The organism is Streptomyces sp. NPDC051677 (genome assembly GCF_044453465.1).
Classification (GTDB): domain Bacteria; phylum Actinomycetota; class Actinomycetes; order Streptomycetales; family Streptomycetaceae; genus Streptomyces.
On sequence record NZ_JBITCT010000033.1, the window covers coordinates 56,219 to 113,889 of the forward strand.

A 57,671-nucleotide genomic window follows, 5' to 3' on the forward strand; every position below is an offset into this window, starting at 1 on the left:
CTCCTCGGCCGCACGGTAGCGCTCCAGCAGGCGCGGATCGTCGAACAGGTGCCAGGCGGCGACGCAGATGAACTCGCGGGTGGTGACCATGCCCGCCGCGGCGTAGGTCAGGCACTCGCCGAGGATCTCCGCGCCCGAGCACCCCTCGGCGAGCAGATGCGAGATCAGGTCGTCCCGCTCCCCCTCCCGGCCCCGGTGCGCGCGGATCGCCGGGCGGACGTCGGCGAGGTGGATGCGCAGCCAGTTGGCGTTCTGGCGCAGCAGCCAGCGGAGGCCGTGCAGGCTGGTCAGCCCGGGCCGGCCGAACTCCTCGGGGAAGAAGCGCTCCAGCCTGGACTTCAGGCCCGGCCGGCTGCGCGTGAGCCCGAGGATGTCGCTCACCACCTCGATCGCCATGGTGAAGCTCAGGTCGGACAACTGTGCCGTGCCGACGGCCCGCAGCACCGCCAGCTGCTCCTCGGCGACCCGGGTCATCAGCTCGCGGTAGTGCGCGTCCACGTGCCGCGGCGTGAAGAAACGGGCGGTCTGCCGCCGCTGTTCGCGGTGTCCGGGGCCGTCCTGGTAGAGCACCGGCCGCCGGATCCGGGACGGCATTTTCTCCACCGTCTCGATCCCGAGGCCGGCCTGCACCGTCTCCGTGGCGCGCAGAACCTCACGGGCGGCGGCGTATCCCCGGACCTCCCAGCTTCCGTCCGCGCCGCGACGCACCGGACAGCCCGGCCGGCCGCCCCCTCGGTCGACCTTTCGCACACTGTCCCGCGCGTCCCCCATCGGACCGCCCTCCCGGTACGCCGCCCCGAAGGCCAGTGTCACCGGGACGAGCGCCCCCGCGATGCCTCTTTACCGGCCACACCCCGGCATGGAGGCGGCCCGCTCAAGCGGGTCGAACGGCGCCGCGCAGCGCACCCTCTCCGAACGGGAGGATCGCCTCCTCGCGGATGTACGCACCCGGACCCGGGGCGTGGACCATCGTGGCGCCGTCCGTGCACAGGCCGACGTGGCTGAGGTCGTCGTGGAAGAACACCAGGTCGCCGGGGCGGAGCTCGTCGAGGCCGACCCGGGTGAAGGCCTTCGCCTGGTCGATGGCGGACCGCGGCAGGCTCACCCCGGCGGCCAGCCAGGCGGCCTGGGTGAGGCTGGAGCAGTCGTACGACTCCGGTCCGGTGGCGCCGGGGAGGCAGGGCCGCCCGATCTGCGCACGCGCGAAGGCGAGCGCCTTGTCCGCCTTGCCCAGATAGGCCGTGCCGGCCGTGCTGAAGGTGGTGCCGACGGGAGCCGCGGTGGGAGCGGGCATCGGGGCCGGGGCGGGTGCGGGAGCCACGAGGACCGGTCCCGCGGGGGCGCCCATCGCCGCCCCCATGACGTCCGTCACGGGGAGGGTCATGCTCGGCATCGGGGCGGCGACGCCGACTCCGGGAGCCGGGTAACCGGACACGGAGGCGGCGCCCACGAGCTCGGGTTCCCAGTAGCCCGCCGCAGCCGCGGTCAGGGCCGCCTCGGGCACGGGGATGCCGGCAGGCGGCGTCGCGAAGCCGACCTGGCTCATCGGGACGCTCGCCGGGGGTGCGGCGAAGAAGGCGTCCTGCGTGGGGAAGCCGAACGAGCCGGTTGCCGGTCCGGCCTGGGGCGTCGGGACGCCGGCGGTCGGCGTGATGGCGTCGGCCGCGGGATACGGGAAGCTGAACGGCGGCTGCGCCGCATCGAGTTCGGAGGCCGGGAAGCCGACTCCGGCCTGTGCGGCGGCGGCGGCCGGGATGCCGGTGGCCGGGGTGGTGGGGCCGGCGTCGGGCATCGGGAAGGCGAACGAGCCGGTTCCGGGTCCGGCTTGGGGCATCGCGTTGCCGGGCATGGGGAAGCCGGCCCCGGCCTGTGCGGCGGCGGCCGGGATGCCGGTGGCCGGGGTGGTGGGGCCGGCGTCGGGCATCGGGAAGGCGAACGAGCCGGTTCCGGGTCCGGCTTGGGGCATCGATTCGCCGGGCATGGGGAAGCTGAACGAGTCCGTCGCGGGGAGAGCTTGGGACATCGGAGCGCCGAAGTCCGGTGTGGCGGCGGCAGCTTCCGGCATGGGGAAGCTGAACCCGGCTGCCGGTCCGGCCTGGGGCATCGGGGTGCCGGCCGCAGGCGTGGTCGCGGCGGCGTCCGGCATGGGGAAGGCGAACGGGCCGGTGTCGGAGCCGTTCTGCGGGCTCGGGGCGCCCGACGCCCGGCCGGCGTCGACGGCGTCGAAGTCGGGAAGGATGAACGTGCCCGTCGTGGGATCGACTTCCGGCATCGGGAAGCTGAACGCGGGCTTCGCGACACCGAATTCGGACGTCGGGAAGGCGGTCGAGGGCTCGGCGCCGCCGAGTGCGGAGCCCGCCCCCGGCGTCATTATCTTGAACTCGGGCAGCTGATCGCCTCCGCCGCGCTCCGCGGTCGCGGCCTCCGTGCGGAACGCCTGCTGCTGCAGGGAGTCCCCCGGCTGAGGCGCCGGGGCGGCAGGCGATCTCATCGGCTGAGGCATCGGCTGTGTCAGCGACGGCGCGGGCGACGGCTGGGGCGCGGACGCCAGGGCCTTGGGCTCCGCCCGGCGCGGCTCGGGCGCCTGCTCGGCCGCCGGGGGCAGCGCGGCGACGGCTCGCGCGGTCAGCTCCGGTACCCGGCGCTCGGGCGCCTCCAGTTCGAGCCGCGCACGCGAGGCAGTGCTTTCGAAAGCCCTCTCCAGTTCCTTCGGCACCCGGGGAGCGGCCGAGGCGACGGGACGGGCCGGCATCCGGTCGGTGGGCAGGACTGCCGGCACCGTGGGGCCGATGCTGTTGCGCGCCCCGTCGAACCACTTGCGGGTCACCGCATCCAACGACGGGTCGGCCCCTCCGCGCCCCCGGGTCAGGGAGATGCCGGACCGGCGGCCGCCGCCCGACTGGGCACGTGTCACGTTGTGTTTCCCGGTGTCGTTCTCGGCCCGGTCGTACAACGCGTTGACCGCCTGCCGGATCTCCGCCCGGCTCGGCTCGTCGGCCTCCGTCGCCATGGAAGACGTACTCCTTCCGTGCTCCGCGGGCGGAACCGGCCCGCGGATCCGGGCGCTCCCCGAGTCGGGGGCGCCCCAAGCTTTGTGCCCTGTCGGGCTGTTGGGCCGCTGACCCGGCGGGTCGTGCCAGAGTCGTTCATGCGGTCTGGGCGTCAACTTAGCCAACTTGTGTGACTGGTGTGAAGATTGAAACGCTAAATGTCCGATACGTATTCGTGACCTTCGTCTCTCTCTGCCGACGGACCGCCGAAGGGCCGTGCGAGACGGTCAGGAACGGGGGTCGTGTGCCTCGGTCTCGGCGTGTCCGGCGCGCCCCGCCTCGTCCTGGATCAGCAGCGAGAGCAGGGCCGCCACGCTCAGACCCGCCTCGGCGGGATGGCGCAGTACCTTGCCGGGCTCGATCCGGTAGGCGTTGCCGCGCCCTTCCCTCGTATGGGACAGATAGCCGTCCTGCTCCAGGTCGGCGATGATCTTCTGCACGGCCCGCTCCGTCAGCCGGCAGTGCGCGGCGATGTCCCGGATGCGGGCGCTGTGGTTGTCCGCGATGACGGCCAGCACGCGGGCGTGGTTCGTCAGGAACGTCCATCCGTTGTGCGACTCGGGCACTCCCTCCATGGGCCAATCCTACGGCCGATCGTTCACGTATACAAAGGCCGGAACTTTATTTCATGTATCTGTTGACGTATGACGGGCAAGGGGGTGAGGCTTGACGTGACATGTGGAGTGACCGGGGGAGGCGGTCATGCAGGAATCTGCCGATGACGCGAACATCAGAGGCGGGGACGCCCGTATCGGGGCGAGGGCGAGGGCGAGCGGTACGGGACCCGCGCGGCCAGCTCCCGGGCCCGAGATCGGTGTCCGTCCCGACGGCGACCGTGTCGTCGTGGCGGTGCGAGGCGAACTCGACTTCGAGTCGGCCGAACAGCTGGAGCACGCCCTGCGCGCCGCTCTCGGCTCCACGGTCGGCGGTGTCGACCTGGAACTCGGCGGTGTCGCGTTCTGCGACTGCTCCGCCCTGAACGTCCTGCTCGGCCTGCGCGACCAGGGCCTGAAGCAGGGCAAGACGGTCGCCCTGCGCACGGTCGGCCCGGCGGTCGAACGGCTGCTGACCCTGACCGGCACCCGGACACTGTTCGACACCCCCTGCTCCGACGACGGCGACGGCTCCGCAACCGCCGCGGACGACAGCGCCCTGCAGGACCTGCGCATCGAGGTCGTGCAGCTGCGGCGCGCCATGCAGACCCGCCCGGTGATCGACCTGGCCCGCGGCATCCTCATGGCCTCCTTCGGCCTGAGCGTCGAGGAGGCCTGGCGGGTCCTGGTCCTGGCCTCCCAGAACACCAACACCAAGCTCCACCACCTCGCCCGCGACCTGGTCTCCGCCGTACGGGGAGACCCGCCGGCCGACGTCGTGCAGGAGCAGGTGGCCGCGGCGGTGGCCAAGGTCAGGTCGGAGGCCGCGCCCCTGCTGGGCGACGGAGGCGATCGCCTGGGCGACTGAATCCCCGCGGCGTCGTGCGGCGGATCAAGGGCGTGGACGGAGTCCCGGTTCCGTTTCCGGGGGCTCGGTCGGGTAGAACTGGCCGACATGCGCGTTGACTACGATCCCGGGGCCCTCGGCGCCGGAGCCTTCTACCGGCTGCTCACCGCCCTCGTCGTACCCCGGCCGATCGCCTGGGTGTCGACCCTGGCCGCGGACGGCACGACCGCCAACCTCGCCCCGCACTCCTTCTTCACCGTCGCCTGCACCGACCCGCCGATCGTCCAGTTCACCTCCGTCGGCCGCAAGGACTCGCTGCGCAATGTCGAGGCCACCGGAGAGTTCGTCGTCAACTTCGCGTCCGAGCCGCTCTTCGAGCAGATCAACGCGAGCGCCGTCGACTTCCCCGCGCACGAGGGCGAGTTCGACGCGGTGGGCATCGAGCGGGAACCCTCGCTGCGGGTGGCGCCGCCGCGCGTGGCCGCCTCGCCCGTGGCGCTCGAGTGCCGACTGCACTCGACCCTCGGCATCGGCAACTCCACCCTGGTCCTCGGCGAGGTCCTGCACGCCGCCGTACGGGAGGACGTCATCGTCGACGGCCGCCCCGACATCCGGCGTCTGCGCCCGCTGGCCCGCCTGGGCGGCGACGAGTGGGGCACGGTCGGCGAGATCCACGACCTGGCCCGCATCGCCTACCGCGACTGGCCGCCGTCCTGACCGCGTCGAACGTATCCTCGGCCCATGACGACTCGCCGCAGGACGGTTCGCCCCATGACGACGCGTGACGGCAGCGGCGCCTCCTGGCGTTCGCTGTGGTCGAAGAACTCGGCGCTGTCGATCGGCTCCGTCGACTCGTTCCTCTCCGTCGGATCCGTGGGCAGCTCCCTGTCCGTCGCCTCGGTCGGCAGCTTCCTGTCCGTGGGGTCCGTCGGCTCGGCCGCCTCCTTCGCCTCCGTGGGCTCCTGGCTCAGCGTCGGCTCGGCGCTGTCCGCACGGTCCACCGGCTCGGTCCTGGCCCGTGGCTCCCGGGGCGGGGCCGCCGCGGTGGCGACCGTCGCCGGGCTGGCGGTGCTGTACACCCTGACGTCCCGGGGGCGGGCTCCGGCGGGCCTGTCCCGTCGCCGGGGGGACCGCTGACCGTCGGCCCGCTCAGCCCGTCGGGAGCAGGTCGTTCGGTGTGCCGCGCCACTCGCGCGGGGAGAGCCCGTAGGCGGCGCGGAAGGCCCGGCTGAAGTGGGCGGGGCTGGCGAAGCCCCAGCGCTGGGCCACTGCCGAGACGGTGGGAGCCGAGGCGTCGGGTCGGGCCAGTTCCCGCGCGCACCGCTCCAGGCGACGCTGCTGGATGAGGCGGGCGACGGTGACGCCCTCGCCTTCGAAGAGCCGGTGCAGATAGCGCACGGAGATGTGGTGCGCTGCCGCGACGGACTGCGGGGAGAGGTCCGGGTCGCCGAGATGGCGGTCGATGTGGTCGCGGACGCGCAGCACCAGGTGTGCGGCGGAGTGCGCCTGGGGCGCCGTGACCCGCCGGGTCCGCGCCTCGACCAACGTGGCGAACAGGTCCACGAAACCCGTGGCCAGCCTGGCGGCGACGGCCGGCGCGTACGGCGGGAGCGACGCGGTGAGGGCGGTCACGAAGGTCACCAGCAGGGCTCCGACGCTGTCCGTCCCGGCGATCGCGGTCCCGGTCACCCGGCGCAACTCCTCCTCCGGCAGGCCCACCGCCCGGCGGGGCATGTGCACGACATGGGTGGAGAAACGGCGCGGATAGTCCAGGGAGTGCGGCCGTGCCGTGTCGTAGACGACGAGGTCGCCCTCGCCCACGAAGGCGCGGCGGCCGTCCTGGACCAGCGTCGTCGTGCCCGCCGTCTGGACGGCGACCGCCACCTCGTCCCCCGCAGGGGCCGCTGCCGCCCCGGCGAGGTGGGCGGGCGTGCGGCTCATGCGCTGTGCGTCGGCGTGGATCGTGGAGATGCGCAGGTGCCCCAGCCGCCCGGTGACGATCCGGCCCTCGAACGGGCCGTCGCCGTGCACCGTGACGGACATCGGCCGCAGCGCGTTGCCCAACGCGTCCTGCCAGAAGGCGCGTTGCTCCCCGTCGGGCGCCGAAGCAGTCGACAGCACCAGGGCCACCTGGTTCTCCTCTCCACCTGTGCGAAACCGGCGGAGAGGGATCGGACGGCGGCCCGTTCTCCCCGCCGCCATCAGCCAAGCAGCGGCCCACGGCGGGCTCCAGGCAGGAAGCAGGCAGAAACACGGACGGCGTCGGCGCGGCCGTCCGCTGTGCGCTGAGGGAACAGCGCGGTGCACTGTCGGACAAGACGCGGAAGAGCCCCCGCGACCAGAATGGGGGCGCGGCGAGGGACCTCGCCCGTCGGTGGCGCGAGCCCGCCCCCGTCCCCGTGGTGCGGCGACCCGGGAACGGGCGGGCGGGGTCAGGGCGTGTCGAGACGGGCGAGGAGGTCACGGGCCTGCGCGACCGGTCGCGGGTCGGCGTGGAGACCGAGGCCGACACAGCGCGCGAAGGCCGCGCGTGCCTGCGCCGGACGTCCGGCGGACAGCAACGCTTTTCCGAGGTGGACGAGCTGGCGGCTCTCCAGGGCGGTGTTGCCGCCGGCCCGGCAGATCGCGACGGCGGTGTCCAGGTGGTCCACCGCCTCCGCCCAGCGCTTCAGCGTGCCGAAGTTTCTGCCCAGGCCCGCGTGCAACCCGATCCGGGTGACGTCGGCGATGTGCGGTTCCAGCCGGTCGCTGACCTCTTCCAGGAAGGCGAGCGTCTCCCGGTAGAACGCGAGCGCCTCCTCGGGGCGGCCCAGTTCCTCCAGGACGCCGGCATGACCGGACCGGGCCTGGAGACCGCCGTGCAGGTCCCCGACGCTTTCGAACAGACGGGCGGCGTGGCGAAAGTGGTCGGCGGCGGGCCCGAGGTCGCCGAGTTGCTCCAGCGCCCAGCCTTGGTACACATGGGCCCAGGCCTGCTGACCGGCATCGTCGGCCCGTTCGGCGACGGCGAGGGCCTCGGCGGAGCGCAGCACGCTGTCCTGGCGGCGGCGTTCGCATACCAGGAGCGCCCAGGCGTGGTAGTTCAGCTGGGTCGCCTCCACGACCGGATCGCCCAGTGCCTGCGCGCAGCGGGCGGCCATGCCGAAGACCTCCGGCCAGTGCCCCCAGAAGATCCACTGGTCGGAGAACCAGTGCAGGGCCTCGGCGACCTCCACCACCGTGGCGTGCTCACCGGCGGCCTCGGCCGCGTGCAGAGCGGCCAGCCAGTTGGCGCCCTCCGCCTGCAGCCAGGCGCGGGCCCGGCCCGCGGTTGACAGGTCCACCGTTGCCTGCCAGGTGGGCGGTGGAGCCCCGTGGTCCGGCTCGAACCAACGGCCCGCGACGACCGCCGTCTCCAGTGCCCAGTGGAAGAACGCGGCACGGGCCCGGTCCACGTCCCGCGGGTCCTCCTCGGCCGCCAGCCGGGTACGGGCGTACAGCCGCAGCAGGTCGTGCAGCCGGTAGCGCTCCCCGTCCGTCCCCAGCAGCCCGGTCTCGACCAGCTCCTCCAGGGTGTCCTCGGCGTCGAACAGCGGCTGTCCGGTGAGCCGGGCGGCGCCGGGAGCCGCCGTGTCCAGGCCGGGGACCAGGGCGAGCCGCCGGAACAGGCGAGCCGCCGAGGGCGTCAGCTGACGGTAGGACAGGTCGAAGGCGGCGGCCACGCGTACGTCCCCGGCGGCCAGCGCCTCCAGGCGGCGTTCCTCGACGGCGAGGCGGTCCGCGAGCCGGCGCACGGTCCAACCGGTCCGGGTGGCAAGCCAGTTACCGGCCACCCGCAGGGCCAGCGGCAGATGACCGCAGCGCTCGGCGACATCGGCGAGGGCGCCCGGATCGGCGGCGGCACGCTCGGAGCCCACGAGAGAGGTCAGGAACTCGGCGGCCTCCGCGGGGCTCAGTTCCCCGAGCGCCATCCGGTGCACGTTGTCCAGCCCGCTCAGCGAGCGACGGCTCGTCACCACCACCATGCCCGCGCCCGCGGCCGGCAGCAGCGGGCGCACCTGGCCCTCGTCACTGGCGTTGTCGAGGACCAGCAGACTCCGTCGTTCCGCGAACAGCCGCCGGTACAGCGCGGGATGACCGCCCGGCCCGGCCTGGGCGAGATCCCGGTCGGACACCTGAAGGGCCTTCAGCACGCTGAGCACGAGTTCGGCCGGAGGGGGCGGATCATCCTCCGTGCCGCGCAGGTCCAGCACCAACTGCCCGTCGGGAAACCGGTCGGCGAGGCCGCGGGCCGCGTGCAACGCCAGCGTCGTCTTGCCCGTGCCGGGCGGCCCGGACACCGCCACCACCAGCGGCTGGACGGCGTCCTCCCGCTCGGCGAGCGCCGTCAACCGGGTCAACTCCTGTTCCCGGCCGACGAAGTCGTCGATCCCGCGCGGGAACGCTCGCACCCCCACCGGGCTGTAGCCCCCGGTGCGCCCCGTCCGCGCCGCTGTGAGCAGCCGCTCCCGCAGCGTCTCGGCCAGGCCCAGACCGTCCGCGAGCGCGGCGACCGTCCGCCGCTGCGGAGCCGCCCGCCGCCCCCGCTCCAGATCCCCGATGCCCCGCACACTCACGCCCGACACCTCGGCCAGACCCTCGATGGTCAGCGACGCGGACAACCGCAACTCCCGCAGCAGCGTCCCGAACGACGCCTGCTCCCCGCTCAATCCCGCCCCTTCACGTCGGCATGCTCCCGCTGTCGCCCCCGAGCATGATCATCGGAATTCTAGAAGAGCCGGACGCCGCGGGCCCGCGCCGACCGGGATGCGGACCGTGTCGTCGGCGCTCGCCCGGACGGCGACATGAAGGGCGTCGGACGGCGTTGTCAGTGGTCGCCGGTAAGTTCGTTGGTGTCGCGCCGATCGGGTGCGACAACCCCCCTGTGCTGCGTCGATTTCGGCGTGCGGAGCCTTGTGCTGCAAAGGAGACGGTGCGTTGTCGGACTGGGAGAACGCGAGTACGGCCCGGGTGGTGCCGCCCGCGCGACCGCGAAAGCTGTCCAAGGTCCCCTTCGTCGAACTGGCCGACGGACGCCTGCAGGGCGTGGTCTCCAGCGGCTCGGACATCGAGCGGGTGTACGTCTCGTCGGTCGCCGCCGGCACGTACGCCTTCGCCTGCAGCACCAACAACAACCGGCCCTGCGGCGGCGCGCGCGGTTCGTTCTGCAACCACATCCGCGCCCTGATCACCGAGGCCGTCCTGCAGTACGGCGCCGACCGCGTCGGCCGCTACCTGCGCGTCGAGCCCGCGGGCGCCGAGGCGGACGCCGCCGCCCTCACCGCCGCGATGACCGGCGCCCACCCGCCGCAGGCGGACGGCAAGGCGGCCGCCGCACCCGTCTTCAGTCGGTTCCTGCGCCACCTCGCCTACCTCGAACTGGCCCCGGTCACCGCCCCGTTGCCAGAGCTGCACTGGTTCCCGCCGACGCGGGCGGCGACCTCGTCGGGGGCGCCCCCGAGTGAGGCCGGTGCGAGCGCCCAGGAGCACGTCGGCCGGCTCACCGACCCCGTGGAGGGGCTGGACGAGACGCTGACGGCGGTCGACGCCTTCGACCGGACCCTCGTCGCCGGCCTGCTGCGCCTGCGGCCCGACCGGGTGGGCGACCTCACCGGACTCGCCCGCGCCGTCGCCGGCACCCCACTGGCCGCGCGAGTCGCCGAGGCCGCCGAGAAGGCCGCGGCCGGAGCCGCCGGCGAGGACGACTTCGTGGCGCTCGCCGCCGCCCGTACCGCCCTCTTCGGCGCCGTGCACGACGCGCTCACGGCAGGCGTCGACGAGGTGACGGGCCGCACGCGCACGGAGCGCGCACCGGCGGCCCCTGCCGAGCGCCCGACGGTGAACCTGCAGGCAGCCGCCCGCACCTGGCTGTCGGACCTCGCGCGCACCGGCTGGCAGGGCATCGACCACGACCTGGTCGGCGGAGCCGCGCCGATCGTCTCCGCGCTGCTGCCGCACCCCGAGCTGCGCCGCCTGGCCACCCTGCTCGACGGCTTCGCCGCCGAACTCGCCGCCTCCTGCCCCGGCGCCGTCCTGGAACGGATCCCGGCCCGCCGTTGGTGCGACCTGTGGGCCCGCGCCCTGCTGCTGACCCGGCCCGGCGCGGCCGAGCCGACCGGCGTCGGCACCGCCACCGGCCGTCTGCTGCCGCTCGGCGTCGACCTGCACGAACACGCCACCGCCGCGCAGGCCCAGGTCCACGCGGTGTTCGAACCCGCCGACGGCACCGCACCCCGCCTGGTCCGCGCCGGCGTCTCGGTGCCGAAACCGGACACGGTCGTCGAGGCCGGCGTCTGGCAGCTGCTGCGGCCCCATCTGTCACTGCTCGCGGCCGTCGGCGAAGGCCGGGCGATGGAGCTCGACGCCATGCCCCTCACCGACGAGGGCGACCTGATCTGGGACGACGCCCGAGCGCGCGGGGGAGACCCCGCCGACGCCCTGACCACCGCACGCGTCCTCCTGCCGACCGCCACCGCCCTGCCCACCGCGCCCCTGGACCGCCACCCCGTGCGCATCGCCGAGCCGGTGTTCCTGGAGGGCTACGCCAGCGAGCAGGAGGGCGACACCCTCACCTTCACCGTCGCCGGACACGCCCTCCCCGTCGACACCGACCGCATCCCGACCGCGAGCCCGCTCACCCCCGAGGCGGTCGCCGCCTCCGGCGCGTGCATCGGCCTGCTCCGCTGGGACGGCGGCGGGTTCCGCCTCCAGCCGCTCGCCGTCGAGACCACCGTGCGCAAGAAGGCCGTCGCCCTGCACGCGGGCGCGTGGGCCGGCGGCACCACCGACAAGGCCGGCGTCCGCGCCGAGAAGGCCGCCACGGACGCCGTCACCGTCCTGCGGGAGCGGGCGGGGAGGCTGCTGCGGAAATGAGCGACCACATGCGACAGACAGACCACTCCGGGCCGGTCCCCGACGACAACCGCCGACAGGTCCTCTACTGGCGGCTGCTGGCCCGCCTCTTCGACCCCGAGGAGCAGGCCGGCCTGGAATCGGCGAGTCTCGCCGTCGTCCAGGACATCGGCCTGCCGCCCGCACTGCTGGACCCGCAGACCTCCGTCGACTCCATCGTGCAGCGCCACCCCGAACTGGCGGCGGAGTTCGACCGGTTGATGGTTCCCGAGACCGAGACCGAGACCGAGACCGAGGTCGCGGCCGACGAGGACGCGCGTGATCGTGCGGCCGAGGTGCGGCGCGCCGCCCTCGTGTCCAAGGTGCTGCTGAACGTCTTCGCCACCGGCTCCGGTCCCGTCAGCGCCGGGCAGCTGTCCCGCTGGCAGAGCGACGCCGGCTGGCTGGAGCGCGCACTCGGCTGCCCGCCCGGCGGGCTGCGCGGCGGCCGAGGCGCCACGCCCGACGGCGGCGACCTCGTCCCCGGGATCGGTCCCGAACTCGGCGCCATCGAAGCGGACCTCGTCCAGCGTATGCACCTGCGCGAAGTGCTCGCCGACCCCGAGCTCGCCGCGCGGCTCACGCCGAGCATGTCGCTCATCGAGCAGCTGCTGCGCGACAAGGACAACCTCTCCGGCGTCGCCCTGGCCAACGCCAAGGCCCTGATCCGCCGGTTCGTCGACGAGGTCGCCGAAGTGCTGCGCACCCAGGTGGAGAAGTCCACGGTCGGCGCGGTCGACCGCTCGGTCCCGCCCAAGCGCGTGTTCCGCAACCTCGACCTCGACCGGACCATCTGGAAGAACCTCACCAACTACAGCCCCGAAGAGGAACGCCTCTACGTCGACCGCCTCTACTACCGCCACACCGCCCGCAAGACGACTCCGCAGCGGCTCATCGTGGTCGTGGACCAGTCGGGCTCGATGGTCGACTCCATGGTCAACTGCACCATCCTGGCGTCGATCTTCGCCGGACTGCCCAAGGTCGACGTGCACCTGATCGCATACGACACCCGGGCGCTCGACCTCACCCCCTGGGTGAACGAGCCGTTCGAGGTGCTGCTGCGCACCAAGCTGGGCGGCGGCAACGACGGTCCGGTCGCCATGGCCATGGCCCGGCCGAAGATCGCCGAGCCCAAGAACACGGTGATGGTGTGGATCTCGGACTTCTACGAGTTCAACCGCTCCCAGCCGTTGTTCGAAGGCATCGAGGAAGTCCACCGCTCCGGCGTGAAGTTCATCCCGGTCGGCTCGGTGACCAGCTCCGGCCGCCAGGAGGTCAACCCCTGGTTCCGGGAGCGGTTCAAGGCCCTCGGCACCCCGGTGATCTCCGGCCACATCAACAAGCTCGTCCACGAACTCAAGACGTTCCTCGCCTAGGACTTCCCCCCTTCTGCTTTCACGAGAAAGGCCCTGCCATGACCGACCTCCTGCGCGCCCCCGCCGAGCTCAAGTACGCCGAGGAACTCGACTGGCTGGAGTCGATCGACGACAACCCCAAGCCGTTCTCCTGGCGGCTGTCGCCGAAGATGGTCCGCCTGTTCATCCTCGGTTCCGAGCGCGCCGACGGCCTCGACCGGGAGATCGCCCAGAAGTGGTTCGGCGACCGCAGCTTCGTCGAGCGCTCCATCGTCACCCTCGCCTCCGACCGCGGGCTGCTGCTCATCGGCGACCCCGGCACCGGGAAGAGCTGGCTGGCCGAACTGCTGTCGGCCGCGATCTCCCGCAACTCCACCCTGGTCGTCCAGGGCACCGCGGGCACCACCGAGGACCACATCAAGTACTCGTGGAACGTCTCGATGGTCATCGCCAAGGGCCAGTCGCGTGAGTCGATGATCCCCTCGCCGATCATGACCGCGATGGAGACCGGGTCGATCGGCCGCTTCGAGGAGCTCACGCGCTCCACCAGCGACGTCCAGGACGCGCTGATCTCGATCCTGTCCGAGAAGTACATCTCGGTCCCGGAGCTGGGCAGTGACCAGGACAGCGACAACATCGTGTTCGCCAAGCCCGGCTTCTCGGTCATCGCCACCGCCAACAGCCGCGACCGGGGCGTCAACGACCTCTCCTCGGCGCTCAAGCGCCGCTTCAACTTCGTCCGCATCCCGGTGGTGACGAACAAGAAGAGCGAGGCGGAGATCGTCCGCTTCCGCACCGAGGAACTGCTGCGCCGCCACCAGATCGAACTCGACGTCCCGCCGACCCTGCTGGACGTGCTGCTGCAGAGCTTCGCCGACCTGCGGGCCTCCTCCGCAGCGGCCGGCAGCGACGACGAGAAACTGGAGTCCGCGCTGTCCACCGCCGAGCAGATCGGCGTCCTCGAGGACGCGATCCTGCACAGCAACTTCTTCGGCGAACGCGCCCTGACCGCCCACACCCTCGCCTCCTCCCTCGTCGGCTCCCTGGCCCGGCGCGCGCCCGAGGACCTCGCCATCCTCAACAAGTACCTGCACGGCGTCGTCGAACCGCGCAGCAAGGAACAGGGGGGCTCCTGGCCGGAGTTCCTCGAAGGCGGCCGCGACGCGATCGCGACCCTGTCATGAGCGGCGTCGTGAGCGGCGGCGCCTTCGAGGGGCTGCGCGGCCAACTGCACCAGGCGGCAACGGCGTTCGCCGACGGTCCCGGAGCCCTGGAGGGCATCCTGCGCGGCATCGTCGACGACGTCGAGCGCGCGGTGCGCGAGCCCCTGGAGATCTTCCCGGTCTGCCACCACTCACCGGCCTCGGCGATCGCCATGGCCCGCCGGCTGCGCGAGAAGCAGCCGAAGGCGGTCTACCTGGAGCTGTGCGAGGACATGGCGCCCCTCCTCACCGAGCTGCGCAACTGCCGCCTCCCGGTGGCGGTGCAGGCGTTCGCCAGCGAGGTCGAGGGCTTCCCCGCCGACTGGGCGCCGCTCTCGGTGGTCGCCCCGGTCACCGAGGCCTCCGCCGAGTACCAGGCCATCGCCTACGCGCTCGACACCCCGGGCGTCGAACTGGTCCTCGTCGACCGTTCCTCGGACCATGTCTTCCAGTGGGAGACCGGGCCGGACGCCGACCACACGGCGCAGGCCGACCCCGACGCGCCACAGGCCGAGGAGCAGACCGCGCTGCACGGCGACGCCGTCGGCGTGGAGATCGGCGACCTGCGCCCGCGCTTCGCCGAACTGGAGGAGCACCTCCTGCGCCACGGCCGGGTGCGGCACTGGTCGGAGTGGTGGCACCAGTACGTCGAACTGCCCCTCGGCGACAGCGACCACGACACCTACCGCCAGGTGATGCTGCTCATCGGCAGCCTCTTCCGCCGCCTCGCCCCCGGCGACCCCGCAAAGGTGAGGGTCGACGAGGACCGCGAGCGGTACATGTGGACGCGGATGCGCCAGCACCTGGCCGCCACCGGCGCCGACCCCGCGGACTGCATCTACGTCTGCGGCGCCTTCCACGCGGCCAGCCGGGTCGCGGAGTTCGGCGTGCACGGCAGCGACTCCTTCACCATCAGCCCGCCGAGCCCCACCAAGTGGCGGCACGGCCTCATCCCGTCCAGCCACGCGGCGATCGAGGCGCAGTTCGGCCTCGCCGCGGGCTCGGTGTCCATCGCGGCGACCGAGTGGGCGAAGAACGTCAAGCGCACCGGCGTCCGCCCGTACCGCCTGGAAGGCCAGGCGGGCACGAAGAAGAGCACGAAGCCGAAGAAGGCCCTTCCCGCGCTCACGGCTCCCACGGCCCCGCCCACCGACCGGCTCACGGGCTTCCTGCAGCGCCCGCCCGCCCTCGACGCCCTGGACGAGGCCGAACTGCTCGGCTGGTCGGTCGACATCGTGCGCGCCGCGCGCCGCAACGGATACCTCGCCTCCACCGCCGACGCCATCGCCGTCTTCGAGACGTCGATCCTGCTGGCCGCAATGCGCGATCGCGCCAAGCCGACGGCGTACGACTTCCAGGACGCGGCCGTCACCTGCATCGAGAAGGACGCCGTACCGGGCCGGCGGGACGTGGGCCGACTGGTCGAGATCATGATGGGCGGCGACCGCGTCGGCCAGGTCGGCTACGACGCGCTGCCGCCGCTGGCCCGTGACGTGCACGACCGGCTCGCCCCGCTGAACCTGCGGCTCCAGCAGCGCGGAGTGCAGCGCGCCCTGCTGGACATCGCCTCCCGGCCGGAGCTGGAGCCCTGCTCCGACCTGCTGTGGATGCTGCGCCGCCTGCTGCCCCACGGCGCCGCCCGCCCCATCATGGGCGAACGGCGACTCGGCGAGCGCCCCATCCAGGAGTCCTGGGACCTGGCCCTGGGCACCCACCAGCGGGCCCTCATCGAACTCGGCTACGAGGGCGTCAGCATCGAGCAGGTCCTCGAACAGCGGCTACGGCGGGCCGCGTATGCCCCGCAGGCCACGGCTGCCCAGGTCCTGGAGGCCGTCGAGGACGCCACGCTCCTCCTGCGCAGCCGCCGCCTCGCCGACGAACTCGGCACCCGGGCCCTGGAGGTCCTGGCGGGCGAACGCAGCGTCGACGGCGCGCCGGAGGTGCTGCGCCGCGTCCGCAGACTGCTGGCCCACTACCGCACCGCCGAACCGGTGCTGCCGCCCTGGATCGAGTCGTTCGTCAAGACCGGCTACGCGCACTACTGCACCCTGCTGCCGACGGCGTTCACCGACGAGGACGCGACGGTCCGTCAGGTCGCGGCGATGCTGGGCTTCCTGTTCGGCATGGAGAGCCTCGCCCTGTCCCTCGGCTGCGACCGCGCCCAGCTCGAACTCGCCCTGGCCCAGTCCCATCCGACCGAGCCCTCCCGCACCGCACTGCTGTGGGCGGCGCAGACCCACCTGGGCGCCCTGCCGAGGACGGCGCTGCGCGAGCGCTGCGCCGAACTCCTCGGCAACCCGCTGGTCGTCCCCGCCTACCCCCGCTACCTCAGCGGGTTCGTGCACGCCCTGGAACCGGTGCCGGGCCTGGCCGACTTCGTCGTCGAGGCCGTGTCCAACGCGTTCGCCCGGCTCCCGGACCCGGTCCTGCTGCCCTGGCTGCCCACGTTGATCAGCACCCTGCGCGCGAGCGGCACCGAGCTGGCGCCGCTGCTGATCCGCGAGGCCGGCCGCGTCTTCCCCGCCCGGCTCACGGAGCTCGACGCCTGGGTTCCGCCGTGGCGACTCCTGCAGGAACCGCCGCCCGCGCACCCGGAGTCGGCGGCGGGCGCCGCGGGCGGTCTGCCGCTGCTCGCCGCCCACCCCGCGACCTGCGACGCGCTGGCGGACCTGCTCGGCTACGACGGGACGTGGGAGACCGCCGACGCCCCGTCCGGCACGTCGCCCGCAGCAGCCCTCCTCGGCCGGTATCCACGGACCGCGCAGGCGCTGGCGGCGCTGTTGGCCGTCAGCTGACCGGCAGCGCCGCCGCCAGGGCGCGGAGCGCGCCCTCTTCCCACGCCGGGTTGGCGGCGGCGTGGTGGGCGAGCTCCTCGTCGTCGAGCAGCTCCGCCAGCCGGGCGGGCGGAAGGTTCGGGTGGCGCGCGAAGGCCGCCCGCACATCGGGCTCGGGGTCCCGGCTGAGCCGCTCCACGGTGGCCGGCGGGGTCCCGGGGTCGCGGGCGGCCAGGACCCGCACGGCGGGATCCTCGTCGTCGGCGTGGCCGGCCAGCCCGTCGGTCGGGAAGTGCGGCCGGGTGACGAGATGCGCGCGCTCGGGGCCGGTGTACTCCAGGAAGCTGCGCAGCAGGAGCGCCGCCGGGGCGTCCGGATGGTTCTGGGCCAGCAGGACACGGACGCCGAGGTCGTCGTCGCCGGCCAGCCGGGCCACGAGGTCCGGCGGCAGGGCGTGCTCCTTCGCCGCCTCCCGGCGCAGCATGGGGTGCCCGGAGAGCGCGTCCCGGCGGACGGCCTCGGGATCCCTGGTCACCAGACGCTCGGGGTAGAAGCAGAACGGCTTGTCCAGGGGGGCCTCGTACGCGATCGCGGCCCGTTCCACCTCGGTCCATCCGGGGTGGACCGACACGGACAAACGCACCTTCGGGTCCGGGTCCGCCGCGAGGACACGCCGGTCGTCCTGATCGAGGTCCGGGTGGCGGGCGATTGTCTGGCGTATGTCGGATTCGGGATCCGCGACCAGCGCGCGGCGCTCGGCGGCGCCGAGGTCCGCGCGGCGTGCGATCCCCCACCGGACCTCCGGATCCGGATCGGCGGCCAGGAGGGCCACGACGTCAGGAGGGAGACTGGGGTTGCCCGCGATCATCCGCCGGTCCGCGGGACCGGCCGGGGCGGTGAGGACGCCGTCCACGACGGCCCGGCTGAGAGCGTCGTGCAGCAGCATGCCGGTGCGGGCGTGACAGGACCGGTCGGGCAGCTCGCTCTCCACCCACGCGGGATCCTCGTGGCGCAGCCGGTCCTCGGCCCGCCCGCGGACCTCGTCGTCGGGGTCGGCGAGCAGCGCCGCCCGTGTCTGCGGGTCGTGCCACCCCCACATGCCGACGCCCCAGGCCCGGACCTTCGCGTCCGGATGCGTCGCCATGGAGCGGCGCAGTCCGAGGGAGAACTGCCGGTAGAAGCTCCCGCCCAGGTGCTCGGGGTCGTAGGCGTTCATCATGTGGACGACGGCGTCGTCCGGCAGCGGCCGGGGCTCGGCCGGGGGAGTCACCCGGGGCGCCTCGGCGAGGTGGGCGCGCACGAACCAGTGCGGATCGTCCAGCAGCCGCACCCGTTGCGCCGGGTCGACGTGGGGGTTACGGGCGAAGAAGCTACGGGTGCGGTGGTCGGGATGCTCGACGACGGCGTCGACGACCGCCTCGGGCAGGACCCGGTCCCGGCACAGCACCATCCGCACGGCGAGCGGCGCCTTCGCCAGCAGGTGCAGCAGGACGTCCTGCGGAGCGGATGGATTGAGCGCGACGCCGGCCAGGCGTCGGGCGGCGAGAGATGCGTCCTGCCAGATCTGCTCGGGTGTGGGCATGTGTCGTGTCCCCCCAGGAAACGATCGGGCCCCCTGCCTCGGGCAGGGGGCCCATGACCTTAACCGCCCGGCTCGATCAGGAGCCAGGCAGTTGAGCTACCGGCGCCGGAGGCCGACCGTGAGGACGCCGTTGACCTTCGCGGGGTAGCCGCTGTCGTAGACCGCCTTCCCGTCGGACTTCTTCCAGATCTTCATGAGGAAGAAGTCCGGGTTGTCGGTCGCGGTGACGCGGAAGGCGTAGCCGCTCTTGCCGTCGATCGTGCCCGAGCCCTGCAGGACGGCCTGGGAGCCGGAGACGACGAGCCAGTCGAAGCCGGTGGAGCGGAACTTCAGACGGGGCTGCTTGAGATCGAAGGCGACCTGCCCGACCGGGGCGGAGAAGCCCGGCATATAGCCGACGGAGAGGGAGAAGAACGCCTTGCCGGCGGTCCCCGCACCCACTGCCGGCCCGGCCGCCCGGTCGTACACGATCAGCTCGGGGAGCGTGCTGGCGACCGCGGCGCCGTCGTCGTCGGTGACGGTGATCACCGGACGTCGGATGCCCGCCGAGGCGTAGGTGTGCACCGCCCGGCAGCCGGACGAGGTGACCGTGCCGGCGGCCGGCTTGCTGCCGTCCTTCCAGTCGACCACGCACGTGTGGGCGTCACCGGCGCCCGGGTCGGCGAACCGGGCGGTGACGGCCGTGGACCGGCCGACCGAGACCGGGCCCGACGGGCCGGTGGCCGACGTGATCGACGGAGCCGCGTTCGTCACGGTGACGGTCGCGGTGTCGGTGCTGCGCCCGCCCGTCAGGGTGAGGGTGTAGGCGCCGTTGTCGGCGCAGGTGACCGTCGTCCGGGCGGCGGCCGGGTCCGCGACCGTGCACGGCGCGCCCGACTCGACCGTCCACCGTGCGCCGCCCGCCCCGGAGACCGTCCCGTTCAGGGCGATCGCGGAGCCCTCGACGCCCTTGGCGTCCGGACCGGCGTGGACGATGGTGACCGGATCGATGCTCGTGAGCGTGGGCACGACCTTCTTGATCAGGCCGTCGGCGTCGAACTCCAGCTTGTCGACCGTGGTTTCGCGGTGCGTGCCGTCACCGCCGGGGATCGCGAACCGGTGGTAGGCGATGTACCAGTCGTCGGTGCCCGGCACCTGCACGACCGAGTGGTGGCCGGTGCCCAGGATGCCCAGCGAGGTGTCCTTCTCCAGGATCACGCCCCGCTTGGTCCAGGGGCCGGTGGGGGAGGGACCGGTGGCGTAGGCGACGCGGTAGTTCTCGTCCCGGGTGTCGTTCTCCGACCACATGAAGTAGTAGGTGCCCTTGCGCTTCACCACGAACGTGCCCTCGTTGTAGCCGCTCGGGGTGATGTCGGTGATCTTCGAGGCGTCGAAGGAGACCATGTCGTCGTTCAGCGGCACGACATAGGCGTGGCCGTTGCCCCAGTACAGGTACGACCGGCCGTCGTCGTCGGTGAACACCGCCGGGTCGATCATCTGGCCGCTCAGCTGGCCGGCCTTGAGCAGGGGCTTTCCGAGAGCGTCCGTGAACGGACCGGTCGGCGAGTCGGAGACCGCGACCCCGATGTTCGCGTCGGCGCAGAAGTAGAAGTAGTACTTGCCGTCCTTCTCGGCGATCGTCGGCGCCCAGGCCCTGCTGTCCGCCCAGCTCACGTCGGGACCCAGGTCGAGGATGACGCCGTGGTCCGTCCAGTGCACCAGGTCGGTCGACGAGTACGCCTTGAACTGCGTGCCGCTCCAGCCCTCGAAGCCGTCGGTCGTCGGGTACATGTAGAAGGTGTCGCCGAAGCGGACGATGTTCGGGTCGGCGTTGAGACCCGGCAGGACGGGGCTCTTCATGATGAGCGCGGAGACCGTCCAGGTGCGCTTCTTGCCGTCGGAGCCGGTCACCTCGTACGTCACCGGCTTGCTGAAGTCCTGGACGCTGCCCGAGGCGGGGCTGATCGCCGCGCCGTGGGCCAGCGTGAACTCCGGTGCCAGCCTGGTCAGATCGGTGCCCTCCTTCGCGGGGAGCGTGATGCGGCTGCCGGCGTTGTCGATGAGCGCGTCGACCTTGAGTGCGGAGGCGGTCGCCAGGGCGACGCCCGCCGTGTTTCCGCTGAGCTCCATCACCTCGGCGGCCGTCAGGGCACGGCCGTAGATGCGGAAGTCGTCGACCTCGCCGCCGAAGTACGGGTCGCCCGAGTACAGGGAACGGCCGATGTACCCGCTGTAGTCCTTGTTCGCGTCGTAGAGCTCGGACGGCTTGATGGTGGTCGTCGTGCGGGCCGCCTCGACGCCGTCGACGTAGAGGATCATCGTGCCGGTGGCGCCGTCGAGGGTGACGGTGACGTGCCGCCACTCGCCGGGCGTGAGCTGCTTGGCCGTCAGTTTCGACTCCGCCGACCAACTGGCCTTCGTGATCGCCGAGTAGAGGCTTGAGCCGCCGTTGGAGGGGGTGGCGAAGAGGTACTTGTTGCTGTCGGGGCCGAGCCCGAACAGCCACTGGAAGTTGCCGCCGCCCTTCCACTTCGCGTACGTCGACACGGTGACGCTGTCGGCGTTCTTGAGCACTCCGTTCGGGATCTTCACGTAGGGGGACGTCGCGGAGTCGCCGGACATCTTGAACGAGCCGCCGTCCACGCCGGCGCCGAAGTCGGGGGTACGGACGTAGGTGCCGTGGTAGCCGTGGCCGCTGGAGTCGACCGCGATGTTGCCGGACGTCTCGTCGAAGCCGTAGTCCAGCAGCAGGTCCGCCGGGACGTCAGCGCCCTCCTCGGACACGGTGACCTCGGCCCGGACCGGTATCGCGGCGCCGTCGGGCAGGCTGCCGGTCACCGTGAAGACGCCGGCCTGCGCGTAGGCGGACGCAGGGACGTCGTCCCAGGCCACCGCCACCGGACGCTTGACGCCGTCGGCGTAGGTGGCGATCACGGTCGCGGGGAGTACCGGGGCCTCGCCGATCCGGGTCTTCACCGACACGCCCTCGACGCTCCCGACGAGCTGGTCGGGCTGGTAGGCGCGCAGCAGTCGGTCGTACTCGGCCTGCGTGACCGGCAGGACCGTGCCGTGGCGGGGCTTCGACGGCAGGTCGTAGCCGGCGGACGGAGTCCAGGCGCCGGAGGCGAGGTCCGTCGTCTCGAACGGGATGTATCCGCGACCGCCGAACTCGTCGAGGAACGCGTACCACTTCTCCTCGGTGTTGGACTTGAAGACCAGCGGGCCCTCGGCCGCGTTCATCGCACCCTTGCCGATGCCCTCGGCGACCGGGCTCCAGGAGAGGTTCAGCAGCGAGGCGCTCTTCTCCTCGAAGATGAACTTGCTGTTGGGCGTGGAGGAGGTGTTGTTGCGCTCGTCCTTCGACAGGCGGAAGTACGTGCCGTCGTGCTGGATGACGGTGGAGTCGATGACCGAGTAGCCGCGGTCGATCCAGACCTTGGGCTCGCTGAACGTGTAGAAGTCGCGGGTGGTGGCGTACATCATCCGGTTGTAGGTGTCGCCGGAGTGCGCCGCGTTGTCGTACAGCTTCGACGCCCAGAAGACGACGTACTCGCCGAGCCGGGTGTCGTAGTACGCCTCCGGCGCCCAGGTGTTGCCGGCGCTGTCGGGGGAGATCTTCACCAGGCGCTGGTTCGTCCAGTGGACGAGGTCGGTGGACTCCCAGATCATGATCGACTTGCTGCCGGTGCGCTGGGCCGCGTCCCAGTCGCCGTTGCCGTAGATCCTGAGGTCGGTGGCGATCTGGTAGAACTTGTCGCCCTCGGGGGAGCGGATGATGAACGGGTCGCGCAGGCCCTTCTCGCCGAGCGTGGAGGTCAGGACGGGCTTGCCGTCGTTCAACTCCCGCCACTTCAACGGGTCGTTGCCCTTGCTCAGCGCGGCGTAGAGCTGCTCGCCGTCCGCGGTGCCCTCACCGGTGAAGTAGCTGAACATGTAGCCCTTGAGGGCTTCCTTCGCGGGCAGTTCGGGGACCTTCGCGGTGAAGGTGCGGGTCGCCGTCGCCGTGCCCTTGGCGACGGTCGCCGTCAGGTCGACCGTGGTGGCGCCGGCGCCGTGTGCGGGGCGGTGGACCACACCGTCGGCGGAGATGACGTCCGGGGCTGCCGAGGACCACGTGACGGCGGTGCCGTAGGAACCTGTCGCCGGGAGCGCGAGGTTGCCGCGGACGTCGTCGAGGTTGTGGACGCTGAGGGCTTCGGCGGCCTGCTCGGCGGCGGCCTGGTCGTCGAAGGCGGGGAGGACCGTGACGTCGAACGACTTGGTGTCGGTGACCGTGCCCTTCTTCAGGGTCGCCCTGAGCGTGGCGTGGCCGTCCGGCAGGCCCGCGGCGGGACGGGTCACCTTGCCGGCGTCCGACACGACGTCGGGGTTGTCGCTGGCCCAGCTGATCGCGGAGCCGCCGGCCGTGCCGGTCTTCGGCAGGCTCAGATCGGCGGTGACGGCGTCGGTGTCGCCGAGGTCGAGCGCGGCCTTGTCGTCGGCGACGCCCTGTGTGGCCACGGGGAGGGCGAGCTGCTCCACGTCGGAGGCGGCCAGCGCGCGGTCGTACACACGGAAGTCGCGGATGTCGCCCTTGAAGAGCCTGTCGCCGGAGTAGACGGACTTGCCGATGTAGTTGGCGGTGGTGATCCCGGAGCCGATCGCGCCGGGGGTGATGGTGACCGAGGTGTTGCGGGCGACCTCGACGCCGTCCTCGTACAGCACGCCGGTGGTGCCGGACTGCGTGTAGGTGAGGTGCTTCCACACCGAGCGGCTCAGGTTGTGGGAGTCGGCCGGCTTGGTGGTCTGTTCCGTCGACCAGTTGCCGGTGGCGATCGAGGTGCGCAGGGAGTTGCCCGTGGTGAACAGGTAACCGTTGCCGTTGCTTCCGCTGGAGTTGCCGAAACCGTAGAGGAAATACGGAGTCGACTGGCCGGCGTCGATCCGCACGTCCATGGCGACGCTGATCGCGTTCATGCCCTTCATGACGTCGTTCGGCACCTTGATGTAGGTGTCGGAGCCGTTGAAGGAGAGGCCCTGGCCGGTGGACGACCACCCGGCGGCGCCGTTGACCGTGCCGTCGCGGCCGTGGCCGGAGGCGTCGGTCACGGTGGCGCCGGACGTGGCGTCGAGCTTGTACCAGAGCGCCAGGCCGTCGGAGACGTCGGCAACCTCCGCCGCCTGTACGGGAGTTGCCGCACCGGCGAGGCCCATGACCAGTGAGACGGCGGTCAGCGCGGCGAGTTGTCCCGCCCCGCGTCTCGCGCGTCCGCGGAGTCGTTCTCTGTGCGCCATGTGAGCCCGCCGTTTCAGCCGTGTGACGTGATGTTGCGAGAGTGTCAAACGGCGTACGGTGTGGCGTCAAGAGATCTCGAACGATGTCCGACAGGCCGAACGGGTTGGACGGGGCGTGGCTGCTGCTCCCTGGCAGGCGTCTTCCTCGCCCTGATCGGGCGTCGGAATTCACCCGGACACGGTCCGAACGAGCGAGACATGCGGTGAGTGGCCCGACTCACATGGCCAATACGGTCACTCACCGCCACGATGGGTCCCGTCACCGGCAGGCTGAAGGGGTCCCAGGATGTTCCGCAAGGTGCTGGTCGCCAACCGTGGTGAGATCGCGATCCGTGCGTTTCGCGCCGGCTATGAGCTGGGCGCGCGCACGGTCGCCGTCTTCCCGCACGAGGACCGCAACTCACTGCACCGGCTGAAAGCCGACGAGGCCTACGAGATCGGCGAGCCCGGACACCCCGTGCGCGCCTACCTCTCCGTCGAGGAGATCGTCGGCGCCGCCCGCCGGGCGGGCGCCGACGCCGTCTACCCCGGCTACGGCTTCCTCTCCGAGAACCCCGAACTGGCCCGCGCCTGCGAGGAAGCGGGCATCACGTTCGTCGGCCCCGACGCCCGGACCCTCGAACTGACCGGGAACAAGGCCCGGGCCGTCGCCGCGGCCCGCGAGGCCGGCGTGCCCGTGCTCGGCTCCTCGGCGCCGTCCAGCGACGTCGACGAACTGGTACGCGCCGCGGACGACATCGGCTTCCCCGTGTTCGTCAAGGCGGTCGCCGGCGGCGGCGGGCGCGGCATGCGGCGCGTAGAGCACCCCGCGCAGCTGCGCGAGTCCATCGAGGCGGCGGCCCGCGAGGCGGCGTCCGCGTTCGGCGACGCCACCGTCTTCCTGGAGAAGGCCGTCGTCGACCCCCGCCACATCGAGGTGCAGATCCTCGCCGACGGCGAGGGCAACGTCATCCACCTCTTCGAGCGTGACTGCTCGGTCCAGCGCCGCCACCAGAAGGTCATCGAGCTGGCCCCCGCGCCGAACCTGGACCCGGAACTGCGGGACCGCATCTGCGCCGACGCCGTGCGCTTCGCCCGCCAGATCGGCTACCGCAACGCGGGCACCGTCGAGTTCCTCCTCGACCCCGACGGCAACCACGTCTTCATCGAGATGAACCCGCGCATCCAGGTCGAGCACACGGTGACCGAGGAGGTCACCGACGTCGACCTCGTCCAGGCCCAGCTGCGCATCGCCTCCGGCGAGAGCCTCGCCGACCTCGGTCTGTCGCAGGAGACGGTCACCCTGCACGGCGCGGCCCTGCAGTGCCGTATCACCACCGAGGACCCCGCGAACGGCTTCCGACCCGACACCGGCCGCATCAGCGCCTACCGCTCCCCGGGCGGCTCCGGCATCCGCCTCGACGGCGGCACCACCCACGCGGGCACGGAGATCAGCGCCCACTTCGACTCCATGCTGGTCAAACTCACCTGCCGGGGCCGGGACTTCAAGACCGCGATCGGACGGGCCCGGCGTTCCGTGGCCGAGTTCCGCATCCGCGGCGTGGCCACCAACATCCCGTTCCTGCAGGCGGTCCTCGACGACGCCGATTTCCAGTCCGGACGCGTCACCACGTCGTTCATCGAACAGCGGCCCCACCTGCTCACCGCACGCTCCTCCGCCGACCGCGGCACGAAGCTGCTGACCTTCCTCGCCGACGTCACGGTGAACAAGCCGCACGGCGAACGCCCGGAACTGATCACCCCGGCCACCAAGCTCCCGCCGCTGCCCGACACCGAGCCGCCGGCGGGCTCCCGCCAGCGACTGGTCCACCTCGGCCCCGAGGGCTTCGCCCGCTGGCTGCGCGAGTCGCCCACCATCGGCGTCACCGACACCACCTTCCGCGACGCCCACCAGTCCCTGCTCGCCACCCGCGTGCGCACCAAGGACCTCCTCGCCTCGGCCCCGCTGGTCGCCCGCACGCTGCCCCAGCTGCTGTCCCTGGAGTGCTGGGGCGGCGCCACCTACGACGTCGCCCTGCGCTTCCTCGCCGAAGACCCCTGGGAGCGACTGGCGGCCCTGCGCGAGGCCGTCCCCAACATCTGCCTGCAGATGCTGCTGCGCGGCCGCAACACCGTCGGCTACACGCCGTACCCGACCGAGGTGACCGACGCCTTCGTGCAGGAGGCCGCCGCCACCGGCATCGACGTCTTCCGCATCTTCGACGCCCTCAACGACGTCGGCCAGATGCGGCCCGCCATCGACGCCGTACGCGAGACCGGCACGGCCGTCGCCGAGGTCGCCCTCTGCTACACCTCCGACCTGTCCGACCCGAGCGAGCGCCTCTACACCCTCGACTACTACCTGCGCCTCGCGGAGCAGATCGTCGAGGCCGGCGCCCACGTCCTGGCCGTCAAGGACATGGCGGGCCTGCTGCGCGCCCCGGCCGCCGCGAAGCTCGTGGCAGCCCTGCGCCGCGAGTTCGAGCTTCCGGTGCACCTGCACACCCACGACACCGCCGGCGGCCAGCTCGCCACCTACCTGGCCGCCATCCAGGCCGGCGCGGACGCCGTCGACGGCGCCGTCGCCTCCATGGCGGGCACCACCTCGCAGCCCTCGCTGTCGGCGCTCGTCGCCGCCACCGACCACTCCGAGCGGCCCACCGGCCTCGACCTGCAGGCCGTCGGCGACCTGGAGCCCTACTGGGAGAGCGTCCGCAGGATCTACGCCCCCTTCGAGGCCGGCCTCGCCTCCCCGACCGGGCGCGTCTACCACCACGAGATCCCCGGCGGACAGCTCTCCAACCTGCGCACCCAGGCCGTCGCGCTCGGCCTCGGCGACCGCTTCGAGGACATCGAGGCGATGTACGCCGCCGCCGACCGCATCCTCGGCCACCTGGTGAAGGTCACCCCCTCCTCCAAGGTGGTCGGCGACCTCGCCCTGCACCTGGTCGGCGCCGGAGTCTCCCCGCAGGACTTCGAGGCGACGCCCGACCGGTACGACATCCCCGACTCCGTCATCGGCTTCCTGCGCGGCGAGCTCGGCACCCCGCCCGGCGGCTGGCCCGAGCCGTTCCGCAGCAAGGCGCTGCAGGGCCGCGCCGACGCAAAGCCCGTGCAGGAGCTGACCGCCGAGGACCGCGAGGGACTGGAGAAGACCCCCCGCACCACCCTCAACCGGCTGCTCTTCCCCGGCCCGACGCGCGAGTTCGAGACCCACCGCCAGGCCTACGGCGACACCAGCGTCCTCGACAGCAAGGACTTCTTCTACGGCCTGCGCCCGGGCAAGGAGTACTCCGTCGACCTCGAACCGGGCGTCCGCCTCCTGATCGAGCTGCAGGCCGTCGGCGAGGCCGACGAGCGCGGCATGCGCACCGTCATGTCGTCCCTGAACGGCCAGCTGCGGCCCATCCAGGTCCGCGACCAGGCGGCGGCCTCCGACGTCCCGGTCACCGAGAAGGCCGACCGCACCAACCCCGGGCATGTCGCCGCGCCGTTCGCCGGCGTGGTCACGCTGGCCGTCGCGGAGGGCGACGAGGTGGAGGTCGGCGCGACGATCGCCACCATCGAGGCGATGAAGATGGAGGCCACGATCACCGCGCCGAAGGCCGGACGGGTGAGCAGGCTGGCCATCAACCGCATTCAGCAGGTGGAGGGCGGTGACCTGTTGGTGGTCGTGGGCTGAGCGCTCACTCGCCGGCGGACACGTACCGTCCGCCGTCCGCGTGCTCCCGCTCCTGCTCGGAGAGGTCGACCCGCACCCCGTGGGGCTCCAGGGCCTGCCGCACCCGTTCCATCATGGCGTCCGTCAGATAGTGGTGGTGCAGGTCCAGCTCCTGAAGGTGCAGCAGGGGCTGGCCGGACAGCAGGGCCTCGGCTCCCGCGTCGCCGAGCGTGCCGCGGCCCAGGTGCAGGGCCGTCAGGCGGGCGACGACGGGCGCGGAGGCCACCGCGGCGGCGATCTCGTCCTGGATGTCGGCGTTCTGCAGGCCCAGTCGGCGCAGCGCGGGCAGCCGGGAGCCGTCCAGGACCGGCGCGAGGTCGGCCACCGTGGTGCTGCGGCCGTACCACTCGTCGCCCAGCCACAGGTCCAGGTGTTCGAGGGCGGGCAGGTCGGAGGCGGCGAGGCCGTGCACCACCTGGGCGGGCAGCCCGCCGTTCTCGAAGCGGAGGACGCGCAGCGACTCGTGGCGCAACGGCGTGAACTCCAGCCCCGGCTCGCCGCTGAAGCCGCCGCCCGAACCCCGCACGGCGAGCTCCTCCAGCCTCGGGTACGCGGCGAGGAACGGGCTGACGTCGTCCTGGACGATCCACGAGAGCTCGGCCTCCTCGAATTCGAGGTCGGCGAGGTAGAGGGCCCGAAGACCCGTCAGCCGGTCCGCCGCCGCGGCGAGCCGTGCGGCGGTCTCGCCAGGGTCGGCGGCGTCGTGCTCGGTACCGTAGGCGCCCGCCCCGAGGACCAGCGCCCGCACACCGGCCGGGTCCACGGTGTCGAGGAAACGATCCCAGCATTCGGGGTAGTCCTCGTCGAAGACGCCTTCGCCGTTCCGGGAGAGCCGCCAGGCGACGGACCCCGGCTCCGGCAGGGTCGCGGGGCCCTCACCGGGCCTCGGGAACTCGTACACCGGCAGGCCGTGCAGTTCAGAGAGGTGGTCCAGGGCCATGGCAGGAGCCTTACGTGCGGGACGGCGGCCGGCGACAGGAAGTCCCGGCCCGTGCGCCGCCTGTTGTATCAAGGCCCCCTGACCGGATCAGCCCGCCGAAAGGCCGCCGACGGCCAGGTCTGCCCTCGCGGACAACAGGTCTGCCCCCGCGTCCGGTGACGTCCGCCGGACGACGGGCTAACCTCCGGCCGTGAACACCAGCACCTTCCCGGACCGGCTTGTGACGGACCGTCCGGAGCTCTCCGCGTGAGCGACGAGCACGCCCTCGAGACCCGCCCGGCCGACGAGCCGGCGACCCCGCCGCAGCCGCCCGCGCCACGGCCCCGCCGACGCGGTCCCGGCCCCTTCACCCTGCTGGTGCTGCCGGGCCTGTTCACCCTGTCGGCAGTGGCCGGGTTTCTCGTCCTGACCGGCGGGCTCCCCGCGGACTGGACGCCCGGCGACGGCTCGGAGCAGCCCGCCGCCGACGGCGTCGACGAGACGTACGGGCCCTGGCTGCGCAAGGCGGCCAAAGCCTGCACGGTCGTCACCCCCTCCCTCCTCGCCGCCCAGATCGACCAGCTGTCCGGCTGGAACAACGACAGCGCCACGACGGCCGACGAGCAGGGCATCGCCGCGTTCACGGCCGCGGGCTGGCGGACCTGGGGCAAGGACGACGACGGCAACGGCAGCTCCTCACCACGCGATCCGGCCGACGCCATCATGGCGCTCGGCCGGCAGGACTGCTCCCTCGCCGGGAAGATCACGGACCTCAGGACCGACGGGACCGTCTCCGGCGAGCTCGTGGACCTCACCCTCGCCGCCTACGCGGTCGGCACGGACGCGGTGGTCGCGGCCGGGCGGGTGCCCGCCGGGGCGCAGACCTACCTCACCGAGGTGAAGGCCCTGTTCACCCGGTACGAGGCGTTCGACCGGGAGGACTTCAGCGGCGGCGGGCAGGCGAACGCGATCCTGGCCGCACCCGTCACCACCCTCACCATCACCTCCCCGTACGGATCACGCCAGCACCCGCTCACCGGCGTCACCAAACTCCACACCGGCGTCGACTTCGGCGCCCCGCAGGGAGCCCAGGTCTCCGCGGCCCGCGACGGCCGGGTCGTGTTCGCGGCCATGACCAAGGCGTACGGCAACCGCGTCGTCGTCGACCACGGCGGCATCGACGGCAAACGCCTGGAGACGACGTACAGCCACCTGTCGGCCATCGAGGTCACCGCCGGACAGACCGTGCGGACCGGAACCCCGATCGGAAGGGTCGGCTCCACCGGCCTGTCCACCGGCCCCCACCTGCACTTCGAGGTCATCTACGACGGCTCCTACACCGACCCGCAGCCCTGGCTGGCGCTGAACGGCTGAACGGCTGAACGGCTGTACGGGTGTACGGGTGAACGGCTGTACGGATGAACGGCTGAACTGCTGAAGGGTTTCAGGGGCTCGACATGGTGCAGCCTTGAGCCCTGTATGCGCCCCCGCGCGCCTGGGCAGAATCCGTTCTGCCATTGATCATGCGGGGGAGCGGCACACCGTCCTCCCCACGAACCTCCAGGGAAGGCAGGTCGGTCGTCGTGCAGTTGCGTCTTCCCTCCTCCATATCCGAAGCACAGCGGTGTCTGGCCGAGGGAGCGGTACCGGTAGGCGGCGCCACGCTGGTGTGGGCCGGCTGGCAGCGCGACGGCTTCCCCGAGCAGGCCGTGTCGCTGCGCAATCTGCCGGAGGCCAACACGGTCGGCCCCGAGGAACTCGGCGGGGCCGTGCTGCTGCACCGGGTCGACGCGACCGTGCCCGAAGTACTGCACCGGGCGGCCTCCGGAGTGGGCACGGGCGCTGTGCGCCGGACGGCCACCGTCGGCGGCAACATCGTCGGCAGCACCCTGCGCTGTCTGCTCCCGGCCGCCCTCGTCCTCGACGCCAGTGCCGTCGTCCTGGAAACCGAGGGTGTGTACGAGACCGACCTGACCGAGCTGCTGGCGAAGCGTCATGTGCTGCTCGCCCTGCGCTGGCGCACCCCCCTGGCCAGCGGTTATCGCAAGCTGGAGGGTGAGGCGGGCGGCCCGCCGCCCCTCGTCGTCGCCGCCGCGGTGCACGCCGACGGCGACGCCCCCGGCCACCTGCGCGTGGCGGTGCGCGACGGCTACGAGGTGCTCAGCGAGAGCGTGCGGTACGACGCCGACGCCACCCAGGTCCTCGAGACCCTGGCGGGCACGGACCTGGGCGCTCTGCCCGCCACCGCCCGGGACGCCCTCCGAGACGAGGTCGCCGACGTGCTGGCCCGCGCCGCCGGCGCCTGAGGCCCGCCCACGGGACGCTTCCGGTCAGGTCTCCCGCACGGGCGCGTACACATCGGGGTGCAGCCCGAACGTCCAGGCGACGCCCGCCCGCGCCGTAAGCGTCGACGGCGGCACCCGCAACCAGTAGGTGCGCCGTGTCCCGTCCGGCTCCGGCGTGGAGTTGAGGACCTCCACCATGACGACGGGCTCGTCGTCGTCCAGATCGATGCGCCACAGGATGCCCGTCTCGTCACGGTGGACGGGACGGGCGCCGGAGTCCGCCAGATAGCGGTCATAGCCGTAGTACTCCAGCATGACCCGGCGCAGTTCCGCATTCTCCTCGGCGCGGATCCGCTCCGGGGTGAGAGTCGGCAGCTCCGCCAGGAAATCGGCCGGCACCGGCATGCCACGCCACGCGTACAGGGCGAAGCCGTCGGGGTAGGCCAGCGCCGGGCCGTCCCCGTGGTCGAGCCGGCCCGCCTCGTCGCGGTGCAGGGCGACGGGCCGCTCGCTCACCACGGCGACACGTGCGAACGGCCACCACCAGCCGGCGCTGCGGCTCACCGCGGCCAGCCCGTCGAGCGGTCTCTCGACCGGTCCGTCGTCGGTGGGAAACGCGGCGAGCCACGGCGCGTCGTGCTGTCCGAGCACGGCGTCCAGCAGGATCAGCCGGATCTCCGCGGCCGCCTTCCCCGTCTCCTGTCCGACCAGATCCGCCAGCACCCCGGTGCGGATCCGGTTCACCAGGGCCTGCGTCGAGTCCCACAGACGGCCGCCGGTCGCCGCCCAGTGCGCCGACCAGCCCGCCGCGCCCAACTCCGTGTGCAGCCGCTGCCGTTCGCCGGCCCAGGGGGCGCTGCGGACGGCTTCGCGCACACTGGGGCCCGGTTCCTCCAACGCCCGGATCAGTGTCACCGCCTCGCGCGGTGAACCGGCCCACACCACCTTCTCCGGTTCTCGAAGCCCCGCCTGCCGGTAGGCCCGTCGCACGCCGGCCTCGGCGGCGGCGCGGTCCGCCGGGGCGACCCTCGTAGCGCACGCGCGCCAGGCGTGGTAGCTCGCGTCGGAGGTGACCGCGGTCTCCTGCATGTCCATCGTCGTCATCCGTCCCTCCCGCACCTTCTGTTCAGTCCGCCACGATCCGCACGGACCCCGGCACGTACTCCCGCTGCCGGATCACCCGGTACCAGCCCTTCGGCAACGCGATCGCCGCGTGCTCCTCGTGGACCACCCGGCCGCCCTGCGGAACGTGCAGCAACAGCGGACCGAACGGCCCCGGCTCACGCAGCAGATCACCCGGTCCGACGACCGCGTGGGCGTGCCCGGTGACCTCGCCGAGCGCCAGCACCAGTCGCCCCCGCCCGTCCCGCGCCTCCCGCGGCGCCTGCGCCACGTGCGGCGGCACCGCCTCCTCCGCGACGGGCACGATCAGCACGTCTCCCTGCCGGTACATGGCTCTCCCCTCCCCGCCGGGTGCTTCGCGCACCGGCCTCATGACCACGACCGTACGGTCCACCACTGACAACGCCCGCGGACCGTCCGCGAACCGCCCCCGACCCGCTCCCGAGCCGCTCCGAACCGAGGCCCCGCCGAGGGGCGTTGTCAGTGCCTGTTGGTAGAACTGCGGACACATCACGGACCGCACACTTTTTCTCCTCAGGAGCAGCCGTATGACCATCGGTCACCACCTCGACGCGCTGTACGGCCTGCCCGCCTACACGTTCCCCGGCGTCAAGCACAAGCCCAGGCCGGTCGAACCGGACGCCGTCGCCTGGCGGATCAGCAGCGACGTCTACGACTCCGGCGAGAGCTGGACGGAGGCGTTCGGCCGGTTCTGCGCCGCCGTGGACACCACTCGAGTGAAGGCCCTGATCGTCGGCGCCTGGGAGGAGGCGTACGAGGAGGACCCCTCCGCCGTCATCGAGGCGCTGACGGCCGCGCGGGACCGCTTCCCCGCGCTGCGGGCCGTGTTCCTCGGCGACATGGTGGGGGAGGAGTGCGAGATCTCCTGGATCAACCAGACCGACGTCACTCCCCTCCTGGCCGCGTTCCCCGAACTCGAGGAGCTCGGCGTGCGCGGCGGATCCGGGCTGCGCTTCCCCGCCCTGGGCCACGGCGCGCTGCGCAGGCTCGTCATCGAGACGGGCGGGCTGCCCGTGGACGTAGTGCGCGGAGTCGGCGGCAGCGACCTGCCCGCGCTGGCCCACCTCGATCTGTGGCTCGGCACCCCCGAGTACGGCGGCGACAGCGAGGCCGCCGACCTGGAGCCCGTCCTCTCCGGCGCCCGTCTGCCGAGCCTGCGTCACCTGGCCCTGCGCAACAGCGAGATGCAGGACGCCGTGGCCGCCGCGGTCGCGTCCGCGCCGGTCGTGGCCCGCCTGGAGGTGCTGGACCTCTCCATGGGCGTTCTGACCGACGACGGCGCGACCGCCCTGCTCGGCGGGCAGCCGCTCACCCACCTCAAGCAGCTCGACCTCCACCACCACTATGTGACCGAGCCGCTCCTGGAGCGCCTCCGGCAGACCCTGGAGCCCGCCGGAGTCGAGGTGAACCTCGACCGCGACGACGCCGACGAGGACGCGGAGGACGACGGCACGGTGTGGCGCTACGTCGCCGTGGGGGAGTGAGTGCACCTCATGCCGCCGTCGACGCCTGACGCGGGGCCGCGCTTCGCGGTGGTCGGCAACCCCGAGAACCGTCGGGTCGCCCTCTTCGAGGACGCGGTGCGCGCGGCCGGTCTGCCCGCCCCGCGCATCGTCCCCTGGACGGACGTACTGCACGACCCGGGAGCCGACTTCGCCGACGACGAGCTCGTCCGGATCGACTCACCGGGCGAGAACACCGAGGTGGACCGTCTGTTGCGCGGCGCCCACGACCCCACCCGGGTCGAGGGCTCGGCCCGCTGGTACGCCGGCTTCGTCCGTGCGGTGCGCGGCCTGCGCGGCGGCGTCCGGCTCGACGACCCGGACGACCTCGCCGTGCTCTTCGACAAACGGCTCTGCCACGCCGTCCTCGACGCGGCGGGCGTCCCCGTGCCCGCCTCGCCCACCTCGGGCCCGCAGGGCACGGCGGTGCGCGGCTGGGACGACGTACGGGCACTGATGCGGGAGCACCGGATGCCGCGGCTCTTCGTGAAACCCGCGCACGGATCGTCCGCGTCGGGCGTCCTCGCCGTCGAGTCGGGCGGCGGCGGCCGCATCAGAGCCACCACCTCCGTCGAACTCACCGCCGACGGCCGCCTGTTCAACTCTCTCAAGGTGCGCCGCTACGAACGCGAGCAGGACATCGCGGCCGTCGTCGACGCGCTCGCCCCGGACGGACTGCACCTGGAGCGCTGGCTGCCGAAGGCCTCCCAGGACGGCCGGGCCGCCGACCTCAGGGTCGTCGTGGTGGCCGGCCGCGCCACCCACGCGGTGGTCCGCACCAGCCGCTCGCCCCTGACCAACCTCCACCTCGGCGGCCGACGCGGCGACCTGGCCACCGCCCGGGAGGCCGTCGAGGCGGCGGGCGCCCGCTGGGCCGACCTGCTGGGCGTGTGCGAGCAGGCCGCAGCCTGCTTTCCGCGCACCCTGTGCGTCGGCGTCGACCTGCTGCCGGCCGTCGGCTGGCGCAGAGCGGCGGTCGGCGAGGTCAACGCCTTCGGCGACCTGCTGCCCCGCCTCACCGGCCTGCCCGGCAGCGGCGCCGAGGGCCTCGACACCTACGCCGCCCAGGTCGCCGCGGTCCTGCGCGACCGCGCTCAGCACCGCAGCTCGACCCAGAACAGGAACACTCCATGCCTGAGCCGGACATGAACGAGATCGTGGGCAGCCACGACCTCCTCCTCGTCACGCTCGACACCCTGCGCCACGACGTGGCCGCCGAGCTGGCGGCGGCCGGCCGCATCCCGAACCTGGCCCGCCACCTCCCCGGCGGCCGATGGGAGAAGCGGCACGCCCCGGGCAGCTTCACCTACGCCTCCCACCACGCGATCTTCGCCGGCTTCCTGCCCACCCCGGCCGCTCCCGGACCGCATCCGCGGCTGTTCGCGGCGAGCTTCGCCGGCAGCGAGACCACCGCCGACGGCACCTACGTCTACGACACGCCCGACCTCGTCTCCGGCCTGGCCCAGGACGGCTACCACACCGTGTGCATCGGGGGAGTGGGCTTCTTCAACCAGCAGGGCCCGCTGGGCTCGGTGCTGCCCGGCCTCTTCCACGAGTCCCACTGGGCGACGGAGTTCGGCGTGACCTCGCCCCACTCCTTCGAGAACCAGATCGCCCGCGCCGAGCAGGTCGTGCGCCGACTCCCGGACGAACAGCGGCTGTTCCTCTTCGTCAACGTGTCCGCCCTGCACCAGCCGAACTGGTTCCATCTGCCCGGCGCGACCCGTGAGGCCGGCGACAGCCGCGAGACGCACGCCGCCGCGCTGGAGTACGTGGACCGGCACATCGGCCGGCTGTTCGCCGCCGCGAGCAGCCGCCGCCGCTGCTTCGCGATCGTCTGCTCCGACCACGGCACCGCCTACGGCGACGACGGCTACACCGGCCACCGCCTCGGCCACGAGTCCGTGTGGACCGTGCCGTACGCCCACTTCTTCCTGGACCACCCCGCCGAGGCCGCCCGATGACCACCGCCCAGCTGACCAGCCCCTATCAGCACTACGTCTACGCCTATCCCCACAAGACCGCCTACCGGAAGCTCAAGGACCGTCCGCTGCTGCGGGACCTCTGGGCGGCCGAGCCCAAGGACGCCCTCTCCCTGTACCTGCACATACCGTTCTGCGAGGTCCGCTGCGGCTTCTGCAATCTCTTCACCCGCATCGGCGCCCCCGACGGCCTGACCGGCGCCTATCTGGACGCCCTGGAACGGCAGGCGACCGCCGTGCGGGAAGGCCTGGGGGACACGGACGACGTCCGGTTCGCCACGGCGGCCTTCGGCGGCGGCACCCCCACCTTCCTCACCGCTGCCGAACTGGACCGCCTCTGCGACATCGCCGAGCACCGCATGGGCGCCGACCTCCGCGCGGTCCCCCTGTCGGTCGAGGCGTCGCCCGCGACGGCCACCGCCGACCGCCTCGCCGTCCTGGCCGACCGGGGCGCCACCCGGCTGAGCCTCGGCGTGCAGAGCTTCGTCGACTCCGAGGCCCGCGCCGCCGTACGCCCGCAGCGCCGCGCCGACGTCGAAGCGGCCCTCGCCCGCGTCCGCGACGCCCGCATCCCGGTCCTCAACATCGACCTGATCTACGGCATCGACGGCCAGACCGAGCAGACCTGGCTGCACTCCCTGGACACGGCCCTGGCCTGGCGGCCCGAGGAGCTCTACCTCTACCCGCTCTACGTGCGCCCCCTCACCGGCCTCGACAGACGCGGCACGGGCCCCGATCCGGCCTGGGACGAGCAGCGGCTGCGCCTGTACCGCGCGGGCCGCGACCACCTCCTCGCGCACGGCTACACCCAGCAGTCCATGCGCATGTTCCGCCGCACCGACGCCCCGCCCCAGGGCGCCGACGACTACGCCTGCCAGACCGACGGCATGATCGGCCTCGGCTGCGGCGCCCGCTCCTACACGGCCGCACTGCACTACTCCTTCGACTACGCCGTCGACATGCACCAGATCCGCGGCATCATCGACGACTACGTGGCCACGGCCGACTTCACCCGCGCCGAGGTCGGCCATCGCATGGACCGCCACGAGGCACGCCGCCGCCACCTCCTTCAGTCGCTCCTGCAGGCCGACGGCCTCACCGTCGAGGACTACCGCATCCGCTTCGGCAGCATCCCCGCCGACGACTTCGGCGCCGAACTCGCCGGCTTCGCCGACCGGGGCTGGCTGACCGACAGCGACCCCGCCACGCTGCGACTCACCCCCGAGGGCCTCGCCCACTCCGACGCCATCGGCCCCGAGCTGTTCTCCCCGGCCGTCCGCGCCGCCATGGCCGCCTACGAGCGGAAGTGAGGCGGCCGCCATGGACCTGACCCTCCTCTACCGCGGCCCGCTCGCCTCCTGCGACTACGACTGTCCCTACTGCCCGTTCGCCAAGCGACGCGACAGCACAGCGCAGCTGCGCGCCGACCGCGCGGCCCTGGAACGGTTCGCCGCATGGGCGGCCGCCCGGACCGACGACCGGCTGTCGCTCCTGTTCACCCCGTGGGGCGAGGGCCTGGTCCGCTCCTGGTACCGGCGCACCCTCGCCGAGCTCTCCCGCCTCCCGCACATCCGCCGGGTCGCCGTCCAGACCAACCTCAGCTGCCGCACCGACTGGCTCGCCGAGGCCGACCCCGACCCTGGCCCTGTGGTGCACCTACCACCCGGGCCAGACCCCCTACGACCGCTTCCTCGCCAAGTGCCGTGATCTGACCGACCGGGGCATCCGCTTCAGCGTCGGCGTCGTCGGCCTGCCCGAGCACCTCGAAGCGGCCCGCCGTCTGCGCGCGGCCCTGCCCGAGCACGTCTACCTGTGGATCAACGCCGCCGAGGGCCACACCTACGAGGACGCCGAGGCCGACGACTGGACGGCCCTCGACCCGCTCTTCCCGTACAGCCGTCACCCGCACCGCAGCGCCGGACTGCCCTGCCGCACCGGCGAGTCCGTGATCTCGGTCGACGGCGACGGCGCCGTCCGCCGCTGCCACTTCGTCCGCGCCGAACTCGGCAATCTCTACGACGGCTCGTACCGGGCCGCCCTGCGCCCGCGCCCCTGCCCGCTCGCCGTCTGCGACTGCCACATCGGCTACGTCCACCTCGAGACGCTCCCGCTGTACGACGTCTTCGCGGGCGGAGTCCTGGAACGCATTCCGGCAACGCCCCCTGCCTCCGTCCCCGTCCCTGTCTCCGCACAGCACTCCGCCCGCATCACGACGATCGCGATGCGGGCGGAGACAGCGGACTAGCGGGCGCTACGGCGTCACGTCCGTGACCCTCCAGCGCTGGTTGGAACCGGAGTTGGCCTGCCACGTGGTGACGGCGGCGCCCTCGTTGGTCGCCTGACCGCCGACTTCGAGGAGTCGCCCGGTGGCCACGTTGACCAGGGTCCAGGTGCTGTCACCGGTGGTCGACATGATCCACTCGGTGGCCGGGTCCCGCTCGCCGGTGTCCGGCTCCACCACCGGCACGTTGTCGCGGACGGCGAGCCGCTTGCCCTCGGCCGGGTTCGCGAAGACGTAGTGCTGGCGGGCGCCGGTCTTGCCGTAGCGGGCGTCCAGCTGCCACTGCTGCGCGGTGGTGCCGTTGGCCGAGCCGATGACCAGGTTCGTGCCGTTCGCGGCGACGGTCACCGCCTTCCCGCTCTGCACGCCGGTCAGCGTGTAGGAGTGGCCCTTGCTGAACAGGCCCGCGTTCTTCGCGACGCCCGAGACGCCCTTGACGGCGAAGGAGGTCACGGACTGGGCGGGAACGGTGTACGTCGCCTTGCCGTCGACGACCTTGACCGGGGCCTGCTGCTTGAGCTTGCCGTCGGCGCTGGTCACGGTCGGCGTCACGGTCGCGTTGCCCTTGATCGTGCGGAACTTGGACAGGTCGATGGTGACCGTGCGGGCCGCGGTGGTGGAGTTGACGTGGACGAGCGAGGCGCCCTTGCCGTCCTTGGTCACGGCGGCGGCGCTGGAGGCGTCGTCCACCTTGATCAGCTTGTCGCCGGGCTTGATGAAGTGCGTGAAGTTACGGGCCGTGTCGAACTTGGTGTTGGTGTAGATCGGGCACGACTGCAGGGTGTCCGTCTTGGTGCAGCTGAACGGCAGCTGAACCTCGCCCCAGTTGCCGCCCTTGGCGGACTCGCCGCCCGGCTTCATGTTGTCGTAGTCCTCGACCGGCTGCCAGAACACCCAGGCGGTGGGCTCCAGTTCACGCAGGTCGTTCACCATCTGCTGGGCGAGGCCGAGGCCCGGCCGCATGTCCGTGAAGCTCTGCCCGTCGCCCCAGTCGCCCTCGACCTCGCTCATCCACAGCGGTTTGTCGGCGGCCTTGGCGAGGTCGCGCACGGTGGTGCGCTGCCCGGTGCCGTAGGTGTGGACGTTCATCTGGCCGACGGCGTCCTTGGAGGCTTGCGAGTAGGAGTTCCAGTTCGTCGCGAAGATGGACGGGTTGGTCTCGTCCATCGCCGCGATCTCGGTCTTGACCTTGGCCTTCTTCAGCGCGGGCGGCAGCGCGGCGAGCACCTTCTGCTGGAGCTCGGGGCCGATGTGCGCGCCCTCCTGACGGCCGCCGACGGGCTGGCCGTTCGCGTCGAGCCGGGTGCCCCAGTAACCGGTGTTGGGCTCGTTGAACGGGTCGATCGTGTCGACCTTGATGCCCTCGGCCTTCTCCAGCCGCTTCGTCGCACCCGCCAGATAGGCGGCGAAGTCGTCGACCGAGTCGGTCTTCAACTGGTCGGTGTTGGCGTTGAACCCGCCGGAGACATAGCCGCTGTTGGTCATGAACCACGGCGGGGAGTTGCTGAACGTCTCCCAGTGGTCGATGTCGTTCTTGATGCGATCCACCCACCAGCGCTGGGTGGCGTCGGCGTTGTCGTTCCAGTCGGCCGGGTCGTCCGCGCTCCACCAGCCGGTGTCCTCACGGGTGGTGCCCGCGGGCGCCTTCCACCAGCCCTGGACCGCGCCGCCGGGCCGCAGGTAGTCCTTCACGTCCGGGGCGTTGCCGCCGCCGATGTTGTAGCGGGCGATGTTCAGCGCCAGGCCGTCGTCGCCGAAGAGCAGCCCCGCGAGCTTCTCGCGGATCGCCGGCGGGTAGTCGCCGGTGGCGTTGGCGAACCAGACCAGGCTGGTGCCCCAGCCCTCGAACTTCTGCTGGTGGTACGACGGGTCCGGCGTCACGGTGACGGCGGCCTCGGCGTGCGCCTGTACGGGGACGCTGAGCAGCGCGGCCCCGGTGGCCAGCGCGGTGAGTGCGGCGGCCCCGAGGGACCGTCTGCTGCGGGTACGGCGTGCCATCTGTGCTCCCAACTGCGGTGCGGTCGCTGTGGTGGGCCCCTCCTGCCCGTGCGGGCAGGAGGGGATGGCCCCCGGCACGGGTCAGGTCGTGCCGGGGAGTCGTGGGTTCTCTACAGGGCGGCCTGGCGCAGTACGGCGACCGCGCGGGGCCCGAGGACCAGGGCGCCGTCCGTGCGCTCGCCGACGAGGACCTCGCCCTCGACGCCGGTCACCGGGACCGTCTCGTCGGTGCGGTTGACCAGGAACAGGAACCGTTCCTCGGCCCCCCGGCGCACGGTCAGCTCGACCTGCCCCCGGAGGTGGGCGGGGAGTTCGCTGCTCACCCCGGCCGGCTCCAGCAGCCTGGGCAGCAGCGAGCGCAGCCCGTCGACGCCGAGGCGGGTGGACACGTACGACGCCGAACCCGCGCCTGTCGTGCGGCGGGTGATCGCCGCGCGCCCGGTGTGCACACCGGAGGCATAACGGGCCAGTACGGCGGTGTCCGGGTCGGCGACCGTGATCCGGTCGGTCCACAGGCTGCCCGAGGTGGCGTCGTCGAGCTCCACGCTCTCCCCGGCGAGCAGCGGACCGAACTCCTCGACGCGGATGCCGAGCAGGTCGCGCAGCGCGCCCGGGTAGCCGCCGAGCCAGATGTGGTCGTTCTCGTCGACGACCCCGGAGAAGTACGTGGTGACGAGGTGGCCGCCCTGCTCGGCGTAGCGCGTCAGCTCCTTGGCGAGCTCGGCGGGGACGACGTGCAGGACGGGTGCGATGAGCACCTGGTGGCGGGAGAGCTCGGAGCGGGTGGTGACGAGGTCGGCGCGCACGCCTAGGGCGAGCAGCGCCGAGTACCAGTCGAGCGCCTCCTGCCGGTAGTCCAGCAGGGCGGTGGGGTGCGAGTCCTGCTCGCTCGCCCACCACGACTCCCAGTCGTAGAGGATGCCGACGGCCGCCGCCTCGCGCTCCGAACCCGCCACCGGGGCAAGGGCCTTGAGCTGGGCGCCGAGGTCGGCCACGGCGCGGAACAGGTCGCTGTCCTCGCCGGCGTGCGGGACCATCGCCGAGTGGTACTTCTCGGCGCCGGCCGCCGACTGCCGCCACTGGAAGAAGCACACCGCGTCCGCGCCGTGCGCCACGTGCAGCAGTGAGTCACGGGCCAGGTCGCCGGGCCGCTTCGCCACGTTGACGGGCTGCCAGTTGACGGCACTGGTGGAGTGCTCCATCAGGAACCACGGCCGGCCGCTCGCGATGCCGCTGACCAGGTTCGCGGAGAAGGACAGCTCGTCGCGGTCCTGCGGGCCGGGGTGGACGTAGTGGTCGTTGGAGACGAAGTCGATCTCGCCCGCCCAGTCCGGGTAGTTCATGCCCTTGGTGCCGCCCATCACCATGAAGTTGGTGGTGACGGGGATCCCGGGCGTGATCTCCCGCAGGATCTCGCGCTCGGCGACCAGGTGGTCCTTCAGCACGTCCGAGGAGAACCGCTTGAAGTCCAGCTGCTGGGTGGGGTTCGGGTGCGCGGCGGCCTGCCGCGGCGGCAGGATCTGCTCCCAGTCGCTGTAGCGCTGCGACCAGAACGCCGTGCCCCAGGCGTGGTTGAGGGCGTCGAGCGCTCCGTAGCGGGCGCGCAGCCAGACGCGGAAGGCGCGGGCCGCGTCGTCCGAGTAGTCGTAGATGTTGTGGCAGCCCAGCTCGTTGGAGACATGCCAGGCGACCAGGGCCGGATGGTCCTTGTACCGGTCGGCGATCTTCCGCACCAGACGCAGGGCGTGCTCGCGGAAGACGGGAGACGTGGGCCGCCAGTGCTGGCGGGCGCCCGGCCAGAGCGTCTCGCCGTTCGCGGTGACCGGCAGGATCTCGGGGTGGGCGGTGGTGAGCCACGGCGGCGGGGAGGCCGTGGCGGTGGCCAGGTCCACGCCGATGCCGCCCGCGTGCAGCAGGTCCATGACCTCGTCGAGCCAGCCGAAGTCCCAGGTGTCCGGGCCCGGCTGGATACGGGCCCAGGAGAAGATCCCCACGGAGACGACGTTGACGCCGGCCTCCTGCATCAGCCGGATGTCCTCGTCCCACACGTCCCGGGGCCACTGCTCGGGGTTGTAGTCGGCGCCGTAGGCCAGACGCGGAGCGGGGTCACCGTCCGACCCGCGCAGCATGCGGGACTGGAGGGTGGAGATCATGGCGGTCCTTCCGAAGGTGGTGCACGGGGGCGGCGCGGCCCGGGTGCCGCGCCGCCCGGCGTTTTACTGCGTACCGACTTACTGCGTGCCGACGTACTGCGTGTCGACTGCTTCCCGACTACTTCTCGATCGTGAAGCCCTGCTCCTCGCCGTACTTGATCGAGGCGTCCTGCCAGGCCTTCAGACCGTCCGCCAGCTTGGTGCCGGAGACGTAGGCCTTGCCGACCGTGTCGTTGAAGATCGAGTTGGCGTACGGCTGGAACGGGAGGTACGACCAGTCGCTCGCCACGTTCGCGGCGGAATCGGCGAAGATCTTGTTGGCTTCCTGGCCGCCGAAGTAGTCGAACTTCTTGCTCTGGAACGACGGCGACTGCAGCTCCGCCTTGGTGGCGGGGAAGGCGCCCTCGCTGACCCGGGTGGCGACACCGGCGCCGGAGTTCGCGTACTCGGTGAAGGCGTAGGCGAGTTCCTTGTTCTTGCTCAGCGCCGGGACCGCCAGCGAGCTGCCGCCGTTCTCCGCGCTCGCCTTGTCGCCCTTGGTCCAGGCCGGCATGGGGGCCGCGCGCCAGTCACCCTTGGCGTCCGCCACGCCGGTCACGAAGTTGGCGGGCATCCAGGCGCCGGTGGTGAGGGTGGCGATGGTGCCGTCGCCGAGGCCCTTGTACCAGTCGTCGGTCCAGCCGTTGATGGGCGCGAGCAGCTTCTGGTCGATGAGCTTCTGCCAGGTGTCGGTGTACTTCTTGGCGCCCGCGTCCGTGAAGTCGATCTTCACCTTGGTGCCGTCGACCTTGTACGGACGGGAACCGGCCTGCCACAGCATGCTGGTGGTGAAGCCCGCGTCACCGGCGTCGTTGGCGATGTAGGCCTTCGGGTCGGCCTTGTGCAGCTTGCTGGCCGCGTCGACGTACTCGTCCCAGGTGGTCGGGACGGCGATCTTGTACTTGTCGAAGACCGTCTTGTTGTAGAACATCGCCATCGGGCCGGAGTCCATCGGCAGGCCGTAGACCTTGTCGCCGTCGCTCACGGCGTTCCACGGACCCGCGGTGTACTTGGACGCGAGCTTGTCCGCGCCGTACGGGGCCAGGTCCGCAAGGCCCTTGGTGAGGGCGTACTGGCCCAGGGCGAAGTACTCGACCTGCGCGACGTCGGGCACGCCCTTGCCGGCGGATATCGCGTTCGACAGCGCGGTGTAGTGCTTGTCGCCGGACCGCTCGCTGACCAGGTTGACCTTGACCTTGGGGTACTTCTTCTGGAAGTCGGCGGCCACGGTCTTCAGGGTGGGCTCCCAGGCCCAGACCGTGATGCTGCCGCCCTTGTCCAGGGCTGCCTGGATGTCGCCGGCCGAGACGGCCTTCGTGTCGGAGTCGTCGTCCGAGCTGCCGCAGGCGGTGACGCCCAGGGCGAGGGTGGAGACGAGGGCGATGCCGCGCAGGATGCGGCTCGTTGTTCTGCGCATGGGGCTTCCGCTTCTTGGTGGGTGGGACAGGTGAGGGTGGGGGTGGTGCCGGTGTTGCTCACATGTGGGGCTCGGGGCCGCCGTACGTCACTCCTTGACACTTCCGGCGGCGAGGCCGGACTGCCAGTACTTCTGGAGGAACAGGAAGGCGGCGATCAGCGGAAGAATCGTGAGCAGGGAGCCCGTGATCACCAGGTTGAAGATCACGTCACCGCCGATGGTCTGTGCCTGGGAGCTCCAGGCGCTCAGACCCAGCGTCAGCGGGTACCAGTCCGGGTCCTTCAGCATGATCAGCGGGAGGAAGTAGTTGTTCCAGGTGGCGACCGTGGTGAACAGCAGCACGGTCACGATGCCCGGGGCCAGCAGCGGCAGCGCGACCTGGAAGAAGGTCCGCACCTCGCTGGCGCCGTCCATCCGGGCCGCCTCCAGCAGCTCGGTCGGGATCGCTTCCGCGGCGAACACCCACATCAGATAGAGGCCGAACGGCGAGACCAGCGACGGGATGATCACCGCCCAGGGGGTGTCGGTCAGTCCCATCTTGCTGAACATCAGGAAGGTCGGGACCGCCAGCGCCGTACCCGGCACGGCCACCGCGCCGATCACCACGGCGAAGATCGCACGCTTGCCGGGGAACTGGAACTTCGCCAGCGCGTATCCGCCCAGCACCGCCAGCAGCGTCGCGCCGCCCGCACCGAGCACCACGTACAGCAGGGTGTTCAGCAGCCAGCGGCCGAAGATGCCGTCGTGGTAGGTGAAGGTGTCCCGGATGTTGTCCCACAGGGCGAAGTCGTGGGCGAACCACAGGCCGTTGGAGTCGCCAAGGCCCGCCTGGGTCTTCGTGGAGTTGATGACCAGCCAGATCAGCGGCACCACGGTGTAGAGGACCATCAGGGCCATCAGCGCCGTCAGCAGCCGACTGCGCTTCGGCTTGCTCGGGGTGTGCTTCTTACGGGGGGTCCGCAGCTTGGGCGCGGTGCTCTTCGCGGGGGAGGCGGTGACAGAGGTGCTCATCGGGTCACGCTCCCTTGCGCATGCCGCGCAGCTGGACGGCGTAGGCGACGATCATCGTGATGACGCCCATGATGATGGCGACCGTCGCGGAGTAGTTGTGCTGCTGGCCGTTGAAGGACAGCGAGTACGTGTAGAAGTTCGGCGTGTAGTCCGTGGTGATGGCGTTCAACGCCAGCGGACGCAGGATGCTCGGCTCGTTGAAGAGCTGGAAGCTGCCGATGATCGAGAAGATCGTCGCGATGACGATCGCGCCCCGGATCGCGGGCAGCTTGATCGAGCTGATGATCCGCCACTGACCGGCGCCGTCGATCTCCGCCGCCTCGTACAGCGAGGTCGGGATGACCCGCAGCGCCGAGTAGAAGATCAGCATGTTGTACCCGACGAACTCCCAGGTCACGATGTTGCCGATGGAGGCGAGCACCCAGTCGGGGGAGAGCAGGTTGGGCAGTGTCGTGCCGAACGCGGAGTTGATGTCGCCCACCAGGCCGTACTTCGTGCCGTACATGAAGCCCCACATCAGGGTGGCGACCACGGCGGGCACGGCGTACGGCAGGAAGATCGTGATGCGGAAGAAGCTCTTGCCGTAGAGCCGGCCGCTGTCCAGAGCCAGCGCCACCAGCAGGGCGATGCCCAGCATGATCGGCACCTGGACCGCCAGGAAGAGCGCCACCCGGCCCACGGCCGACCAGAACTGGCCGTCCTGCAGGGCCTGCGTGTAGTTGTCCAGGCCGACGAACTGATTGCCGCCGATCAGCTTGTTCCGGAAGAGGCTCAGGTAGATCGAGTATCCGATCGGCGCCAGGAAGACCAGCGCGAACACCGCCACGAAGGGGCCTATGAAACCCCACCCCGTCCAGGAGCGGCGGTCCCGTTTCGCCGGAGGAGGTGCCGGCCGCGGCTCGGCGGCCACCGGCGGTTGCAGCGTCGTCATGTCGTTCCTCGCTCGTCCAGTCCTGGAACCGGCGGTGTTGCGCGGAGATTTCCGAGCACCCCACCGCCATCATGATGTTTGCGTAAACATCGGCCACGCAAGAGGCTGGGCAAGCTGTTATGTTTACGTAAACATCTGATGGCGGCATGTCTACACTGCCCCGATAACGATGGTCAAGGGTCCTCTGAAGAGACCGTGGCACCTGCGCCGACAGAGAGGTGGGACACTGAGTGGACATGGCTGAAAGAACACCGGCGAGGGTGCCGAGACGCCCCCGGGCCACGGCCTCGATGGCGGACGTCGCACGGCTCGCGGGGGTGTCCTCGCAGACCGTCTCGCGGGTCTCCAACGGTTACGCGGGCGTGAACGAGGAGACCCGGCAGCAGGTGCTCGCGGCCATGAAGGAACTCGGCTACCGGCCCAACAGCGCCGCGCGCGCCCTCAAGCGCGGGGAGTTCCGCACCATCGGCGTCATCACGTTCACGCTGTCCACCACCGGCAACGTGCGCACCCTGGAGGCGATCGCCACCTCGGCGGCCGCCGAGGGGTACGCGGTGACGCTGCTGCCGGTGGCCGTGCCCACCAGCGACGAGGTGCGCGGCGCGTTCTCCCGGCTGGAGGAACTGGCCGTCGACGCGGTGATCGTCATCATGGAGGTGCACCTGCTGGACGCGGCGACCGTCAAACTGCCGCCGCACGTCCAGGTCGTGGTCGTGGACTCCGACGCCGGCGACCACTACACCGTCGTCGACACCGACCAGGCCGGCGGCACCCGCACCGCCGTCCAGCATCTCCTCGACCTCGGCCACCGGACCGTCTGGCACCTGGGCGGTCCCGAGGGCTCGTTCGCCGCGCAACGCCGCGCGGACGCCTGGCGGGCCGCCCTCACCGAGGCCGGCCGCACCGCACCGCCCCTCGTCCGCGGCGACTGGTCGGCCGAGTCCGGCTACCGGGCCGGCCTCGACCTCGCCGCCCGCGATGAGTGCACGGCCGTCTTCGCGGCCAACGACCAGATGGCCCTGGGCCTGCTGCGCGCCCTGCACGAACGAGGCCGCCGGGTGCCGGAGGACGTCAGCGTCATCGGCTTCGACGACATCCCCGAGGCGAGCTCCTTCCTCCCCCCGCTCACCACCCTGCACCAGGACTTCGCCGAGGTGGGCCGCCTCTGCGTCCAGGCCGTACTGCGCAAGATGCGCCCCGACGGCTCGGAACACGGAACGACGCTCGTGCCGACGCGCCTGGTGCTGCGGGACAGCACGGCGCCGCCGCCCGGGGCCCGTCAGAGCCTGTCCGGCGGATCATGACGCAGACGCGGGGGAATGCAGACCCTCCTCCGCCTCGCAGTCGGTCGCACCCTGCCCCGCTCACCGGCGCTGATCAGGCCGCTGCCTCTCTGCGACTTGATCCGCCGGTCTCCGTGCGCAGACGCGGTGACGCTCCGAGGCCGACGCGCTGATCCGCACGCCGGACCTGTGCCGTCAACGTGCCCGCCAGGTGCTCTGCGGTCGCCATACGGCGGTGCGCCGGTGCCCCGTGGTCCGGGCGGCGCCACCACCGCGCCGGTCCACCCCGCTGGACTGGCGAGCCCGGGACAGAGCGGCTCGGGCGGTATGGCGGCCGGCGCCCGAGCCGTGGCGGCGTCGGGAACCGCGACGCATGTGCCCTTGCCTCCTTCGGTGCTCTCATCGACAGCTGGACCGACGCCCCTCGGGTTCGACGGTCCCGAGACGGCTGCGATCAGCCACACTGAGGAGACTCTGCGGCAGAGAGGGCAGGCATGGCGGCTTTGACAGGCGTACACGGCATCGGTCTGCACCATCGTGGTCGGCATCAGCTCCTGAGCACCTGGGAGCCCGCACTGGCCGACGGTTTGGAGCGCGCCGTCGGGCGGCGCATGGAACGCCCGGAACTGGACCTTGCGTTCTACGGCGACCTCTACCTGCCCGATGGAGGCGACCGTCTCAAGTCCGGGCGGGGGCCTGTTCAGCCGGACCTCGACGACCTGGCCGAGGGAGAGCTCGACGAAGTGAGCGCCTGGTTGTCCGAGGCGACGGGTCCGCAGGACGGCCTGGCCGAGACCGCCGGCGGGGAGAAGGGCTACACGCGCGTTCCCCGCCCACTGCAACAGCTGCTCAGGGCCTTCGACCGGCGCTTCGGGGCGGCGGCCGCCGTGCTGTACATCGGGGTGCTGCGACAGGTACGCAGGTACCTCACCGATACGGAGCTGAAAGCGTCCGTCGACGCTCGTGTACGTGAGGCCGTGGCCGACGACTGCCGTGTACTGGTCGGGCACTCACTCGGCTCGGTCGTCGCCTACGAGTACCTCCGGCAGAACCCCGGGCACGGAATATCGACGTTGGTGACGGTGGGATCGCCGCTCGGCCTGCGCATGGTGCGGGACCGCATTGCTGTACATGCTCTCGACGTGCCGGTGTGGGCGGCAGTGCGCGACCTGCGCGATCCGGTGGCCTGCGCCGGACCGTTACGGGCGTGGTGGCCGCAGATCCGCAACGGTGACGAGCCGGAAGTGGACAACGGTGGTGATGCGCACGCGGCGGAGCGGTACCTCAGCCGTGGGGCGACGGGCGGCCTCTTGCTGCGCGGTCTGCCGGGTCTCGTGGGCGGCTGACGTGCCCCGTGTCAGGCGCCGCGGTACGCGTCCGCCGACCCGGCCGACGTGGGGTGCACGTTGAGTGCGCGGACAACGGCGGCGGGCGGCACCGTGTCGTTCGGTTCCTCGGGGGTGAGACGCAGCGATCGCGTCGTCCCTGGGGCCATGTGGAACCACGAGTCCTCGGCACGGTAGCCGGGCGCGGACACGACGACCCACTGGGCCAGTTCGTCGGCTGTGACAGCGATGTGCCAGCTGCCTGCGGCGTACCGCACCGTGCCACGCAGTCCGCCTCGGCGGGCAGGCAGCGCTCGGCTGTCCAGCAGGACCACTTGTTCGGTCACCGGGCTGCCGTCGGCGGCGGTGAAAGCCAGGTGCAGCACTTCACGGGTCCGGGGTCCGAACCGGTAGGCGTGGTTGACATCGGTGAAGACGCCCAGAAACCGGTCCAGGTCGACCTCCGTCGCACCGCGTGCGGCCACGGACAACGCGGCGTGACGGTCGTCCAGCAGCGTTCCCTGGGCGGTCCAGGCCCTGACCGTGAGGTTGCCGACCAACGGGGTGGCAGCATCGTTCACCACGGTCACGGTCGTTCCGTTCAGGCCCTCGTCGTGTACCAGGATCGCGGTGGGCGCCAGCACACGGCGCAAGGCGTACCACGGGGCCTTGGGGCGGCCATACGCGTCGACCAGCCCCCAGCCGGCCCCCGGGAGCAGATCGCGCAGCGCCAGCACGACGGCGCCGGAACAGGGGTCGGAGGGGCGCCGCCACTGGCTCAGGACCTCGGTCATGGCGGTGCACACAGCGGCCCGTCCCAGATCGAGATAGCGCTCGGGATCCGTGCGGCGTACCTGGGCGGGGTCGACGCCCAACAACGTTCTGACGTAGTGATCCCGGACGTCTTCGAAGTCCCATGAAGCCGTCCGGTCCCGGGGAACGGCGACCTTCCACTCGGGGTGATGGCCGGCGACGTACGCCCCGCCGAAAGCACGCAGAACGCTCTCCTCCTCGGGCGGGATGCTGAACGCGAGGCACTCGGCGGCGAAGCGGACACCCGCGACACGGAGGTCGGACAGCGGGCGCAGATACGCGCCGACGCCGAAGTAGTGGGCGATGCCTTCCCTGGGATGTGGGGGGAAACCTCCGCCCATGGGGGTCGAGGTGACGTACGGAACGTCCAACGGGCCGGCCCGGAGCACGTTCGGAATGATCTCGGTGACGGCGCGCACGTCCCAGCTGCCGCGCGGAAGCCCCAAAAGGATCGGCTGCTGCTCGGTCTCGTTCCCCCCGCTGACGACGGCGGTGCTGGGTCTGCCGCCCAGTCTTTCCGCGAGTTCCGACACCTCCGCCGCGAGTTCTTCCGCGAAGCCGTCGTCGTCCGGGGGGTCCAGGGTGGCCAGCATGCAGTCCTGCCAGACCAGCATGCCGAGTTCGTCGCAGGCGTCGTGGAAGGCGGCATCCTCGTAGAGCGTGCCGCCCACCAGCCGGATCAGATTGAATCCCGCTTCCCGGGCCTGGAGGACGCACTCGGCGGCCGCCTCGGGCGAGGCCTGCACCGACAAGGGATCCGGGGGCATCCAACACGTACCCGCGACGAAGACCGGCACGTCGTTCACCCGCAGTCCGAACGCACCGTCGCCCTGCCGCGCTTCAACGGTACGGAAGCCGACCCTGCCCAGGAGGATGCGCACACCGTCGGTCTCGACCTCGACCGGATAGAGGGGCTGATCACCGTGCGAATGCGGCCACCACCGCCGCACTTTGGGCAGGCTCACGCTCACCGTGTGGTGCGTGGGCGAGGCCGCTTCGCAGTCCACCACGACGTCCTCCACGTGCACACGGCTACGGGAGGCGGCCGTGGGGACGGCGAACCAGACGTCCGCATCCAGGATTCCGGTGCTCCCCTCCAGACGAGTCCTCAGTCTTCGTCTCACCACGACAGGCCGATCCAGAGGAGCCAGAGTCAGCGGCCGCCAGGGCCCCACCACCGCGACCCCGCCCGGCCATCCCGGAGCGCGGCCGAGCAACGAGGTACGCAGGTGCCGCCATGCCTGGTGGGTGACGAGTGGGGACTTCCACCGCGGTCGCGGATGGCGGCGGCCCGCCACCACGGGCGTGGTGGCGGCGCACCGGACGACGACCTCGGTGGGCCCGGCCAGGCCATCGAGGCGCACGCCCACGGATCGGAACATGTTCCGGCTGTGTGCGACATGCCGTCCCGCGACCCACACGTCGGCGATGGTCGCCAAGCCGTGCAGGGCGAGCCACCAACGCGCCGGCCGCGAGTCGAGATCGACGACGCACCGCCACCACCAGTCCTGGCCGTCGTAGTCCTCCGCCCTGGCTCTCTGTTCGCCGTAGGCGCGGCGGACGGCGTCCGCCGCGGTGCCCGGGACCCGAGCAGGGATCCACCCGGCCCCTCGGGGCAGTGAGTCCGGGCCCTCGACCGCGCCTGGTGCGGTGCCGAGCAGAGTCCATCGAGCAGGTGCGAGGAGGTCCGGGGCCGGGCCGAACCGGGCCGAGGGATCAGCCGGTGACATCGGCGCGCTCCTCGGCCGGATGCCGGGACCAGACAGCCATGTGCGCGGTTCCCTCCGCCCATGCTTCGGCGACCGCGTCCAGCACACCGTGGACGTCGCGTGTGCCGCGTCGCCCTGCACGCGCCAACTTGAACTGCGCGCTCTTGGCCGCGGCGGCTGCTGCGGCGAACGCCGCCGCTGCCGGGGACAGTCGGCCGGCCCCACGGTCGGCCAGCCAGGTGAGCGCCGAGGCGGCCAGCTCCGCAGTGGCGCCGCACTGCCGAAGACTGCCGAACGCGTACTGGTGGAAGGTGGCGATTCCCTGCCGGGCGAGCCACTGGGCATCGGCCTCTACGCGCCGGGCGAGCCGGACCACCGGGTTGTCGGCGGGCCGCCGGCCGATGTGCTCCCGTGCGAGATGCTGGGCGCACGTGGTCAGGTCGGCGTCACGGCGCACCAGACGATCCAACGTCACAACCTCGGCGTAGGGCGGCAGCATCCAGCGGGAGTCGACGGCGCCGCCCTGCAGAACGGCGTCGCAATCGGCGCCGGACAGCTCCCAGTAGCCCGTTCCGTGAAAGTACGCCAGCCGCCGTCCCGCAATGTCCACAGCGTTGGGAACGATCGTGGACTTCGTGTGCGTGCGTCGATAGGCGGTGCCCGCCGTGTCCGGGAGGAAGAACGCGTCGGCCTCCACGGCGACGAGCCGGCCCGCGGCGAGATGCTCCTCGACGTGTCTGCCCAGCGGGCGCCAGACGTTGAACTCCTCCACATGGAGGCCGTAGAGCCGCCTGAGGTCCTCGATCGGGAATTTCAGAAAACGCCATTGATCGCCGATGAAGTCCGCGGACAGGGCACAGACCGCCGCCGGAGTCGGGTCCAGCCCCAGCGAGTGGATGACCTCGATCCAGACGTCGAGACTGCAGTTGGTCTCCGTCCACACGCGGTCGGGACTGTGCAGGGAATGCCGGGCGTAGGTCTCAGTGCGCAGGGAGATCACCGGTTTCACAGAAACAGCGCCTTCCGCACGGATACGGGCCATCGCACGGGATCCATGCCGTGCGTGCCGAACAGGGCCAGTGTCAGCCGCTCCAGCCCGAAGCCCACGCACGCGGTGTGCGCGGGGGCGCCACCGCTGCTGATTCCGAAGGAGACCCCGAAGTGGTCGCCGTGGTGATTGCAGGAAGCCACCGCCCACGACGTCGGCTTTCCCTCGGTCCCGGTGGCGGGGACCGGTACGACCAGCTCTGTTTTGGCGCCCGCGTCTCGTTGGTTGGCCGCGAGCAGTCGTCCCGCGCGTCCGAAGAAGGGGTCGCTGGCAGCCGAGGGCGAGGCGGCCAGACCGATCTCCCGCAGCAGTTCCACACCGCGCGCCCGCCACGTGTCGAGATGGGTACGCGCCCCTGCGGCATCGCCCAGATACACGTACTCACGCTGGCGGAATGTCTGCATGCGGAAAGGATCGGAGGACGGTTCCCGCCGGAAACACTGTGCGAGCACGTCGAGGACCCGTCCTCCCGCGGGCAGGGCGCCTCGCTGCAGGGCGTACACCGGCTGGCAGGCGGCGGGTACGAGCACCAGGTCGGAGGGACCCAAGGACGCCGTCCACCCGTCCTGCTCGGCCTCGTCCGCGGCGTCAGCCGACGACGAGCGGCACCATTGCTCGCTCCCGCGGAACGTGAACACCGCGCCGCCGAGGTGGGGAAAGGAGACCGGATATCCCGTTCTCGCGAAGTCTGCAGCAGGGTAGACGGGTGGCAGGCGCACGCTGGTCGCCCGCTGATCGGCGCCCCGCTCGGTTATGGCCTGCTGGACGCCTTCCACGATCGCCTCGAAGGCGGAGCCGTGGCCGTACACCCCGTCGGCGCCCAACGGCAGCAGGTGCCCGCTGCTCACCAGGTCCGTGAGGAAGGCCGAAGACGACGTGTCGTCCGCCATCACGCCTCCCCGGCGGCCAGCATGAGCAGGGCGGTGTTGGCGGCTATGCGGTCGTTGTTCACCATCACCAGACCGCCGTACGCATCACGCAGCAGGCGTCCCATCGAATAGGGCCCGTCGTTCGCGTAGCCGGCCATACCGGTGACGACCAACGCGCCATGGACGACGTCCACCGCCAGCTCGGATGCCGAGATCTTCACTTGGTTCGAGGCCGCGACGGAACGAGGTTCCGCCAGTTCCTCCGCCAGAGTCTCGTCGACACGGTGTGCCTCGGAACGGACCAGAACGGCCAGGCGCTGGTGTTGTCGCGCTACCTCGACCAGACGGTACCCACCCGGCGGAAGGGCGCCGGACGAGCGTCGCGCGCTCTCCCGGACGAAACGTCTGGCCTTGTCGAGGGCCTGTGTGGCGAGGCCCAACCACACGCAGGCCCACAGCACATGGGATAGCGGCAACATGGTCCGCGCCAGGATGTCCCCGAACCTGTCCTCCAGGACGTGGTCGAAGGGGCCATGACCGCGCAACCTGTACGGCGGTCCGCACGTACCTCGGAAGCCGAGAGTGTCCCAGACACCGGTCTGCCGCAGTTCGGGCCGTCGGCACAGAACGAGGACCTGGTCCGTGGGCGAGTCCGACGATCGGGCCGCCGTGACGAGGACGGCATCGGCGTCGGCGCCGTACGAGATCACCGGGACGCCCTTGTCCAACCGGAAGCCCTCGGCTCGGCGTTCCAGCACGCATCTGCTGGACGAGGCGTCTCCGCCCGTTCCCGTCTCCGACGTCGCGGACGCGATCAGGAGCTGCCGCTCCGCCGTCTCCTGGAGGAAGCGGCGCAGGGCTGCGCTGCGTGCGTGCCGAACGAGGCAAGCGACCTGGATCTGATGCATGGCGTAGATCAGCGCGGTGGAGGCGCACTGCTGCGCCAGCGCCTCGACAGCTCCGCCGATCTGCGCCACTCCGGCGCCCTCACCGCCCAGGTCCACCGGCACCATGGCGGACAGCAGGCGCGCCTCGCGCAGGCCTGCCAGGGCCTCGGAGGGCAGACGTGCGTGACGGTCGACGTCGGCGGCGGCCGGTCCCGCCCATGTCCGCGCCACGAACGCCGCCCGCTCGACGACGTCGGGTCGGGAGGGCGCCGTCACAGAACGCCTGCCGAGCGCATCTCGTTCACAGCGGCACGCATGGCCCGGACACTGGCGAACGTGCTCTTGCGCAGCAGATGGTCGGCGAACTCGATGTCGAAGGCGTTCTCCAGCGCCAGCATCACGGTGACGCTGGCAAGCGACGTCATCCCCCGCTCGTACAGGTCGTCGGAGTCGGCGAGTGCGTCCACCGGCACTGCGAGACGCGCGTGTTCCTGGAGTACATGCCGGATGACCGCGTCGTCGTCCGGCGCGGCTGCGCTCTGCGTCACGACGTGCTCTCCCCTCTCGGATCGAGGTGTGTCTGCGGCCGCAGAACGTCGTTCCACGGGGTGAAGGAGAGCGCACGTTGCCGCCGCTGTCGGGTTCGGACCGGTACCGCTCTGTCGGGTTTACGGATCAGCAGGTCGTCCATGACGAGGACGTCCAGTTCGCTGCGGCCAAACGTCTCGAGGGCGTCGCCGCGAGACAGGACCATGGGGCGACCCGCGACATTGAAGGAGGTGTTCACCAGGCACGGCACCCCGGTCAGGTCATGGAAGGCCCGCAGGATCGCGTGGAACAGTTCCTGCTGCGCGTGGACCACCTGTGGCCGCGTCGTTCCGTCGACGTGAACACCGGCCGGCACACCGACCCGCATGGATTCGCGCACGGGTACCGCGACCAGCATGAAGGCGGAGGGCGCGGGAGCCTGCCCCTCGAAGTACTGTCCCCAGTGCTCCGCGGGGACCGCGAGCGCCAAGGGGCGCCAGCTCTCCCGCCCCTTGAGTTCGTTCACCCGTGTCAGGGCGTCTCTGCGGCGCGGATCGCACAGGATGCTGCGTGCTCCCAGGGCCCGTTGTCCGATTTCCGCACGGCCCTGCCACAAGGCGACCACCAGCCCGTCGGCGAGGTGCTGCGCCGTCTGCTGCGCCAGGCGTTCTGGCGCGCACTGCTCCACCTTCCACTTCGACAGTCCGGTCCGCTCCTCGGGGCGGAGGGCGTCGGACCGCGGCGCCCAGAAGGCGTGGCGCATCCTTTCGGGCGGCCGCCACCGAGGACCCCGCAGTTCCCGGTCCGCGAGGAGGGCGGCGCCCAGGCTGACACCGGCGTCGTGGGGCACCGGGGGTATCCACAGGTCGCCGAACAGCCCGGACCTGCTCAGCCGGCCATTCGCGGCGCAGTTCAACGCGACTCCACCGGCCAGCGCCAGCGTGTCCGCCCCGGTGGTGCGTCGTGCCGCGCGAGCCAGGGCGATGAGGGCCTCCTCCAGTGCGTCCTGGACGGATGCCGCGAAGTCGGAGTACGCCATGACGTCGGCGACCTGGGCTTCACGGAAGGGGAAGTTGGCCGTCCGGAAATGCGCCCGCAGGCGGCTCCTGCTCAGCGCGTAGTGCATCCGTACCGGTGCTTCGGCGGGCGGTGCGGCGCTGATGGCGTAGTCGTCGGCCCCGACGACCAGGGGTACGGACTGCCGGGGGCGTCCGTAGGCGGCCAGTCCCATCAGCTTGCCCGCCCCCCAGACCGTGAGACCGGCCCACTCCGCTGCCCAGCCGTAGAAATGGCCGAGTGAGTCCCGGGTACCCCAGGACTTGACCACTTCGATGCCGTCAGGAGTGCCCACCGCCAGCGTCGTTGCTGCCGACTCCCCGCGGCCGTCCGCCACGATGATGGCGGCCGACGGCACGCCACTGGTGTAAAAGGCGCTGGCCGCGTGGGCGAGATGGTGGTCGAAGCAGCGGACGGGCACGGACCGGGCCCGGTCGGCGCTCGCCGGGCCCAACAGCCAGGACCTGAAGCGGTCTTCGTCGAAATCTGCCCCCTCCGTCGCGGACAGCCTCGGCACGTCCCACCCCACGGCGATCATGTCGAGCGAGTCCGGGTGGAGGCCCGCGTCCGCCAGACAGGAGTGGACGGCCTCGCTGGGGGACTCACCAGGCGCGTAGCGGTTCCGACTCAGCCTCTCCTGCTCGACCATCGAGACGAGGGTCCCGTCGCGAAGCAGTGCTGCCGACCCGTCGTGGGGCCCGGAGTTCACACCGAGGACATGGACGGGGCGCTGCGTGAGGCCCGCGAGATCGGCCGACGCGGCCTCTGGCCCAGGGCAGCCCTCGCTCATCCGAGGACCGTCCTCGCAGCGGACGACTCCTTCTCGGCGAGATGCTGCAGCATCCCGATCAGCCGCCCGCGGTGACTGGACCGCGCTGAGCCTTCGTGCTCGGCGAGCATGTGCAGCCAGTACCAGGCGTCGGTCAGCTCCGTGAGGCACTCAGCCATCGAGCCGGCCGCCCGGACGCCATGAGCATGCAGGTACTCGAAGAACCGACTCGCCTGGTAACGCTCCCCGGCCACCCGACACACATCGATACGGCCGTCGGTCTCCCGCGCCCATGCCGTATACGCCCTCAGCGCCTCTTGCGAACGTTCGTGGGTGCTCCGTAGGTGAGCACGGACCAGAGTCAGCAACTGGGCGGGCGACCCCCCTCGATCGGGGCCGCGCATGAGGGCGTAGAGCTTGTACGGTTCGGCCCGCCCTTCACACGGGGCTGCTCGCATCCGTTCGTAGCTCGGTGCGGGTAGGGCGATCACGTGCCTGCCCAGGTTCACGTCGACGACGCGGACCCACTCGGGCCCCCGTTCGACCACCAGAACGGCGTGGACGACATGCTTCGAGCCGGTCTCGCCACCGGGTGCAGGAGAAGGCAGGTGAAACGCGTCGACCTCCGTGAGGAACGGCACGCCCCTTGCCGCCAGGCCGAGCTCTCTTGACCTGGCGGCCGCCGCGTCGGCGAACGTCTCGATGGCCACGACGATGCCGGTAGCCTCGGCCAGGAGGTCGTTCCACGTCATGGAGCCGAAGAGCACCGCCCCTCCGCGCCACCGCACTCCCCAGGCGAGACCGAGCCTCTCCCAGTACCCCGGGTGCCCCCGCAAGGCAAGCACGTTGGCGATCAGCTGCCAGTGGCAGGTGGCGATCGGCGTGGTCTCGGTGTACGGCAGGTCGAGCACGCCTTCGGCCTCAACCGTTCCGCCGAGCCGGAGTTCTTCGCGACCGCTCACGACTCACCACGCTCGAGGAGATCCCAGACCTCTTCACGCAGTCGTGTGACGGACAAGGAACGAGTGGCATTCGCCATCGTCTCCGCCGGCCACAGAAAGTCGAATTCCTCCTCCAGGTCCATCATCAGTGCCAGTGTTCGAAACGAGTCCAACCCCGCGTCGGCGAGGGTCGTTCCGTCGTCGGGAACATCCTGTCTGGCCAAAGCCGCCGTCAGCAGACGATGGAAAACGCGCTCGAACTGCGCCCGGGACAGTGATCCACCTTTTCTCATCTGCGGCTCAATTGGTCATCTCGTCGAACAATTGGTCCTGCAGGCTCACGGCCAGCACATGGCGACCGGTACCGATGGCCATCTGTCCCTCCTTCAAGTCCACTGAATAGCCCGGAGAGGTTTGGGGAATCGCAAGCGACCGCTGGGTGGCGACATCCCACAGCCGCACGGAGAGATCGTCACTTGCCGACGCGATGATCAGACGGTCCTGGAAGGTGTCCGCCGTAATGCCCCAGACGCCGTCGCTGTGTCGACTCAGCGTCGCCAACTGGCTGCCGGTGGTGTAGTTCCACACCCGGACCTCGCCGCTGGCGCTCGAGGCAGCCAGGACAGGCTGTCCGCGCAGTTCGCCGAACGCCACGTACCGCACGCCGCGCGCGTGGCCGTAGAGGCGCCGCAGATGCTGGCCGGTGCGCGCGTCCCAGATCCAGACGCTTCGGTCGGTGCTTGCGGCGGCGATGACGGTCCGGTCTGCGCGGGTGTCGCAGGCGACCCCCCAGATCCGCTCTTTGGACCCCTCCAGCACCAGCAGCGTCTCGCCGGTCGCCACGTCGTACACCCGGACGGTTCGATCACGGCTGCCGGAGAACGCGATGAGCCGGCCGTCGACGACTCCTGCGGCCACGCCCCAGACGCTTCGCGTATGCCCGTGCAGGGACCGGAAAGGCGCTCCGTCGCGCGCGTCCCACAGCCGGACCAGGCCGTCGTGGCCTCCGGAGGCCACGAGCGGACGGTCGCCGAACGAGAGGGCGGCCAGGGACAGTACGCCCCCTTCGTGCCCGGGCCATCGCATGAGCAGCTCTCCCGTGCCGGCGTCCCGCACGTGGATGGAACCGTCGAGCGACCCGGAGATCAGCGTGCGGCGTCCGTCCACGTCCGCGAAGGCGACACCGCGTACCGGGCCGGCGTGGGTGTCCTTCGCCAGGACCGTCGACTCGCTGTTGCCCCACAACCAGACGCTGCTGACCGCGTCGTCCGTGGGGGATTCGGGCGCGAGGCTCTCCCGGGTCGCCGGGTCCCAGACGCGGATGGAGCGATCAGCGCTCGCGGACACCAGGACGCTGCGGTCGTTGAGATCGGCGAAGGTGAGGGCGCGGATTCCGCCGAGGTGTCCGGCGAGGACGGCCAGCCGCTCGCCCGTGCGGCAGCTCCACAGTCGAATCGTCATGTCAGCACTGCCCGACGCGAAGACGGGTTCCCCGTCGACCGTGCCGAACGCCACGC

The 57,671-nt window shown here is 71.5% G+C and carries 40 protein-coding genes and 2 pseudogenes (2 of these 42 running past the window's edge); 18 read left to right on the plus strand and 24 right to left on the minus strand.

All coding sequences use genetic code 11. The features are described 5' to 3' along the window. The 3 genes from ACIBAF_RS32145 to ACIBAF_RS32155 all read right to left on the minus strand — a co-directional run. Window positions 1–771: the 5' portion of a cytochrome P450 gene (locus ACIBAF_RS32145; protein WP_399467694.1), read on the minus strand. 423 nt of this gene lie to the left of the window's left edge; the window shows 771 of its 1,194 coding nt (coding positions 1–771); the start codon lies at window positions 769–771; its stop codon lies beyond the left edge, outside the window. A gap of 103 nt (window positions 772–874) precedes the next feature. Then, the gene (locus tag ACIBAF_RS32150) at window positions 875–3,010 is read right to left on the minus strand and encodes an NlpC/P60 family protein (RefSeq protein WP_399467695.1); all 2,136 of its coding nucleotides are present in this window, start codon (window positions 3,008–3,010) and stop codon (window positions 875–877) included. A 267-nt stretch (window positions 3,011–3,277) separates the two neighbouring features. Further along, entirely contained in the window at window positions 3,278–3,625 is a 348-nt protein-coding gene (locus tag ACIBAF_RS32155; RefSeq protein ID WP_399467696.1) for a helix-turn-helix transcriptional regulator, read from the minus strand. Window positions 3,626–3,752: 127 nt separating this feature from the next. Here ACIBAF_RS32155 and ACIBAF_RS32160 point away from each other — a divergent pair, with 127 nt between their 5' ends. The 3 genes from ACIBAF_RS32160 to ACIBAF_RS32170 all read left to right on the plus strand — a co-directional run bounded on the left by ACIBAF_RS32160 (window position 3,753) and on the right by ACIBAF_RS32170 (window position 5,627). After that, on the plus strand, window positions 3,753–4,511 hold the full coding sequence (locus ACIBAF_RS32160) for an anti-sigma factor antagonist (RefSeq protein WP_399467697.1): 759 nt from the start codon (window positions 3,753–3,755) through the stop codon (window positions 4,509–4,511). 87 nt (window positions 4,512–4,598) lie between these two features. After that, complete coding sequence (locus ACIBAF_RS32165; RefSeq protein ID WP_399467698.1) at window positions 4,599–5,207, plus strand: flavin reductase family protein; 609 nt, start codon at window positions 4,599–4,601, stop codon at window positions 5,205–5,207. A gap of 54 nt (window positions 5,208–5,261) precedes the next feature. Further along, on the plus strand, window positions 5,262–5,627 hold the full coding sequence (locus ACIBAF_RS32170; protein WP_399467699.1) for a hypothetical protein: 366 nt from the start codon (window positions 5,262–5,264) through the stop codon (window positions 5,625–5,627). Between the two features lie 12 nt (window positions 5,628–5,639). Here the strand turns inward: ACIBAF_RS32170 and ACIBAF_RS32175 are convergent, their stop codons facing one another. Both ACIBAF_RS32175 and ACIBAF_RS32180 read right to left on the minus strand, forming a co-directional pair. Beyond that, window positions 5,640–6,620 (minus strand): helix-turn-helix domain-containing protein, encoded by a 981-nt coding sequence (locus ACIBAF_RS32175; RefSeq protein ID WP_399467700.1) that lies wholly within the window; start codon window positions 6,618–6,620, stop codon window positions 5,640–5,642. A gap of 302 nt (window positions 6,621–6,922) precedes the next feature. Further along, window positions 6,923–9,178 (minus strand): ATP-binding protein, encoded by a 2,256-nt coding sequence (locus ACIBAF_RS32180; RefSeq protein WP_399467701.1) that lies wholly within the window; start codon window positions 9,176–9,178, stop codon window positions 6,923–6,925. A gap of 268 nt (window positions 9,179–9,446) precedes the next feature. Here ACIBAF_RS32180 and ACIBAF_RS32185 point away from each other — a divergent pair. The 5 genes and pseudogenes from ACIBAF_RS32185 to ACIBAF_RS32205 all read left to right on the plus strand — a co-directional run. Next, window positions 9,447–9,944: pseudogene (locus ACIBAF_RS32185) on the plus strand (hypothetical protein); the annotation flags it as partial. A 75-nt stretch (window positions 9,945–10,019) separates the two neighbouring features. Then, window positions 10,020–11,381, plus strand: coding sequence for a hypothetical protein (locus tag ACIBAF_RS32190; RefSeq protein WP_399467753.1), 1,362 nt, complete (start codon window positions 10,020–10,022; stop codon window positions 11,379–11,381). A gap of 8 nt (window positions 11,382–11,389) precedes the next feature. Continuing rightward, entirely contained in the window at window positions 11,390–12,775 is a 1,386-nt protein-coding gene (locus ACIBAF_RS32195) for a VWA domain-containing protein (protein WP_399467702.1), read from the plus strand. Between the two features lie 38 nt (window positions 12,776–12,813). Next, on the plus strand, window positions 12,814–13,938 hold the full coding sequence (locus ACIBAF_RS32200) for an AAA family ATPase (RefSeq protein WP_399467703.1): 1,125 nt from the start codon (window positions 12,814–12,816) through the stop codon (window positions 13,936–13,938). Next, on the plus strand, window positions 13,935–16,751 hold the full coding sequence (locus ACIBAF_RS32205; protein ID WP_399467704.1) for a hypothetical protein: 2,817 nt from the start codon (window positions 13,935–13,937) through the stop codon (window positions 16,749–16,751). Before ACIBAF_RS32200 ends, ACIBAF_RS32205 begins: the two co-directional genes overlap by 4 nt. On the opposite strand, the gene ACIBAF_RS32210 is transcribed toward ACIBAF_RS32205, so the two are convergent. Beyond that, window positions 16,744–18,312 (minus strand): hypothetical protein, encoded by a 1,569-nt coding sequence (locus ACIBAF_RS32210; RefSeq protein WP_399467705.1) that lies wholly within the window; start codon window positions 18,310–18,312, stop codon window positions 16,744–16,746. The genes ACIBAF_RS32205 and ACIBAF_RS32210 overlap by 8 nt on opposite strands. 96 nt (window positions 18,313–18,408) lie before the next feature. Continuing rightward, complete coding sequence (locus ACIBAF_RS32215; RefSeq protein WP_399467706.1) at window positions 18,409–23,565, minus strand: family 43 glycosylhydrolase; 5,157 nt, start codon at window positions 23,563–23,565, stop codon at window positions 18,409–18,411. A gap of 286 nt (window positions 23,566–23,851) precedes the next feature. On the opposite strand from ACIBAF_RS32215, the gene ACIBAF_RS32220 reads away from it, so the two are divergent. After that, entirely contained in the window at window positions 23,852–27,226 is a 3,375-nt protein-coding gene (locus tag ACIBAF_RS32220; RefSeq protein ID WP_399467707.1) for a pyruvate carboxylase, read from the plus strand. Between the two features lie 4 nt (window positions 27,227–27,230). On the opposite strand, the gene ACIBAF_RS32225 is transcribed toward ACIBAF_RS32220, so the two are convergent. Further along, window positions 27,231–28,205: an STM4015 family protein gene (locus ACIBAF_RS32225; protein ID WP_399467708.1), complete on the minus strand. Its 975-nt coding sequence runs from the start codon at window positions 28,203–28,205 to the stop codon at window positions 27,231–27,233. 246 nt (window positions 28,206–28,451) lie between these two features. Between ACIBAF_RS32225 and ACIBAF_RS32230 the strand changes: the two genes are divergently transcribed. Next, window positions 28,452–29,558 carry a M23 family metallopeptidase gene (locus tag ACIBAF_RS32230; protein WP_399467709.1) on the plus strand — a complete coding sequence of 369 codons (1,107 nt, stop codon included), beginning with the start codon at window positions 28,452–28,454 and terminating at the stop codon, window positions 29,556–29,558. Between the two features lie 209 nt (window positions 29,559–29,767). Continuing rightward, window positions 29,768–30,490, plus strand: coding sequence for an FAD binding domain-containing protein (locus ACIBAF_RS32235; RefSeq protein WP_399467710.1), 723 nt, complete (start codon window positions 29,768–29,770; stop codon window positions 30,488–30,490). Window positions 30,491–30,514: 24 nt separating this feature from the next. Here ACIBAF_RS32235 and ACIBAF_RS32240 read toward each other — a convergent pair whose 3' ends face one another. Beyond that, on the minus strand, window positions 30,515–31,573 hold the full coding sequence (locus ACIBAF_RS32240; RefSeq protein WP_399467711.1) for a DUF6745 domain-containing protein: 1,059 nt from the start codon (window positions 31,571–31,573) through the stop codon (window positions 30,515–30,517). 22 nt (window positions 31,574–31,595) lie between these two features. Further along, window positions 31,596–31,922 (minus strand): hypothetical protein, encoded by a 327-nt coding sequence (locus tag ACIBAF_RS32245; protein WP_399467712.1) that lies wholly within the window; start codon window positions 31,920–31,922, stop codon window positions 31,596–31,598. A gap of 217 nt (window positions 31,923–32,139) precedes the next feature. On the opposite strand from ACIBAF_RS32245, the gene ACIBAF_RS32250 reads away from it, so the two are divergent. From ACIBAF_RS32250 to ACIBAF_RS32270, 5 genes and pseudogenes are all read left to right on the plus strand, one after another. After that, window positions 32,140–33,096: an STM4015 family protein gene (locus ACIBAF_RS32250; RefSeq protein WP_399467713.1), complete on the plus strand. Its 957-nt coding sequence runs from the start codon at window positions 32,140–32,142 to the stop codon at window positions 33,094–33,096. A gap of 9 nt (window positions 33,097–33,105) precedes the next feature. Further along, window positions 33,106–34,263, plus strand: coding sequence for an STM4014 family protein (locus ACIBAF_RS32255; RefSeq protein WP_399467714.1), 1,158 nt, complete (start codon window positions 33,106–33,108; stop codon window positions 34,261–34,263). Beyond that, the gene (locus tag ACIBAF_RS32260) at window positions 34,260–35,078 is read left to right on the plus strand and encodes an STM4013/SEN3800 family hydrolase (RefSeq protein WP_399467755.1); all 819 of its coding nucleotides are present in this window, start codon (window positions 34,260–34,262) and stop codon (window positions 35,076–35,078) included. The genes ACIBAF_RS32255 and ACIBAF_RS32260 overlap by 4 nt, the downstream gene beginning before the upstream one ends. Continuing rightward, window positions 35,075–36,406, plus strand: coding sequence for an STM4012 family radical SAM protein (locus ACIBAF_RS32265; protein WP_399467715.1), 1,332 nt, complete (start codon window positions 35,075–35,077; stop codon window positions 36,404–36,406). The genes ACIBAF_RS32260 and ACIBAF_RS32265 overlap by 4 nt, the downstream gene beginning before the upstream one ends. A 10-nt stretch (window positions 36,407–36,416) precedes the next feature. Next, a pseudogene (locus ACIBAF_RS32270) lies at window positions 36,417–37,341 on the plus strand (STM4011 family radical SAM protein). Between the two features lie 6 nt (window positions 37,342–37,347). Here the strand turns inward: ACIBAF_RS32270 and ACIBAF_RS32275 are convergent. From ACIBAF_RS32275 to ACIBAF_RS32295, 5 genes are all read right to left on the minus strand, one after another. Then, window positions 37,348–39,375 (minus strand): RICIN domain-containing protein, encoded by a 2,028-nt coding sequence (locus tag ACIBAF_RS32275; protein ID WP_399467717.1) that lies wholly within the window; start codon window positions 39,373–39,375, stop codon window positions 37,348–37,350. A 110-nt stretch (window positions 39,376–39,485) separates the two neighbouring features. Continuing rightward, window positions 39,486–41,528, minus strand: coding sequence for a beta-galactosidase (locus tag ACIBAF_RS32280; RefSeq protein ID WP_399467718.1), 2,043 nt, complete (start codon window positions 41,526–41,528; stop codon window positions 39,486–39,488). A 118-nt stretch (window positions 41,529–41,646) separates the two neighbouring features. Beyond that, window positions 41,647–42,984, minus strand: coding sequence for an ABC transporter substrate-binding protein (locus tag ACIBAF_RS32285; RefSeq protein ID WP_399467719.1), 1,338 nt, complete (start codon window positions 42,982–42,984; stop codon window positions 41,647–41,649). Window positions 42,985–43,071: 87 nt separating this feature from the next. Then, window positions 43,072–43,995: a carbohydrate ABC transporter permease gene (locus tag ACIBAF_RS32290; RefSeq protein WP_334574413.1), complete on the minus strand. Its 924-nt coding sequence runs from the start codon at window positions 43,993–43,995 to the stop codon at window positions 43,072–43,074. 4 nt (window positions 43,996–43,999) lie between these two features. Beyond that, on the minus strand, window positions 44,000–44,926 hold the full coding sequence (locus tag ACIBAF_RS32295; RefSeq protein ID WP_399467720.1) for a carbohydrate ABC transporter permease: 927 nt from the start codon (window positions 44,924–44,926) through the stop codon (window positions 44,000–44,002). Between the two features lie 290 nt (window positions 44,927–45,216). Between ACIBAF_RS32295 and ACIBAF_RS32300 the strand changes: the two genes are divergently transcribed. Both ACIBAF_RS32300 and ACIBAF_RS32305 read left to right on the plus strand, forming a co-directional pair. Beyond that, window positions 45,217–46,230: a LacI family DNA-binding transcriptional regulator gene (locus ACIBAF_RS32300; protein ID WP_399467756.1), complete on the plus strand. Its 1,014-nt coding sequence runs from the start codon at window positions 45,217–45,219 to the stop codon at window positions 46,228–46,230. Window positions 46,231–46,703: 473 nt separating this feature from the next. Beyond that, on the plus strand, window positions 46,704–47,555 hold the full coding sequence (locus ACIBAF_RS32305; protein WP_399467721.1) for a hypothetical protein: 852 nt from the start codon (window positions 46,704–46,706) through the stop codon (window positions 47,553–47,555). A gap of 11 nt (window positions 47,556–47,566) precedes the next feature. Here the strand turns inward: ACIBAF_RS32305 and ACIBAF_RS32310 are convergent, their stop codons facing one another. The 9 genes in view from ACIBAF_RS32310 to ACIBAF_RS32350 are tightly spaced (at most 7 nt apart) and all read right to left on the minus strand, a layout consistent with a single transcriptional unit that may run on beyond the window. Next, window positions 47,567–50,077 (minus strand): glycosyl hydrolase 2 galactose-binding domain-containing protein, encoded by a 2,511-nt coding sequence (locus tag ACIBAF_RS32310; RefSeq protein ID WP_399467722.1) that lies wholly within the window; start codon window positions 50,075–50,077, stop codon window positions 47,567–47,569. Then, window positions 50,064–51,098, minus strand: a complete 1,035-nt coding sequence (locus tag ACIBAF_RS32315) for a DUF1839 family protein (protein ID WP_399467723.1) — start codon at window positions 51,096–51,098, stop codon at window positions 50,064–50,066. The genes ACIBAF_RS32310 and ACIBAF_RS32315 overlap by 14 nt, the downstream gene beginning before the upstream one ends. Beyond that, complete coding sequence (locus tag ACIBAF_RS32320; RefSeq protein ID WP_399467724.1) at window positions 51,062–51,994, minus strand: hypothetical protein; 933 nt, start codon at window positions 51,992–51,994, stop codon at window positions 51,062–51,064. Before ACIBAF_RS32320 ends, ACIBAF_RS32315 begins: the two co-directional genes overlap by 37 nt. Then, window positions 51,994–53,136: an acyl-CoA dehydrogenase family protein gene (locus tag ACIBAF_RS32325; protein ID WP_399467725.1), complete on the minus strand. Its 1,143-nt coding sequence runs from the start codon at window positions 53,134–53,136 to the stop codon at window positions 51,994–51,996. Before ACIBAF_RS32325 ends, ACIBAF_RS32320 begins: the two co-directional genes overlap by 1 nt. Next, the gene (locus ACIBAF_RS32330) at window positions 53,133–53,408 is read right to left on the minus strand and encodes an acyl carrier protein (RefSeq protein WP_399467726.1); all 276 of its coding nucleotides are present in this window, start codon (window positions 53,406–53,408) and stop codon (window positions 53,133–53,135) included. Before ACIBAF_RS32330 ends, ACIBAF_RS32325 begins: the two co-directional genes overlap by 4 nt. Further along, a complete protein-coding gene (locus ACIBAF_RS32335; protein ID WP_399467727.1) occupies window positions 53,405–55,234 on the minus strand; it encodes a carbamoyltransferase in 1,830 nt (609 codons plus the stop codon). The genes ACIBAF_RS32330 and ACIBAF_RS32335 overlap by 4 nt, the downstream gene beginning before the upstream one ends. Next, the gene (locus tag ACIBAF_RS32340) at window positions 55,231–56,175 is read right to left on the minus strand and encodes a hypothetical protein (protein WP_399467728.1); all 945 of its coding nucleotides are present in this window, start codon (window positions 56,173–56,175) and stop codon (window positions 55,231–55,233) included. The genes ACIBAF_RS32335 and ACIBAF_RS32340 overlap by 4 nt, the downstream gene beginning before the upstream one ends. Next, window positions 56,172–56,447 (minus strand): phosphopantetheine-binding protein, encoded by a 276-nt coding sequence (locus ACIBAF_RS32345; protein WP_399467729.1) that lies wholly within the window; start codon window positions 56,445–56,447, stop codon window positions 56,172–56,174. The genes ACIBAF_RS32340 and ACIBAF_RS32345 overlap by 4 nt, the downstream gene beginning before the upstream one ends. 7 nt (window positions 56,448–56,454) lie before the next feature. After that, on the minus strand, window positions 56,455–57,671 hold the 3' portion of the coding sequence (locus tag ACIBAF_RS32350) for a WD40 repeat domain-containing protein (RefSeq protein ID WP_399467730.1). The gene runs 1,126 nt beyond the window's last position; only the last 1,217 of its 2,343 coding nucleotides appear in the window; the start codon falls outside the window, past its right edge; it ends in the stop codon at window positions 56,455–56,457.

Coding starts and splice junctions, on each gene's coding strand:
- ACIBAF_RS32215 (WP_399467706.1), bottom strand. CDS start 23,565: ATGGCGCACAGAGAACGACTCCGCGGACGCGCGAGACGCGGGGCGGGA.
- ACIBAF_RS32300 (WP_399467756.1), top strand. CDS start 45,217: ATGGCGGACGTCGCACGGCTCGCGGGGGTGTCCTCGCAGACCGTCTCG.
- ACIBAF_RS32255 (WP_399467714.1), top strand. CDS start 33,106: ATGCCGCCGTCGACGCCTGACGCGGGGCCGCGCTTCGCGGTGGTCGGC.
- ACIBAF_RS32320 (WP_399467724.1), bottom strand. CDS start 51,994: ATGGCGGACGACACGTCGTCTTCGGCCTTCCTCACGGACCTGGTGAGC.
- ACIBAF_RS32305 (WP_399467721.1), top strand. CDS start 46,704: ATGGCGGCTTTGACAGGCGTACACGGCATCGGTCTGCACCATCGTGGT.
- ACIBAF_RS32160 (WP_399467697.1), top strand. CDS start 3,753: ATGCAGGAATCTGCCGATGACGCGAACATCAGAGGCGGGGACGCCCGT.
- ACIBAF_RS32155 (WP_399467696.1), bottom strand. CDS start 3,625: ATGGAGGGAGTGCCCGAGTCGCACAACGGATGGACGTTCCTGACGAAC.
- ACIBAF_RS32240 (WP_399467711.1), bottom strand. CDS start 31,573: ATGACGACGATGGACATGCAGGAGACCGCGGTCACCTCCGACGCGAGC.
- ACIBAF_RS32295 (WP_399467720.1), bottom strand. CDS start 44,926: ATGACGACGCTGCAACCGCCGGTGGCCGCCGAGCCGCGGCCGGCACCT.
- ACIBAF_RS32150 (WP_399467695.1), bottom strand. CDS start 3,010: ATGGCGACGGAGGCCGACGAGCCGAGCCGGGCGGAGATCCGGCAGGCG.
- ACIBAF_RS32275 (WP_399467717.1), bottom strand. CDS start 39,375: ATGGCACGCCGTACCCGCAGCAGACGGTCCCTCGGGGCCGCCGCACTC.
- ACIBAF_RS32225 (WP_399467708.1), bottom strand. CDS start 28,205: ATGGCCCTGGACCACCTCTCTGAACTGCACGGCCTGCCGGTGTACGAG.
- ACIBAF_RS32200 (WP_399467703.1), top strand. CDS start 12,814: ATGACCGACCTCCTGCGCGCCCCCGCCGAGCTCAAGTACGCCGAGGAA.
- ACIBAF_RS32165 (WP_399467698.1), top strand. CDS start 4,599: ATGCGCGTTGACTACGATCCCGGGGCCCTCGGCGCCGGAGCCTTCTAC.
- ACIBAF_RS32310 (WP_399467722.1), bottom strand. CDS start 50,077: ATGTCACCGGCTGATCCCTCGGCCCGGTTCGGCCCGGCCCCGGACCTC.
- ACIBAF_RS32245 (WP_399467712.1), bottom strand. CDS start 31,922: ATGTACCGGCAGGGAGACGTGCTGATCGTGCCCGTCGCGGAGGAGGCG.
- ACIBAF_RS32280 (WP_399467718.1), bottom strand. CDS start 41,528: ATGATCTCCACCCTCCAGTCCCGCATGCTGCGCGGGTCGGACGGTGAC.
- ACIBAF_RS32260 (WP_399467755.1), top strand. CDS start 34,260: ATGAACGAGATCGTGGGCAGCCACGACCTCCTCCTCGTCACGCTCGAC.
- ACIBAF_RS32195 (WP_399467702.1), top strand. CDS start 11,390: ATGCGACAGACAGACCACTCCGGGCCGGTCCCCGACGACAACCGCCGA.
- ACIBAF_RS32250 (WP_399467713.1), top strand. CDS start 32,140: ATGACCATCGGTCACCACCTCGACGCGCTGTACGGCCTGCCCGCCTAC.
- ACIBAF_RS32265 (WP_399467715.1), top strand. CDS start 35,075: ATGACCACCGCCCAGCTGACCAGCCCCTATCAGCACTACGTCTACGCC.
- ACIBAF_RS32335 (WP_399467727.1), bottom strand. CDS start 55,234: ATGAGCGAGGGCTGCCCTGGGCCAGAGGCCGCGTCGGCCGATCTCGCG.
- ACIBAF_RS32285 (WP_399467719.1), bottom strand. CDS start 42,984: ATGCGCAGAACAACGAGCCGCATCCTGCGCGGCATCGCCCTCGTCTCC.
- ACIBAF_RS32220 (WP_399467707.1), top strand. CDS start 23,852: ATGTTCCGCAAGGTGCTGGTCGCCAACCGTGGTGAGATCGCGATCCGT.
- ACIBAF_RS32290 (WP_334574413.1), bottom strand. CDS start 43,995: ATGAGCACCTCTGTCACCGCCTCCCCCGCGAAGAGCACCGCGCCCAAG.
- ACIBAF_RS32210 (WP_399467705.1), bottom strand. CDS start 18,312: ATGCCCACACCCGAGCAGATCTGGCAGGACGCATCTCTCGCCGCCCGA.
- ACIBAF_RS32170 (WP_399467699.1), top strand. CDS start 5,262: ATGACGACGCGTGACGGCAGCGGCGCCTCCTGGCGTTCGCTGTGGTCG.
- ACIBAF_RS32205 (WP_399467704.1), top strand. CDS start 13,935: ATGAGCGGCGTCGTGAGCGGCGGCGCCTTCGAGGGGCTGCGCGGCCAA.
- ACIBAF_RS32345 (WP_399467729.1), bottom strand. CDS start 56,447: ATGAGAAAAGGTGGATCACTGTCCCGGGCGCAGTTCGAGCGCGTTTTC.
- ACIBAF_RS32315 (WP_399467723.1), bottom strand. CDS start 51,098: ATGGCCCGTATCCGTGCGGAAGGCGCTGTTTCTGTGAAACCGGTGATC.